The organism is Paenibacillus sp. GCM10027626 (genome assembly GCF_042676285.1).
Taxonomy (GTDB): domain Bacteria; phylum Bacillota; class Bacilli; order Paenibacillales; family Paenibacillaceae; genus Paenibacillus_Z.
Window position 1 is genome coordinate 263,352 of sequence record NZ_JBHTHC010000009.1, and the last position, 57,201, is coordinate 320,552.

The following is a 57,201-nucleotide window of genomic DNA, read 5'->3' on the forward strand; positions in this document are numbered from 1 at the left end:
GACCAGCGATTGAACGTTCCGCGAACGCGGAATTGCGCCCAAATCGAGATGGCGAAAGCAATAAGGATTAAGAAGTCCATTGGATGAAAAAAGTATGGCACAGTTGTTCCCTCCTTTAAGGTTGCACTCCATGAAGTAAATGATTCCCTCTAGCACGAGCCTGCCTTTACATAAACCCGCCTTTATTTAAAAGCAGCATAAGGGCTTCTACACAAGCGGCTGTTTGCGGCACGATGCGATTGAAAACTTTCTTAGCTTGCTGAGGCTTCATCTGATTAAGAACAGGCTCCAGTTCTTTTACCTCGCGCTGCAATTGCTCCAGACGCAGCTCTAAATCGGTTAATTTGCTGGATACTTGCTCTTCTGAGGAAACCTTCTGCCAGCTGTCCAGGTTTTCTTTGATCTCTTCCAAAGAGTATTTGTCCTTCTTCATCTGTACAATACGTTGAAGCCGGAGCAAGGTTTCATCGCTATAAAGGCGGTAATTTTTGGCTGAACGGCGCGCAGGCTCTAACAGTCCCAATGAAGTGTAAAAGTCGATTGTCCTTGAGCTGACGCCGGCTAATTTGGCTAATTCGCCGATTCGGTACAATATTGGTTGCGCCAAAGATCTCCCCTCCCTTGACTGAAATGAGTCCCAATTCCTACTCTTAATGATACCCGAATTCGAACCATACAGTCAAACGTTATGCTTTTTTTGCAGCGAACTACCGCCAAGTCGTGTCTAAAGTATGACAGGAGAAAAAGATGTTTGTAAATGCAAACAAAAACACTTAAAATAAACGGATTTATAGGGGTGATAAAAAATATTAAATGTATCGTAGTGCAAATAAATATTGTGCTGGAAAAGAAGTCTGAATATAATGACAATACAAACACCTGCGATGATGTCATAAAACATGACATCTAATGTCAGGTGACTCAATGTGAGGAGTGGTCGTTATGGTTAGGAAAGTGTTGTTGTCAGCAGTAATTTTGTTGCTTATCTTTCCCGCAATGGCATTTGCGGATTCATCTGCTGAGATGCTTAATATGGGATTGAATGCAATGTGGATTTTCGTAGCGGCCGTTCTCGTTATTTTGATGCAGGGCGGATTTGTATTGCTCGAAGCAGGGGCGACCCGGATGAAAAATGCCGGCCATGTAGCCGGGAAGACGGTGTTTACAGTAGGACTCGGCTCTTTGGTTTACTGGGCTGCCGGCTACGGCCTCACCTTTGGCGGCGAGGCGGGGGAGACAGTGAACAGGCTGATTGGCTGGGGAAGCTTCTTTTTTGACCCGGCAATCGCAGCATCCGGGGGAGAAAGTTATCCGCAAACAGTGTACTTTGTTTTTCAGCTGGCTTTTGCTCTGATCTCGCTAAGTATTGCCTGGGGCGGCTTTGCAGAGCGTGCCAAATTATCCGCCTATCTCTTTTTTACCTTCTTTTTTATGACAGTTATTTATCCTGTAGTGGCGCATTGGATTTGGGGCGGAGGCTGGCTCGCTATGGATGGAGCGCAGGACTATGCCGGCTCTACTGTCGTTCATTTGACCGGAGCGGTTGCCGCCTTTGCCGCAACAGTGCTGCTCAAGCCGCGCATCGGCAAATATAATAAAGATGGTTCTGCCAATATCATTCCGGGACATAATCAGGTATTCAGCGCTCTGGCTGTACTGCTTCTCTGGGTAGGATGGTTCGGGTTCAATGCAGGCAGCTCGGCAGCAGTCGGCGACGGATTTTTCGGCTATGTAGCGTTTAATACCCAATTAGGCGCCGCCGCGGGGGCTGTAGCGGCGCTGCTGATAAGCTGGCTGGCAGCCGGCAAGGCGGATATTACGGCCACCTTGAACGGGGCGCTGGCAGGGCTTGTGGCGATAACCGCATCCTGTGCGTTTGTTACTCCTTGGGCGGCTGTCATTATTGGGCTGGTGGCAGGAGTGCTGGTCTTCTTTAGCGCCAGATTTTTCGAAAAAATGAAAATAGATGATCCGATTTTCGCTTTGTCCGTTCATGGTACAGCGGGAATTTGGGGGACGATTGCCAACGGTATATTTGCAACCGATGAACTTGCCAAAAAGGTTGGCGTCGGCCAAGGGGGCTTGCTGGATACAGGAAGCTGGCAGCAGTTGTGGGTACAACTCGAATCTGTTGTCGTTTGCGGCATATTTGTAATGGCGGCCTCCTTCCTGATTTTGGGGATTATCAAACGGGTTATCGGTCTTCGCGTTACGGAGGAGCAAGAAATAATAGGTCTCGACTTGTCTGAGCATGGCATGTACGGTTATCCGGAACAAATGAAAAAGCTTCAATGACAATGACAAGAGAGGTGGAGGCTATGAACGATCGGGGCTATGCGCGTCTGCTGATGCAGATTGGCAAGGCCGATTCGATCGATATGCTTCGTCTGCTAAGAGCGCAAGCGCATGTTATCATCGAGAGCCAGCTGGCAGAAGGCGATATTGTTGCGCTGAATGATAAGCTGAACGAAGTGCATGACGCCTTGATCAGGCGGACAATCGCTCTGGCGGAGCTGCAGCTTAAGGCGATGCAAGTTGAAAAGCCGCCGGTCTCCTATGCCTACGTATTGTTTGGGAGCGGAGGAAGAAAGGAGCAAACATTAGGCAGCGACCAGGATAGCGGCATTATTTATTGCGAGACAGATTCTGAAAGCGCAAATGCGCAGACCGCCCGTTATTTTGACAGCTTATCGAGGCTTGTTGTTGACTGGCTGACGAGGCTCGGCTACCCGCCTTGCGAAGGTGCCGTTGTCAGCAGAAATCCGCAATGGCGCGCTTCTTGTTCCGCTTGGGAAGCTAAATTGCGCCATTGGTTTGATGAGGCGGATTGGGAAAGTGTTCGTTACTTGCTGATTTTTGCAGATAGCCGAGTAATATATGGAGATCAGAGGCTGCTGACAAATCTGAAAAGGCAGTTCGCGGCGGAAGTGCGGAATAATCCCTCGATTATTCCGCCGATGCTGCGCAATACGCTGCGGCATAAAGTAGTAATTGGACTGTTCGGGCAGCTGCTGCGCGAGCGGTACGGCGCGGACAGCGGGTCGGTCGACATCAAATACGGGGCCTACATTCCGATGGTCAATGCGATCCGCTTAATGGCGATTCAATCAGGGGTTGAAGCGGCATCGACGCTGGAGCGCCTGTACGCTTTACAAGAGATGGAGCAGATTTCCGCCGAAAATGCTAAGGTCTATCATCGGGCGTTCGCGCAGTTTTTGCAGCTGCGGCTGGAAATATTCGGTTTGGACGACAGCGGCGCTTATTTAAATAGCGGCAAGCTGCCTGTGAGTAAACTGAATAAAGCGGTAATTTCCCGGCTAAAGCGAGAGATGAAAGCTGTTAAAAAACTTCAGCGTGCTGTGGAGGGAAAAATATGAAAGGAAGGATGGATGTCAGCCGCTTGTGGCTGCTTTATCGAATGGGCGGACTTCCTCCAGCGCTCGCTTCCATGTTTGGAATGCAGGATGCACAGCAGATGGCCTTCATCCGCTCAATGGCAAAATCGCAGCGTAAGGAATCTTTGCTGCATAAGCCGCTGCAGGAGCTGGAAACAGTCGTATTCGATTTGGAGACAACCGGCTTTAATCCGGCAAGCGGCGATGAAATTTTATCGTTCGGAGCCGTAGCGATGCGCGGTGCGGAAATACTGCATGGGCAAACCTTTTATCGGCTTGTAAAACCAAAGCGGGGGATTCCCCCGCAAATTGTGCTTTTGACCGGAATTAGCAATGAAATGGCTGCCGAAGGCAAAGATTTGATAGACAGCCTGCATGATTTTATGGCATTTGTCGGTACGAGGCCGCTCGTCGCTCATGCGAGCGCTCATGACAAATCCTTTTTAAATTCAGCACTGCGCCGAACGTCAAAAATCGGCTTGAATCACCGTGTTCTGGATACGATGCACATTGCGAGAGCGCTGGAGCCGGGACGGGACAGCTACAGTCTGGATGAGCTGCTCGCGGCGCACAAAATCGAGATTTCAATTCGTCATCACGCGCTGGAGGATGCACGGATGACAGCCGGGCTGTGGCAGCATTATTTGGGTACAATAATAGCGCGCAATCTCGTTACTTTAGGAGATCTGTATACTTTTCTGAGCAAGCGGTAGATTGGCCGGATTCAAAAAAGATGGAGCAGAAGTAATACTGATTGCCCCATCTTTTTTGAATTATTTGGCGGCCGTTTTGCCGGAAGCATCGCCAACCTGCTGCGGAGGATGGACGAACAAAATGACGATCAAGAGCGCGCCCAGCGAAAGCCCGGCTACAGTAAAATAAAGGAGCATGTCCGACCGGCCGGCAAGCCAGCTGAAGATCGGCGGTCCGAAAGCAACCCCGAGAAAACGCAAACTGTTGTACAGAGAGGTGATCATGCCGCGGTGCGAGCGGTCTACAGCCCCTGTAATGAGTGTATTCAAGCAGGGCAGAAGAAGACCTGTGCCAATGCTGCTGAGGGTTACAAGCGTCATCAGGACATACATATTGCGATACAGCAGTGCGGCTGCGGCTAAAGCGGCTGCCATTACGGATAAGCCGATCACCATAAGCCGCCGCATAAGCACGCCGTTATTTTTAATGATATGGCCCGTCGTATAGGATGTAATGACGAGTCCCAGCAATGGGATGGCAAGGATGCCGCCTTTGGCAATTCCGTCAATCTTATACGGTGCGCCCTCCAGTACGTCTGACAGGCGGAAAAGCACCCCGAACAAAATAAAAAGGCCAAGCGAGCCCGCAACAAACATCGAGATTAGCCAGCGCCCCTTTTTACGAAACAAGGCAATTACATCAGACACATATTGTTTTACAGGCATTTGCTCTTTGTCTCTCGCCGGCTCCTGGATCAGAAAAAGCATGGCCGCAAAGGATCCCGCACAAAAGACGGGAAAGGCGAATAACGGAGCATACCACACAATGAGAGCGAGCAGCGACCCGATAATCGGGCTGACAACCTTGCCTGCCCCGTTGGATGCCTCTATTAACCCCAGCGCTTCACTTTCTTCCCCGTTTTTGTATTTATCTCCGACAAGAGCCATCGCTACTGACGATGTGCCTGCTGCGCCAATCCCTTGAACGGCGCGGGAAGCGATCAACATTCCGTATGAATGCCACAGCGCCCCCAAACCTGCTGCAATTCCGGCTATGCCATATAACGCAAGCGAATATAAAATAACAGTCTTTCGTGAAAAGCGGTCGGATAAATAACCGACAATGGGAATAAATATACCTGCAGATACCGAAAATAGAGTAATGATCAGGCTGGCTTGAAAAGTGGAAATATTCAATTTCCGCTCCATTTCCGGCAAAATCGGCACGAGCATGGAGTTGCCCAGCACAAGAACAAGCGGTACGCTGGCTAGCGCGATGTATTCCTTCCATTTTGCTGGCTTGCTATTGCCGGCTTCCTTGGCCGCCGTGCGCATTCGAGGGGGGCGCGAGCTGCCGAAAATTGATTTTGTTTTTTCCATAATTGTGAACTCCTATGTTCAAACTTTTGCTTTCCATAAGAGGTAATGTGCCCAGTCGCTTGAGCTTCCATTCCCCGGGTGGTAACATGAAAAAGGTTGAACTACACGAATTGAAGAGAAAAGAGGGCAAAGCAGCATGAAGCGGACCGTCATTTTGCTGGTTGTTATAGCGGCATTAGCGCTAGCGGCTATTTATCAAAATAAAACGAAGTCTGACGAAATGATGAATGCATTAGGCGAGCAAACAGAAGGAACAGCGAAGACGCTGGAGCAAAAAGCGAAAGCGGGTTTTCTCGCACCGCAATTATCGCTGCCGAATTTAAACGATGAGCCGGTTGCACTTGGAGGGGAGCGGGAGCAGATGACGCTTATTAACTTCTGGGCCTCCTGGTGCGGTCCTTGCGAGCTGGAGGCTCCTGATTTGCAGCAACTGGCGGAAAAATACGAAGGCAGGCTGCTGCTGCTGGGCGTAAATGCGACAAGCTACGATAAGGAACGCCAGGCGCGGGAATTTGTGGAGGAGTACGGATTTACATTTCCGATCCTAATGGACCGTGAAGGGAAGGCGGCGGACCGTTACGTGATCACCTCATTCCCGACAAGTTTGCTGGTTGACAAGAGCGGTGTTGTGAAGGAACGGATTACCGGCGTTATTCCGCTAAAGGAATGGCATAACAAAATCGGTCGCTGGCTTGCTCAGGAAGACAAAACGAGCTGAGCTGCCTAAGAAGAATCGGCTGATGCCGTCCTTGGAGCGAGGCAAGTTTCTTCCCCTGAAATTTTATAGAATTTATCAGGTAAAACATATAAATTCTATAAAATCAAAAAAGGGTCTGTCCATTATTCACGAATGGACAGACCCTTTTAGTTAGTGGTTAACGAGTCCAAAGCGCTCGCGCGGCTCGTCCTGCACGTCGACTTTGGACTTGTTGAGCAAAGCATAGCGAATGCTGTCGACAAGCGCTTCCCAGCTTGCTTCGATGACATTGCTTGATACGCCCACTGTGCTCCAGGTATTATGGAAATCAGTCGATTCGACCAGCACGCGCACTTTAGCCGCTGTTGCATCCTTCTCGTCGATGACGCGTACTTTGTAATCGGACAGATGAATATCATTAATGCTTGGATAGAATTGGACAAGCGCCTTGCGGAGCGCATTGTCAAGCGCATTGACCGGGCCGTTGCCTTCAGCGGCCATATAGACGGTTTGTCCATCTACGTTGACCTTGACGATGGCTTCGGCATTCATATGGCCATTATTTTTTTCGACCAGCATTTTCAGCGATTCCAGCTTGAAAATTTCCTTCATCTCGCCAAAGGCGTCACGCAGCAGCAGCTCGAGAGACGCATCGGCCCCCTCGAACTGGTACCCCTGATGCTCGAGCTCTTTAATCCGCTCCATAATTTCACGTGTTTTTTCATTATTGGCATTGATGTCGAGGCCGAGCTCCTGCGCTTTGGAAATAATGTTGCTTTGTCCGGCCAGCTCCGAGACCAGAATGCGCTGCTTGTTGCCAACCAGTTCAGGACTGATATGCTCATAAGTTTTGGAATCCTTCATAATCGCCGAAACATGGATGCCGCCTTTGTGAGCGAATGCGGCATTGCCCACATAAGGCTGGCCTACCGGCATATTGACATTGGCGATTTCACTAATATAACGGGCAGCGCTTGTCAGAGATTGCAGCTGCTCGCTGCTAACGCAGGAGTAGTTCATTTTGATCTGCAGCGTCGGAATGATTGAGCATAAGTTCGCATTGCCGCAGCGCTCGCCATAACCGTTGATCGTTCCTTGCACCTGTCTTGCGCCGGCTTCAACAGCAGCGAGCGAATTGGCTACGGCAAGCTCGCAGTCATTGTGGGTATGAATGCCGATCGGCGCCGTCAGCTCGGCGCGCACGCGAGTTACGATCTCGTTAATTTCAGATGGCAGCGTTCCGCCATTCGTATCGCAGAGCACAACCCAATCGGCGCCGGCTTCCTGCGCTTTGCGCAGAACAGCCAGCGCATAGTCGGGGTTGTGCTTGTAACCGTCAAAGAAATGCTCGGCATCAAAGATCGCTTCGACGCCATTGCGCTTAAGGAATGCAAAGGAATCGTAGATCATTGCCAGATTTTCTTCTAGTGTGGTCTGCAGTGCAGTATGGACATGAAAATCCCATGATTTGCCCACGAGCGTAGCAGCCGGTACGCCGGATTCGACGATACGCAGCAGACTTGCGTCATGCTCGGCTGTACTGTTTTTTCTTCTGGTGCTTCCGAAGGCGGTAACTTTGGCATTCATCTTCAAGCTCTTTACCCGTTGAAAAAATTCAATATCCTTACTGTTGCTTCCCGGATTGCCGCCTTCAATATAATGAACGCCTAAAGCATCCAGCCTTTGGGCGATTTTTAATTTATCATCGGCAGACAAGCTGATGCCTTCACCTTGCGTGCCGTCCCGCAGTGTAGTATCAAAGATTGTAATGACATTATTCATTATTTGGACGCCCCTCCCTGTTTCATTACAGACGAAAAGTCATAATTGTATTATTATATCATTAATTGAGGAGAGCGTAAACGAATTGAAGCGGTACAACAGTTGACTTTCGGGTGGAAGCGAATGTATGCTCAAAAAAGGTGAAGCGCTATGGAGGACAAGAAAAATGCGGCCAAAGGCCGAATCATTATTCATGTCGATATGAATGCTTTTTATTGCTCGGTGCATGAGGCCGAGCAGCCTGAGCTGTACAAGGACCGGCCGACCGCAGTTGCTGGCAGCGTGGAGCTGCGCAAAGGCGTAATCGTCACCTCGTCTTATGCTGCCCGCAAGCAGGGAGTACGGACCGGAATGACTGTTCGTCAAGGGCTGCAGGCGTGTCCGGAACTTATCATTATCCAGCCTGACTTCAATCTCTATCGGACCTATTCGCGCGGCTTTATGGCGATTGCCGGACAATACACCCCCTTGATCGAAGCGACCTCGATCGATGAATGCTACCTGGATATAACCGGCTCTTCGGCATTTGGTCCCCCGCTGGAAATCGCTGAAGCGATTCAACGGCGAATCCGCGAAGAATGGAATTTGCCATGTTCGATCGGTGTGGCGCCGAACAAACTGCTGGCCAAGATGGCTTCCGACATGCAGAAACCGAATGGCTTTACGGTGCTGCGTATTCGCGATGTGCCGCGGCTGCTTTGGCATAAGCCGTGCGATACCTTGTTCGGCGTCGGCCGCAAGACGGCCGCCAAGTTGATCCGGCTCAATATTCGCACGATCGGGCAGCTGGCGGCGGCGGATGAACGCATGCTGGTCAAGCACTTTGGAGTTGCCGGCTCCTGGATGAAGGCCGCGGCGCATGGCATTGATCATTCGCCCGTGCAAGCCGGCAGAGAGCGGAACAAATCTGTCGGTCATACGACAACATTGCCGCAGGATGTGACCGAACGTGCAGAAGCGCATCGCATATTGCTTAATTTGGCCGATCAGACTTCTAGGCGGATGCGGCGGCAGAAGCTGTTTGCGCGCGTTGTGCAAATCATCATCCGTGACCCGGATATGAAGACGATTAACCGTTCGATGACACTGGATGCGCCGACCGATGCGATGAGCGACATTCATCGTGCAGCTGTACAGCTTTTCGACAAGCATTGGCGGGAGGGCGAGCCGCTGCGGCTGCTAGGCATCACGCTGCAAAATTTATCGCCGCGCGAAGATACTGCGATTCAGCTTGATCTCTTCAGCTTTGAGGAGCAGCCGCGCAAAGCGGCGCTTACTGAAGCGCTGGACAAGCTGCGCGATAAATATGGAGAGGATGCCGTGCTCACGGCAGGAATGCTTGGCGACGATCCTTCCGCGCTCATCCGCAATAAACGGGTAAGAGGGACGTCCTTGCAAACTGACGATCTTTTGTTATATAGTGATGAATGAGGTTCCACTTGCAACAAGGGCAGGCAGGGTGAGATGATGTAGCTCGCCCATTATTTTAGGAGGGAAATTTTGATGGCGAAGTTTACTTATGTTGACAAAGATACTTGTATCGCTTGCGGCGCATGCGGAGCGACCGCACCCGATATTTATGACTATGATGATGAAGGCTTGGCTGAAGTCATCTATATGAATGATGGCAATAGAGGGGTAACGGAAATTCCGGAAGATCTGTATGACGATCTGCAGGACGCTTCCGACGGTTGTCCTACTGATTCGATTCAAATTGCCGACGAGCCGTTCGACAAATGAAATAGCAAAATGTCCTTATCATACACGACCGCCTTTGAGCAGGCGATAAATATATGAAGGCTTGCAAGGCATCGAGCAGGCTTCGTCCTCGGAAATCAGAGGATGGAGCCTGCTTTTTGTTGCCATCCTTTGTCCTTCTACACTAGAATAAGATTGGGTGGACTTTAACGCCAGCAGCATGCAAAAAAGACAGGAGGAACAGCGTGAAGAGAAAGAAAATGCTGCAAACTGCTGCCGCAGGTGTGCTGATTGCGCTTGTATGGTCGCTGCTTTACAGCCTTGGCAGCGGCGGTTCGCTATTTTTTATCGAGAAGCCGCTGCGCGATCTGCTGCGGGAGCAGACAGATGAAGAGCGGCAGCCGTATGATGAAATTAAACTGATTGCCATCGACAGCGACTCGCTGGCGCAGCTTGGACAATTTCCGTGGGATCGCGCTTTGTATGCCGAGCTGATTGAGCAGCTTGCTGAAGCGGGGGCAAAGGCGGTCTTTCTCGATCTTGTACTGGCGGAGCCGGGAAAGGATGAAGCGGGCGATCAAGCGATGGCTGCCGTTATGGAGCGATATTCGAATGTTGTGCTGCCTGTCGTTATCAATTTTGCAGCGAGGCAGCAAGCCGCCGGCAGTATAGATGCGGAATCGATCGATTATCCGGCCGAAACCATCGGAGCAAGCCGGGAGCAGCTTGGCCATATCAACGTTATGCAGGACAAGGACAAGGTTGTTCGCATGCTGACACTTGGCGTTCCCGACGAACAAGGAGAGATGATTCCGGCGGCAAGCGTTCGTCTTGCCAATATGCTGCTCGGCGAGCAGGAGCAGATCCGCTACGATCGGACGGCAGGCGAATGGCTGCGCGGGGATCGGCGCATTCCGGCCAATGCGCGCCATCAGGTGGAGACCGAGTTTTACTCTAAGCCATACGAGAAAATGACCGCAGATACAGGGTACGATATACAGTCATTTGCCGATGTACTGACAGGTGATGTGCCTGCAGAATATTATGAGGGCAGCATTGTGCTGATCGGGCCGTATGCACCCGGACTGCAGGATCAATATTTGACGCCGCTCAATACGACGCTCCCGATGTACGGGGTGGAAATTCAAGCGAATATGGTGCAATCGCTTGTCGCCGGCAAGTTTTTTCAAGAGGCCGGTAAGCCGGTCAATTACAGCATGATCGTACTCCTGACGCTGCTATCCATAGTGCTGTTCGAGCGCTTTAAAGGCGGACAAGCATCGCTTGCCTACGGCGCCATTGTCATTTTATTTGTCTTGGTATGGATAGAAGCTTATCAATTATTTTCGTATATTTTAATGTTTACTTACAGCTTTATGGCTATGACGATAGTTTTTATCCGTTCAATCGTAATCAATTATATAGCCGAGAAGCGCGAGCGTGACCGCGTAACCAATATTTTTGGCCGGTTCGTGCCGCGGGCTGTCGTCGATGAAATGCTTGCTTCCGGCGAAGAAGTGAAGGTAGGCGGACAGCGGCGGGATATTAGTGTTATTTTCGTCGATATACGGGGCTTTACCCCAATGTCGGAGAAGCTGGAGCCCGAGCAGGTAATAAGGGTGCTCAATGAGTATTTGGATATTTGTACGAAAGCGGTGTTCAAATGGAATGGAACGCTGGACAAATTTATTGGGGACGGGGTAATGGCTATTTTCGGCGCACCGGTCACTCAGCCTAACCATCCGGAGCTTGCTGTCAGGGCGGCGCTAGAGATGAAAAATCATTCACAAAAGCTGGAAGAGCGCTGTATGCGGCAATTTGGGGTTCCTGTCCGTTTTGGCATCGGGATCCACAGCGGGCCGGCCGTTGTGGGCAATATAGGGTCGGATGGCTTGCGGCTTGATTATACGGCTATTGGTGATACCGTCAATTTGGCGGCGCGATTGGAAGCGAATGCAAAGCCCGGACAGGTGTTGATTAGCGAGGAGACGCGGCAACGGGTTGCTTCCAGCTTCGTTTTTCAGCCGATGGGCGAGATGATGGTAAAAGGGAAGGCGCAGCCGGTGCTTGTGGCCGAAGTGATCGGGGAAAAGGGAGGAGATAAAGGATGAAAGCATCGAGAGGGCTGCTTGTGATGCTCTGTATCATTCTCTTTGCGGCGATGTCGCTAGCAGATGTGCGCGATGTATTTGCCCGGGAAAAAAGAGTAGCGGTGGCAACCGCGGTCCAAGGAACGGTTCAAGTGTTGAAGTCAGGCGGCTCCAAACCGTTCAAGGCTTTTAAAAATATGAGCCTTAATGAAGGGGATCAAATTACGACCGGCAAAAATGGCTCAATCAAATTAGAGCTGTCCAGCAGCAAGGCGGATCAGGATCAGGTAACCATTGGAGAAAATTCGCAAGTGACCTTTACGAAGCTGAAAGAGGATAAAGGCGCGAAAGCCAAGATGAACATTTGGGCGGGTTCATTGTGGGTGAAGGTGAAGTCTGTCTCGAATGCATCCGATAAATTTGAGGTTGAGACGCCAACATCAATTATGGGCGTCCGCGGAACGCAGTTCTATGTATCGGTCGATCCGGTAACGGAGATTAGCCGGCTGGCAGGCTTTGCCGGGGTAGTCGAGTCGACGGTCGAGCACAAAACGTCCAAACAAGGCGAAGAAAAAAGGCAATTCATCAATCCGACTGAGCTGCTCGTTTCCTATTCTGATCAAAAAAGCGCGGTCACGTATGCTGCGATCAATAAGCTTGACGATTTTGTGCAGCAGATGTCGCCAGCTCTTTTGCAGCAGCTTCTTCAAGATGCCAAGTCCATTCAGGACGAGCAGCAGCAGCTTGTCGACCGTTGGCAGAAGGAGCTGAAGGCCGGGAAGCAGCCGGAGCATGCGCTCGCTTCTACTGATGAAGAGCTGCGGATTGCGGCTGCCAATATGAAGAAATTGCTCTCGCTGCTGGTTCAGGAAGCTGTTAAGCAGGAAAAATTTAAACCGGGCGAGCTGGAGAGCATCGTGGCAAAAATCAACCGTGAGCTAGGAGAGACGATTATCGATCTCGATCTGACAGAAGGGCTGCAGCTGACAAAGCGGCAGCTGGAAGCGCAGGAGCGGCAGCAGCGGGCGGTCAGGGAGCAGACCGAGCGGCGGAGCAAGGAGGAAGAGGGCAGAAAGAAGGAACGCGATCAGGCGCTTGCGGACCGATTGCTGGCGGAAAAACAGCAGCGCGATCAGGTTAACCGGCAAACGCAGGGAGAGCAGCGAAAGCAGGCGGAGGAGCGTTATAAAGAGCAGCTTAGCCCGCAAGAGCGCGCGCAGTTTGAGCGCGATAAAAAAGCGCGTGAGCAGGAAAGCGGCTCAGGCAGCGGAGTATGGATCCCATATCCCGTTCCAGGTCCGAAGCCGAATCAAGCCAATACGCCTGCAGTAAATCTAGCCTTTGATGGACTGGCCAATAATGAGTTTACTCCTGAGCAGGCCAGCGGATCTATCGTAAATCTGAATGTCAGTTTGCATGGCTTTACAGCTGCCAGCAGTATTTACGGCCTGCAGCTGGAGCTGGAGTATGACCAGTCTTTGGCCCTCTTCGATACAACGCTGTATCAAGCGGTTTCCGACACGAATCCGTATCGCATGGTCAGAAGCAGCGGGCCTTTTAAGGTGGACGCCGGGAGCGGCCTAAGTCAGGCGGAGAGCGTGGATCAGCTGGATCATTATTATTCCGGCACAGCGCCGAGGCTGCTCTATTCCGTGACCAAGTTCACAGGAACCGCCGCAGCAATCGGTGAAGAACAGACGGTTATCCGTTTGCCTTTTAAAATAACGGCGCCGGGTTCGGCAGCGCAGCCGGCAGTCTTTAAGATCATTGCAATTACAGCAGTTGATGCAGCCGGCAATGTAATCGGAGGAATCGATATGAGCGGGAGCAGCGCTGCGTTGACGGTGAAACGCCCATAAGAAGAAGGAGGCGGTTAGTGATGCGTAGGATTAATAAACTGGCGGCAGCTGTGCTGTCGGTCAGCTTTCTCGCATGGGGCCCGGGGATGGCTGCAGCGGCTGCAGCGGGTAAAGTTAAAAATGAGGTGCTGGACAACAGAGCGGGCTATGAAGTCATCACTGAGGCGGGAACGGGAGAGGTCGCTTTCAGAGACGGCGCTGGCGGAGCCTTCTACCTTCCGTCTGCACTTCTTTATGAATCTAAAGCCAAGCGGCTGCTGGTTGCCGATACTTACAATCAACGGCTGCGGGCTGTTGAAAATAAGCGGATCTCGACCGTTGCGGGTACCGACCTCGGTACGGACGAGCGGGGAGCGGCAGCCGGCGGCCTGCAGGACGGGGTTGGAAAGACAGCTGCTTTTGATCATCCGGCAGGAATAGCGGCGGACAGCAAAGGGAAAATCTATGTTGCCGATTCCGGCAATCATGCCATTCGGGCAGTAGATGCCAAAGGACAAGTCAGTACCGTTGCCGGCAATGGCCTGCTTGGATTTAAAGACGGCAAGGGGGAGGCAGCCCGCTTTTATAATCCGCTCGATGTCGCGGTCGCCGCGGACGGCACGATCTACGTAGCCGATACACTGAACCATGTCATTCGTAAAATTGCCGGTGATACAGTAACGACGCTGAACGCTCCATCGACCCGGGTCGCAGAAGTGTTCCCGGGTTTAGTGGAGCCGGCAGGAGATTATGCTGACGGACCGCTGAAGTCGGCCAAGTTCAACGAGCCGAGCGGATTGGCTATTGACGGCAAAGGCAATTTATATGTAAGCGATACTGGAAATCAACGTATTCGTTATATCGATTTTGCGGCCGGCACTGTGACAACTGTCGCAGGGGGGGAACAAGGAAAGCTTGCTTATCCGGCGCGTTCGCTCTACGCCGAAGGCGGCTTTGCGGATGGGGCGGCGGCTGAGGCGCGGTTCAATGCGCCGCGCGGCTTGGCTTTCACGCCTGACGGGGGGCTCCTAATTGCCGATTCGCTTAACCATGTTATCCGCTACCTGTATAACGATGAAGTTATTACAGTGGCGGGACAACCGGGAGAGAGCGGGAAGGCTGACGGGCCGGCGCTGGCGGCAGCATTCAATAGGCCGCTCGATGTGGAGCGGCTGGGCGACGGCCGGTTCGCTGTAGCCGATTCGGGCAACAGTCTGGTGCGCATGATCATCCCTTTTCAATTGCCGGCAGGCGGGATGACAGCAAGCGGATACAAGCTGGTCTATAATAAGGAGCTGCTGACTGCTGATGCCCCTCCTATAGCCAAGAATGGAACTATCTTTGTCCCGGTAAGGGTTTTGACTGAACGTTTAGGGTACAGTGTGGCGTATCGCTCAGGCCAGGCAATATTAGGCGGGAAGGATGTTAATTACACCGTCGAGATCGGCAGCAAAAACGTGGCGAAGACGGCAGTCAAAGCAGGCCAGAAGACGTTTGTTGCATTGGCGGAAGCGCCCTTTAGCAGGCAAAACCGGCTCTATGTCCCTGTCCGTTTTTTCGCTGAAGAATTGGGTCTGGATGTCAAATGGCTTGCCAAGCAGCAGACGATATTAATCCGAGATACCTATTCATGATGTTGAAAACCTAGGCCGAATGGACCGGATTTGCAATTTGTTACAATAAAATGGCCGTCTGATGCGAAATCAGGCGGCTTTTTGCCGATATAGTAGCTAAGGCGATGGCGGTGGGCGGGGCATGATGACCTATTGCTTATCAGGAGGAGACACAATATGGGCGAACAATCAGAGCATATGGGCTATTTAAAGCAATATGTGCAGCAGCATCCGGACAACCAGATGGCCTGGTATTTGCTGGGCAAGGAATATGTTGCCGAGGGCAAGGAAGCGAAGGCGAATTATTGCTTTTTGCAAGCGGGCAATATTTATGAGGCTTACGAGCGCAAACGGCATCCATTAGCAAAGGAACCGCAGCTGATGATCGAGTCATGGAATAGAAAGCGGAGAACCAGATCGATCATGCGCAGGGCGGCTCTGCTCGCCATCCTGCTGCTGGCAATGCTGCTGACTTCACCTTTGCGCCTGGAAGATGAAACAAACCGGGAGAAGCCGGCAATAACTGAAGCCGAAGTGCAGCTCCCTTCAGAAGCCGCATACAGCAAAATGGTCTTTACAACAGTTGACATGCTGAATCCGCTAAGTGCATCGATGGCGTTAATGCTGGACAATAAAGGCGGTCAGCGACCTGACAATGGCCTGGTTGTGGCACTGGAGAACAAGCAGCAATGGCGGCGCTGGACAGGAAATACCCGTCTGCTCCTTTCGCTGCAGAAGGAAGGCGGCGCTGCCTACAACATGAAAATGCTGGATGCGAGCAGCTGCGAATGCCAGCCGGCAGATGCGGCAGAGGCCTACAAAGCTTGGGAAAGCTGGCGTGAAGTCCAAGAGGAGCGCTGGACGCTGGCCAGCGGCATATATCACTATCATGAATTGTTTGAGCGCTGGCCTTCCAGTCTGGACGATCTCATCCGTCCGTACCCAAACAATGTGATTGCCGGTGAATCGCCGTCGATGCGCTCATTATTCCCGGATATGCTGGCGGCGCTAAAATTGGAACAATCGGGCGGGAAAGGAACTGGCGACGGCAAGAAGAAGGAGCTCCGGGCAGGAGCGCTTAACGGGAGAGCTGTCCATTTGCCGGTGGCGCCTTTGTCGATTATCGTAGATACTGATTCCCATACGCTGTCAGTTGTAACGGGCGATGTAATCGTGAGGAGCTATCCGATCGGGCTCGGCGGTGAACGCACGCCTGGAGGCAGCTTTTATATCAGTGAAAAAGTGAAAAATCCGAACGGGCGGGACGACGGGGAATTTGGCAGCCGCGGCATGACCCTTTCCGGGACGCGCTACGCGATTCATGGCACCAATGAGCCTGACAGTATCGGCAAGGATGAATCGCTTGGCTGTATCCGGATGGCAAAAGAGGATGTGGAAGAGCTGTATGATCTGGTGCCGCTCGGCACAAAGGTAACGATAAAAAGCGGCGTCCTTCCCGAAATGCCCGGCAAGCGGTCCGGCAAACGATTCCGTCTGCAGCCGCTGCAAGACGAGACGAACCCCGCTGTCATATATCGCTGGTTATTTTAATTGACTATTGTAGCTGCCATTACTTATCAAGCAAAAGAAGCATTGTGACGAGGGCGATGATCGCCACGAGGGAAGCGCCTATCCAGACGAGCGCTTTTTTATTCACTTCTTCTTTTTCTTTTGATTTAAGTACTGGCGGTTTTCTCTTTGTTTGACTCATGCCGATCAACCTTTCTAATTCGATGATAATAGCAGAAAGCCAATCTTCTCCGTATTGATGCGGTTTATGTATTGTCTTACATGTCCATTGTAACCGTTTGCGCAGAGAGCTGCAATATGGATGAAACAGGAAGCTTGTCCTGGCGCTGCTCTTTCTTTTTCAGGCAGAACGAGTTAAACTGTTGCGTAGAGCAAATCAGAAGAACGGAGAGGATCATTTTGCTTTATTCTAAAATAGCGAAGCCGGTAATATTTTTTCGCATCGATCCGGAGAAAGCCCACCATTTAGTAATTGACGGGTTGTATACTGCCGGGAAGACGCCGGGAATGCCTGCGCTCATACGCTCGATATACGGAGTAGACACCTGCCCGGAGCTGGCAGTCAATCTGTTCGGCATACAATTTCCGCATCCGATCGGACTTGCTGCCGGTTTGGATAAAAATGCAAAGACAGTAGAGATGTTCGCCAATATTGGCTTCGGCTTCGCCGAGGTTGGCACAGTTACGCCGAAGGGACAAGCGGGCAATGAGCTGCCGCGTCTGTTTCGATTGCCGACGGATGAAGCGCTGATCAATCGGATGGGCTTTAATAATGAAGGCGCCGAGGCGATGGCGGCAAGGCTCGCCAGTAAAGGAAAGATGCCGTTTCCGGTTGCCGTCAATATCGGAAAAAATAAAGTGACGCCAAACGAGCTGGCGCATGAGGACTATCGTTCCTGTCTGCAGACGCTGTACCCGTATGGCGATTTCTTTGTCGTCAATATAAGCTCGCCCAATACGCCTGATTTGCGCGCTTTGCAGCACGGAGACGAGCTGCGTTTGCTGCTCTCAACGGTTACAGAGGAGATGCAGACGCAAGCAAAGCGTCATGGCGGCCCGATAAAGCCGATTTTAGTCAAAATTGCCCCGGATATGACAGAAGAACAACTTGGTTACACTGTAGATACGATAGCAGCCAGCGGCGTAGCAGGAATTATTGCTACGAACACGACGATTGACCGGGAAGGTCTGCATCATGAAAATGCCGTACAGACCGGAGGCTTGAGCGGCAAGCCGCTTAAGGAGCGCTCGACCGAGGTTGTCCGCGAAGTGTACAAGCAAACCGGCGGCAAGCTGCCGATTATCGGCTCCGGCGGTATTTTTACGGCCGATGATGCATACGATAAAATTCGCGCGGGAGCAAGTCTGGTAGAAATTTATACAGCCCTTATTTATCGCGGGCCAGAAGTGCTGCGCGAGCTGGCCAAAGGATTGAAAAAAAGATTGCATGAGGACGGATTTGCGAATATTACGGAAGCGGTAGGCGCAGATCATCGGTAATAGACAGGAGGCGGCTGGATGGACGGTAGAGATTGGAGCCTGTTTCTACAGCCCTATGAGCAAGCTGTAGAAGAGATGAAAGTGAAATTCAAAACACTGCGGACAGAGCTTAAAGCCCGCGAATCCTACGCGCCGATTGAATTTGTTACCGGCAGGGTAAAGCGTATTTCCAGCATATTGGAGAAAGCGAAGCGCTTGAATGTGCCGATGGAGCAAATAAGCAGCGGTATTGAAGATATTGCGGGCATCCGCATTATGTGTCAATTTGTAGACGATATTCATCAGGTAGCTTCGCTCATTCGTGCGCGCAAGGATATGAAGATCGTTTACGAAAAGGACTATATTACAAACTACAAGGACAGCGGATATCGCAGCTATCATATGATCGTCGATTATCCGGTGCAGACGGCGCTTGGGCTTAACCATGTGCTGGCTGAGGTGCAGGTCCGGACGCTTGCCATGAATTTCTGGGCGACAATTGAGCACTCGCTAAATTACAAGTATAAAGAAAGCTTGCCGGAAGACGTAAGAGAGAGGCTGAAGAAGGCGGCGGAGGCAGCCGCGCTGCTCGATATGGAGATGTCAAATATCCGCCAGGAAATTCTGGATGCACAAATAGGTTTTGAAAAAAAATCCAATATCGTTTCGAGCGTACTAAGCGATATTCAAGAGCTTTATTTCTTCCACCGGATTCGGGAAGCGGCGCAATTTCAGCTTCGCTTCAATGAGTTGTGGGAGCACGAGGATGCCTATGCAATTCGCCAGCTGGCCGAGGAGATCGGGCAGGCGCTCCAGCGGGCGAAAAAGCAAAGCAGTGTTTAGCGGCAGACGGCCGGAATTTGGCAATCAAATTTTTACTTCACAGTCATAATCGCTTTATTATACAATAGGAAAGCAAAATTGTGTGATGAGTTGATTCTGTGAGATTTGGTTCTCAATATCCGGGAGGAATTTGAAAGTGGGCATTGCGCTGCCGCCGTTATTCATCAAGAAAATGACAAAGCTTTTAGGAGAGGAATATGCTGCATTTGCCGCTTCCTATGAACGGCCGCGCAAATATGGTTTAAGAGTTAATCCATTAAAGATCAGTGCTGAACAATTCGTAGCGCTTTCGTCCGTGAAGTCGGGCCTTTCGGCCATTCCGTGGGCGGATGGAGCCTATTTTTATCAAGAAAATGAACGGCCGGGCAAGCATCCGTATTATTATGCCGGCCTGTATTATATTCAAGAGCCCAGCGCGATGGTGCCTGCCGAGCTGTTGAACGTGCAGCCGGGTGACCGTGTGCTGGACTTATGTGCGGCACCTGGGGGGAAATCTACCCAAATTGCTGCCAAGCTGCAAGGCCAAGGTGTGCTTGTAGCCAATGACAATGCGAAGGAACGGACAAAAGCATTGGCCAAAAATTTGGAGCGGGCAGGCGTGCGCAACGCGGTCATTCTAAATGAAGAGCCTGAGCGTATAGCGACTGCCTTCGCGGGATGGTTTGACCGGATTTTGGTCGATGCTCCTTGTTCGGGAGAGGGAATGTTTCGCAAAGACGAATCGATGGTGGATCAGTGGGAGCGGCATTCCGTCGAACGCTGCTCTTTGATGCAGCGCGATATTTTAAGCTCCGCGGTTGAAATGCTTGCGCCGGGGGGCACGCTGGTTTACTCCACCTGTACTTTCTCCCCTGAGGAAAACGAAGTGCAAATTGCCCGCGTGCTGGAACGTTATTCCGATATGCGGCTGGTGCCGGTTAATTCGCGGCAGCATGGCTGGTCAAACGGCCGTGCAGATTGGGTTGCCGAGGCTGGCGATATTACGAAAGAGCATGAGGAGATAAGCGGCACTGTCAGATTATGGCCCCACTTGACCGAAGGCGAGGGCCATTTTGTTGCGGTTTTACGAAAAATGGGCAAGCGGGAGGAGCCTTGTCTAACGGCGGCTTGCGACAAGCCGGTCGAGGCCGACTGCGATAGCGGCAGGCTTGCCGCCCGGCTGGCGAAAGCACGCGGAGGCAAGCACCGCAATCTGCCGAAAGGGCAGGAGTCCCGGGGGCGCGCTGCTGTAGTTGACGCCAAAAGCAGCTGGCGGCAATTTGCGTCCGAACGGCTTGTTGGCACCGATATGTGGCCGGGCGGGCTGGTTGCTTGTGGATCCCGGGTCTATTTGCAGCCTGAAGGGCTTCCCTCCCTCGAAGGGCTGCATGTTGTGCGGGCGGGCTGGTATTTGGGGGAGGCAGGGCCGCACCGGTTTGAGCCGTCCCAGGCGCTGGCCATGGCTTTGCGCATTGACGAGGTTCAGGCGGCGCTATGCGTGCATGCCGCCGACGAAAGGACAGTGCGCTATTTGAAAGGCGAGACGCTGATCGTTGATGCTTCGGCTATTCGACAGCACGACGGGCAGCGCCAGCTGCTGAAGGGTCACGTCCTTGTCTGTATCGACGAATATTCGATTGGATGGGGAAAGTATGACGGTAATAGCTTGTTTAAAAATGAGCTTCCTGCCGGTTGGAGGTGGATCTGATTGAGTAAAAAAATGCGGCTGGACAAGCTGCTTGCAAATATGGGAGTCGGGTCGCGCAGCGAAGTGAAGAAATTAGTCAAGCAAGGCCGCATTACTGTAGATGGTGCGATAGCTAAGGACAGCGGGATGACGCTGGATCCGCATACCGCTGAAGTAATTTGCGATGGCCAGCGTATTCATTATCGCGACGTGATTTATGTGATGCTCAATAAACCGCAAGGCGTAGTTTCGGCAACCGAGGATGTACGGGATAAAACAGTCGTCGATTTATTGGCTAGGGACGACCGGGTGCTGCAGCCTTTCCCGGTAGGAAGGCTTGATAAGGATACAGAAGGCTTGCTGCTGCTTACCAATGATGGTCAGCTGGCTCACGAATTGCTGTCGCCGCGCAAGCATGTGCCGAAAACCTACGAAGCTATTGTCCGGGGCCGTGTCGGTGAGACGGATATCGAGCGGTTTGCCGCCGGTGTAACACTGGATGACGGCTATATCACGATGCCTGCCGAGCTGACGATTCTGTCGGTAGCGGAGGCTGAAGAAGCGGAAGAAGCTGAGAGCAGTATCCGGCTGACGATTCATGAGGGCAAGTTTCATCAGGTAAAGCGGATGTTCGAAGCTGTTGGCAAAAAGGTCACCTATCTGAAGCGTATTTCTATGGGGCCGCTGCAGTTGGACGATGCGCTTCCCTCAGGACGATACCGGCATCTGACGGATGAGGAGCTTGCGCTGCTAATGAAAGTCAAGGGAGATAAGTGAAGAGGATGGCGTAGCGCATGCTCTGTGCACGTACGCTTCCTCGTAGCGGTACGAAGGGGGCTGCCATCCAGTCCCCAACCGCCGCCTTCTCCGAATCCTCCGGACATTTGATTTCCTCCCTAGCGCGATAATTTCCGCTGCCAGGCCGCTCTCATTCCATTAGTATGTTCTCCGCAGTCCTTTAGGCAAGTGGTTTTTCACTTGTCCCCCGCTGGCTTTTCCCCAGCCTATCGGTAAACCGTCAACTGCTACAATTCCCCATCCCGCTGCCCCGTCTAGCGCAGGAATCGTCTCGCCGCGCAAAAAAGCGGCCGCCTCGTCCGAATCGGCAGAACACGATTGATGCCAGGCAGCGTCGGCGGCTTGTAGAGACATCGCCAGCGCATGAGCGGGTTCTATTCTGTTTTTGCGCATATCGCCAAGATGAAGCCCAGGCCGAAGCACCTTCAGTCCATGGAGCCGATCGGCAGCAATCCGGGCTTCCGCTGAAGGGGAAGGCAGCCAATAGAGGGCATCTCCGAAGCGAACAGGCTCTCCAGCCTCCAACCGGGGCATATGAGGCAAAGCTGTCTTGGTAAAATCGTAAAAGGCAAGCATATCATTCACATCATTATTTTTAGCCTGTCCGCTTTTTCCTTTGGAGCGGCTTTTTGCTGTGCGCGCTTCGGAGAGTAGCGCGTTATCAGGCGCATCTGCGGATTTTTGCAACACTGCGACAAAATGTCCTTCTCCGCGTGCCAGATGCGGCCATATCCGTTCAGAAGCGACCCATTCAAATTGAGGATGCTGCGAGCAAAAGAGCTGAATGGTTTCTTCGTTTTCTTGTTTATTGAAGGTGCATGTTGAATATACAAGCCTGCCGCCGGGTTTCAACATTATAGCGGCATGCTGCAAAATATCGTTCTGGCGTGCCGCACACATGGCGACATGAGCGGGCGACCATTCAGCTATCGCATTTTCGTCCTTGCGGAACATGCCTTCGCCCGAGCAAGGAGCATCAAGCATGATGCGGTCAAAAAATGCAGGGAAACGGCGGGAAAGTTCATCGGGAGCGGCGCACGTCACGATCGCATTGACAATGCCGCAGCGCTCAACATTTTCACTTAATATTTTTGCTCTTCCCGGATGAATCTCATTGGAGACGAGCAAACCTTGTCCTGCCATTTTGCCGGCAATTTGGGTTGTTTTTCCGCCAGGAGCAGCTGCCAGATCCAGCACGAGCTCGCCTGGCTGGGGATCGAGCAGCTCGGCAGCAGTCATTGCCGAAGGCTCCTGGATATAGTAAAGCCCGGCGGCGTGATAAGGATGCTTGCCAGGTCTTGAACTTTCCTCGTAATAATACCCTGCCTTGCACCAGCTGACCGGCTCTAACCCGAATTTGACAGGCAGCTGCTCCATAACCGCTTCAGGCAGCGCTGCCAGTTTCAAGGGATTAAGGCGCAGCCCGAACGTACGCGGCATATCGAAGCTTTGTAAAAACAGGTTGGAATCCGTTCCGAGCAGTTGTTGCATGTTAGCGATAAAAGTGTCCGGCAAGTTAGCACGCACGTCATTTTGCCCCCTAAACATTGATGTTGCTGGCGTATAGCCGCTGTTCATTATATCACAATGAATAAGTTTGCGAAATATTTGACTTCGAATACCAAAAGACATATACTTTCAAATGAAAGTAACTGTCATTTTATTTGAGGGGTGAAAAAGGGAATGGAGAAACAAAATAATCGCAGATGGTGGGTCTTAATTGGGCTGGCGATTGGTCTGCTGGCTGTCGGACTGGATATGACAATTTTAAACTTAGCTTTGCCTACATTAGCCACTGAATTGCAGGCATCGAGCAGCGATCTGCAATGGTTTGCCGATGCTTACACACTTGTGTTTGCTGCCGCCTTGCTGCCTGCGGGACTGCTCGGTGACCGGCTGGGAAGAAAAAAGATGCTGATCATCGGTCTGTTGATGTTCGGTGCTGCTTCTGTCGTATGTGCATATGCAGAGACGTCGGCAGCCTTAATTATCGGGCGTGCTATGCTCGGGCTCGGCGCCGCCTTGCTGGTTCCGCTGTCAATGTCGCTTATTCCGGTGCTGTTTGCAGAGGAGGAGCGCTCAAAGGCAATAGGGGTTTGGGTGATGGCCAATGCGGTTGGCATACCGCTTGGTCCGATAGCAGGAGGGTGGCTGCTCAATCACTACAACTGGAGTTCTGTTTTTTGGATTAATATTCCATTTGTTGTTGTATCCATGGTTGCTATCGCTTTGCTGCTAAAAGAATCGCACGGCGAGAACAGCGCCCGCGCTGATTACGTAGGCATGCTGCTCTCCAGCTTAGGTCTGATCGGCATTACGTATGGAGTGATTGAAGCGGGAGAAAGCGGATGGGACAATGCAGAAGCTTTGCTGACACTTGGTGCCGGGGCAGCGCTGCTTGCCGGATTTGTATGGTGGATTCGCCGCAGTCAGACTCCGCTCGTCGATCCTCAATTATTCCGCTCTGCCGTATTTACTTGGGGTTCTGTGATGGCTACGCTTATATCGTTTATTATGTTCGGGCTGCTGTTCGTACTTCCGCAATTTTTCCAAGGGGTGCAAGGGACGGACGCGCTCGGCGCCGGTCTGCGGTTGTTGCCGCTCGTAGGCGGGTTGGTGATCGGGTCGAAGGCGGCAGATGCTATCCAGCAAAAAATGGGGGCCTGGGCCGCTATGGCGGGCGGTTTCGTATTGCTTGCGGCTGCGCTTACCCTTGGTGCAAATACGTCAATTACAGATGGCTATGGCCTGTCGGCGGTTTGGATTACGATATCCGGCCTTGGAATCGGCCTAGTGCTGCCTGCGGCGATGGATATGGCGTTATCTGCATTAACTGCTGAACGCAGCGGAGTGGGCTCCGCCTTGATTATGGCGCTGCGCAATGTCGGCGGAACAATTGGGGTAGCCGTTCTAGGTACTGTGCTTAGCCGTTCATATCGTGGTACACTAGATGTGACTGGTTTGTCAGAGCAAGCTGCCGAAGCGGTGCAGCGCAATGTCGCCGCCGGTGCGGCAATTGCCAGGCAGTTGAATTCGCTGCCGCTGCTGACGCAGGTTCAGAATGCTTTTGTGTTCGGGATGGGCCGTCTGTTGTGGATATGCGGAGGTATAGCTGCAGTGGGCTTGTTGCTGGTGGTGCTTTATTTGCGCAAAGCGAAGGAGCGTGCCTCTGCCGGACAACATATGGACATATAGACGTAAGGATAAAGGGGGAGGTTAAATGCCGCCAAATAAAAAAACTGCTGCCGGACTGAGGGAACGAAAAAAAGCGAAAACGATCGCTGCTGTGCAGCAGCATGCACTGCGGCTTTTTCGCGAAAACGGCTATCAGGAGACGACAGTCGAGCAGATTGCTGAAGCGGCCGAAATATCACAAAGCACCTTCTTTCGCTACTTTAAGACGAAAGAGGATGTGCTCATTATCGATAATTACGATCCGATCATGATTGAGGAATTCAAAAAGCAGCCAGCGGAGCTGAGCCCGCTGGCTGCGGTGCGCAATGCTTTGCTGGCGGGAGTCGCCTATATGTCAGCCGAGGAGACTAAAACTGCCAGAGAGCGGATTGAGGTTATGATGTCGATCCCCGAGTTGCGTGCTGCATCGGCCAATAATATGTTCGCGACGATGAATATGATCGCCGAGATGGTAGCGGAGCGTCTGGGCGTAACGAGCGACGACTGGTCAGTCAGGGTGCTTGCAGGTGCGGTGGTTGGAGCATGCTCGGCGGTTTTGCTCCATTATGCCGAGCACCCCGAAGCGGAATTTGCAGAGCTGCTTCAGGATGCCCTTAATAAATTGGAGTCGGGGCTTGCGTTCTAAAGAAATGGAACATCCTTCCATGCAAACTAAAAAGCCAAAATGTCATACATTTACATTTTGGCTTTTTAATATTATATAAAATCTGGGCTGGTGTTGCCTAAGCTAACGGATTTCACGGCCGCTATTTTCGAAAATTCGACCGATTTGAAATTGTAACGGAACTGTGCGCCGCTATTTGATGATCAGGAGCACGATTTCGCCAAAAAACGTCCCATTAAGATCGATCACATCCGTTAGATTTCAAAAAGGAAGGTAATTGGAGAAATAGCGTCTGCAGCTTCCGTTAGATGAAACCGCTTTGCATCGTACCCTCCTTCAGGGATTTGGCTCCCTGACCTCTGGCGATGCAAGGCATGCTATCAGGGGAAGAAACTTGACGATAGCGCCATGGATGCCGTCAGCCGTTTCTTCTTAGCTCGTTATTTGCCTGCTATCATACGCTCAATAAACAGCAGGGCATTGTCCACATGCTGGGCATCTGTACGAATGCCGACGACCATGTTGTTGTAGGCGACTGGCAATTCCTTGATTAAAGGACTGCCCGTAATATCGATTGCATAAATATGATCCTCGGTATCTTCCTCGACACGCGATTTGTATGCATCTGCCTCGGAAGCCAGCAGCGGCTTCAAGCGTTCGTTGTATTCATCATCCAACTTGCGCAGCAGTCCTTGTTTGGACAGCTTCGCAAAGCTGTTTTTGTCTAAAATGTAAACATCGCTTTTATCGGTAATAAGCGACAATAACGCTTTTTGGACGGATGCCATATCAAATTCATTTTTCGGCTCTGCCGGATCGTATGTGACGGCGGCGCTGACCCGCTTCCATTCCGGAAATTTGGCCAAAAGCGCCTCCTCTAATGCGGTTGTGTCTTGCTCTTGATTTTGCAGCATAAACTCGCCGTGAAACATAACCGATACGTCGATTGGCGGCAATTTCGCCAGTCTTTCCTTTTCGGCCTGCCGATCCATATAGCTATTAACCCCAACGATAATTAAGACGATGAGTACGATTGCGCCTAGCAGATGGAACTTATAGTAATGAAAGAAATGGTCGGTTTTTTGCGCGACTCCGGCCATCTTCTTGTATTTCCCGTATTGATTCTGGTTGAATTCTTCCTGTATCTTATTGTCTTCATACGCCAAAATTGTTTTGTAGGCTTGATTGATCGCTTCGAAATCGGCGCCATGCTCTCCCTCGCCTTCAGCGCCGCGGGCATCCTTGGCACGGGATTGCCGCAATAATATAAAATAACGCTTCTCTACATCTTCCTTCGTAGCATCCTCCGACAACCCTAGCAGAGCGTATGCTTCTTTTACCTTGTCCAATGAAAGTCACCTCTAGCAATATCAAAATATGTGCGTATATACTTTCTAATATCTTACTGTATCTGCAGTAAATGAGCAAACGCTTCCTTAAGAGAAAAAGGGAATCGGCTGCCTGTGTGGAATATCTAATGCGATAACAATCATTAGGCGGACATTCCAGGGAGGGGATAGGCAAATGAAAACACTAGAAATCCGACAATTGGCTGACCGATTCTCGCTGGAGGTATTGGCAGGAGAAACGCAGATGCAGCGAGTGATTACAAAATCGCGCGTGTATAGACCGGGGCTTGAATTTGTCGGCTATTTCGATTTTTTTTCACAAGAGAATATACAGGTGCTTGGAAAAAAAGAAATTAACTATTTGCATACGTTAACGGAAGACGAAAGAAATCACCATATCGGCAACATTGTAAAGTATCATCCGCCCTGCTTTATCGTTACCTCCGGGCAGGAGGGGCTAAAGTACCTTAAAAAATATTGCAACGAGGAAGGCATTCCGCTGCTGCGCACGCAGACCAAGACATCGGAATTTTTAGGGCGGCTGGAAGGGTTTCTAGCCAAAGAGCTAGCTCCGGAAATTACAGTGCACGGCGTATGTGTCAATGTATCGGGGATCGGTATATTGCTGCGCGGCAAATCGGGCGTAGGGAAGAGCGAGACGGCGCACACGCTGATTCGCCGCGGCCACCGGCTTGTTGCTGACGATGCTGTCGTCTTGAAAAAATTAAGCCCGCAAACGCTGCTCGGATCACATGACGGCAGAACAAAGGAATTTCTGGCGCTGCGGAGCATCGGTCTTGTCAATGTAAGCCGTCTGTATGGACGCAAGGCATTTCAGGATGAGACGCGTATTTCGCTGGATATTGAGCTGACCCAGTGGCAAAACAATGATTTGAATAATGAGCTTGAGCTGGAGCCAAAGTTTACGCAGTATATGGGCGTTAACGTACCGCATATCGAAATTCAGCTGCAGCCGGGAAGAGATGTAGCGGGCTTGATCGAGGCTGCGGCGAACAACTGGTACCTTCGGCAGCAGGGCTACAGCGCGGCCGAAGAATTTATGAAACGACTGGAATCGGAATTTCAATAGAGAGGCGATTGCTGCGATGAGTAAACCGAAAGTTCTCGTTATTAAGACTTTATCGGAAGAAGCTAGACAATATTTGAGCACATACTGCGAAATTGATGAAGCACCGCCTGGCATCATAGCCGACCGCGATGCGCTTAAAGCCAGGCTGGCCGGGGCAAGCGGCTTGCTTCAATCCGGAGTAGCGATTAATGAGGAGCTGCTTGCCGCCGCGCCGGGACTAAAAATAGTGAGCAACATTTCAGTAGGCTATAACAATTATGATATTCAGGCGATGAAGGCGCGCGGAGTCATGGGAACGAATACGCCGTATGTGCTGGACGACACCGTGGCCGATCTCATCGTCGGCCTTATGATCAGTGCGGCCAGAAGATTGCCGGAGCTGGATGCAATGGTCAAGCGAGGCGAATGGGGCGAGCTTGGCGGAAAATCGGACGAGCCTTATTTTGGGCTGGATGTCCACCATGCTACGCTCGGCATCATCGGCATGGGGCGGATCGGCGAAGCAGTGGCAAAGCGGGCGGCACACGGGTTTGATATGAAGGTGCTTTACAGCAATCGCAACCGTAAGCCGGAAGCCGAGAAGCAGTACGGAGCGGAGTACAGAACGATGGAGCAGCTGCTGCAGCAGTCTGATTTCATCATCATTATGACGCCGCTGACGCCGGAAACGCATCGTATGATCGGCAAAGAGCAGTTTGACATGATGAAGCGGACAGCGATTCTGATCAACGCCTCCCGCGGGCAAATTATTGATGAGCCGGCGATGATTGCCGCCTTGCAGCAAAAGCGGATCTTTGCCGCAGGCCTTGATGTGTTTGAACAAGAGCCGGTTGCAGCCGATAATCCGCTGCTGCAGCTTCCGAATGTCGTAACTTTGCCGCATATCGGGTCGGCAACTGCAAGAACGAGACACGATATGTTAATGGCGGCGGCGCGTAATCTGGTAGCCGGCATCACGGGCCAGCGGCCGCCCAATCTTGTGCCAGAGCTTGCTGAAATCGAATAATAGTTTGAGAATGAACAAAAAGGAGCGCGGGCTTATATGGCGTATACCTATACGGATGATATGAAAAAACGGCTGCGGCGGATTGAAGGGCAAGTACGCGGGGTGCTGCGTTTGATGGACGAGGAAAAGTCCTGTAAAGAAGTAATCAGTCAGCTGTCGGCAGTTCGCAACGCGGCGGATAAGGCGATCGCCCAGATTGTGGCTGAAAATTTGCAGCAATGCATTTTGGAAGAACAGCAGGCTGGAGGGGATGGCAGCAAAATGGTGCAGGAAGCGATCGAATTGTTAGTCAAGAGCAGATAGCGGGACAAAAAGGAGGGTTTAAGCGCAGGTCACAAGGCGCTCGAACCCTCCTTCCGTTTGTCTTTAAGTGCTGATGCTTGCTCAGCTTTTCTCAATGCAGCCACTGCATATACCAGCTCGATATTCGTTCTTCCGGTTCGATGCCCAAATCTTCATGCAGCAGCAATGTGTACTGCTTGAACAGCTTCTTTACTTCCTCGTAATGCCCAAGTCTGGCATTCAATTGCATCAGCCCCAGATAGCCGTCCTGCGAGTAGGGTAATGTTTCTTGGACCAGTTGCAGACCGTGCAGCGCCTTGGCGTAATTTTCGTGTTCGATGTAGTACGCGATAGTAGGCTTAATATGATCCAGCCATACCAGCCTTAGCCGCTCGCTTTCTTTTTCTGCCCATAAATAGTGATGATCCTCCAAGTAATTGCCGGTGTAAAGCGCAAGCAGCTGCTCATGCTGATCGAGCGTTTCCGCTGATAACGGCGGGATTAGCTCGAGCGAGCGTTCCCATTCTTCCACATCCAATTTAACGCCGCCCAGCAGCAGGCGAAAACCGCCATCAATGAATTGGATCTGCAGGGACGGATCGATTTGTTTGAGCGTGCGCCGCACCTGATAAACTGTCGTGTGCAGCAGAGCGGATGCCTTCTGCAGGTCGTGATCCGCCCACAACAAATCGATAAGCTCATCTTTGCGGATGGCCGCACGATGGCGATGATGGACAAGATAAGCAAATAACTCCTGGGCTTTGGTCGTACGCCAGTGAATGGGCAGAGCGCCTTTGTCCGGATGATGAATATGTAAATATTTGAAGAAGCGCAATGTAATCTGCTGCTCCTGCTCTACTTTCGGCTGAGCCTTTTTACCGGGCAAATCGATTCTTTGCAGCGTTTTATTAAGCCTGGCCGGCTGCACGGGCTTCATTAAGTAATCGAGCGCGTTGAGCTCGAAGGCTTCGATTGCGTAGTCATGATAAGCAGTAACAAATACAATCTGCAGATTAGGCTGTATGCTCAGCAGTCTTTCTGCTGTCTCAAGACCGTTCATCTCAGGCATTTCGATATCGAGAAAAGCAAGATCGGGGAGCGCCTGCAAGCCCTGCTCGATTGCTTTGAGCGGATTCGAAAAAGAGCCGACGACATTGATTCCGGCATTGCCGAGCAGACGTTCCATACTGCGCAGCGCCAACGGCTCATCGTCAATAATAATTGCATTCATGTTATGCACCCCTTTTGAGTAACAAGCGGCAATAGCCGATAAATTTCAAGATCAAGGCGCCCGAAAGAAGGGATGATCTGTTCATTCACAATAAGGTTACCATGATTGCCCCAGCTTTTGGGAGACAAATCGTAATTATTGTATAATCTTTTGTTAAAAATAACGTATTTTTTGAGAGTAACACGATATTCGTGAAATTGGAAATAGAATTTTCGCAAAATTCTGAAACTTTATTTCACAATGTTGAGTATATGTTTATAGGGATATGGTATGATAACGATTCATCAGAAGTAGATATGCAAGCAGCCCTAAGCATGGGAATTTCAGATTATAACAAGCATCGCGCGCACTGTGCTGGCAAAGGAGGCAAGGCAACAATGGGGAGAAAAAGGGGAATACGCAGACAATGCAGTCTTGAAGGGTGTGAGGGGCAGCATTATGCAATCGGATTGTGTAAAAAGCACTATTACGTCAATTACTATTATTTGAATCCAAGAAAAAGAAAAGCTGAACAGCCTAAGCAGGCCGATCAACCAAGAGCACTGGTTTCGAGTCCGCAAGAAAGGTCGTTAAATTAATAGATCGTTCATGTTCTGAACCGATGTGAAAAGAGGTTGTTTGAAACGGGACTCATTAAAAGAAGCAGCGGCGGACCAAGACTTGAAAAATAAAGTCTTAGACTGCTGCTGTTGTCATTCAAATTTAACAAATGTCTCCCGTTAATTTAAAAATGGAAGCCGGTCATAACTTCCGGCTTCCGTAATTTCAATTGATTATAGTATGCGCTGCTGTAAACCCGTCAAGGGCGCGCAGCGTTTATATCCTTGACGGGCGGGGGCGGATCTGCTGCGGGGCGCTCAACAGGCCGAAGCGGACGCTATGGATTTCGGCGCCGCCCAGATCCATATCTTTGCCTTGCTGCCGTTCCTGCTCTCCGTAGTCATCCTCTGCGCTCCTTACTTATCGGCTTCAACTACCTCCTCCAAATTATACTATGTCGATCTGACAGCGATTTCTTAACGATTGCTATTTTTGCTGTTCTGGATTCCCTGTCTTCTCCACCCAAGCGGCAATATCGGTAATGACCTGCTCCGATACGCTCGCGGGATTGTAATACTCCTCGGTCGTATTTTTCCCGGTACTCTCTGTAAACATATGAGTCAGCTTGGGGTACAATTTGAACTCGCTGCCCGGGCGCTTCCCGTAGACCTTACGCCACGTCTCAAGCTCGCTTGCTTTAACGTGAAAATCCTCTTCCCCTTGCATCACGAACAATGGCGCAGGATGTCCGCTGCCATTCTTCACCGGCACGTAAGTGGTGGCTTCCTGCCACCAATAGGGGTTGGGCGGAAGCTGAAATTCCGCCGGCGGCTTGGCAGGATCAAAGTTCTTCGCCTTGACCAGTTTGATCTGTTCCCGATAATAAGCAATCTGCTCCTTCGTGAAAAAAGCGGATTCGGCCGACTTATCATAATAAGTATCCGCCTCCGAAATCGACGGATTGGGCGATCCCATGATCAAAGCCCCGGCAATCGTTCGTTCCTTGTCCTGTTCCAATATGGCCGGCATCATCCAGCCGCCTCTGCTATGTCCGGCTACAAATATTCGCGACCCGTCAAGGCGCTTATCTTTTTTCGCCTGCTCGACAGCTTCAATTGCGCCCTCGATAAATTCCTTCGTCAGATTATGTGTGGCGTAAAGCTTCGCATAACGAGTGCGTGTCTTTTTATCATAACGAATCGTGGCGATGCCCCGGTCTGCGAGTCCGACAGCCAAATCTCGGAACGGCTTTTGTGCCATTACAGCGGAATCCCGGTCCAGTTCTCCATCTCCTTGCACAAGCACAACGACAGGGAACGGTCCCTCCCCCCGTGGAAGGGTAAGCGTGCCGGGTGTTGCATCTTCTCCTTCCCCAACGACGATGCTCTCCTCCGTATAGCGGTCCGGCTTATCATAACCGGGAGCAATATAACCTGTAGAATCGGCCGTAATGATATAATCTTTAATCCTATTCGTCCGGTCAAAACGCACCTCCGCTGCAAGCGACATTTGCCCGGCATCGTAAATGAACGTGATCACTTTATACAATCCGTTGTCATGCGTTCGTACCTTGGTCAATTTCAATTGAGGCAAAAACTCCGCCATCTGCCGGACAGATGCGGGTACTGGCACGGTTCGTATGGAATCGGCCATATAGCGCTTCATTGCAGATAGCTCCTGGCGGGACAGGAAGTACCAGAATGCGCCAGCCGTCAGCCGGATATCGGCCATGTCCCATTCCAGTTCCTTTGTTTTACCGCTATAGCCTACCTTGATATCGAGTCCCTTCTCCAGAATTTGCGGTGCTACAAAAATGCGATTATCCTTCACTGCAACATCGCCGGCGGCAATCTTCCATGTTGAGTTGCCCGTTTTCGCTACGGGGTCAGGCAGCAGTTGAATAGAAAGTGTCCGGTCATCGCTATGAATGGAGACCGTGCGATTAGTCGCATTCCATACCAATCGGAAACCGAACATATCGCAAAGCTCGCGCAGCGAAAGTTGCTGGCGTTCTTGAACGGAGCTGGCAGCGGCAACGGTTGGCGGGCCTAGGGCAGGAACGTGAATAGCTGTTTGCAAACTGCCCATCAACATTGCTGCAGCCGACAGTACGATAATCGATTTTTTAACTCTTTTATTAGACATGGGGCATACACTCCTTTTGAAGTATGTTCCCTCATGGTAACGAATGGAAGGAGATAGAACAATCGAATAACATGACAATAACGAAGATGAAGCTTTCAATATTGCAAGGTTGCTCCCTCTCGGTATAAACGCTTAAAGTTTCTTGGCGATAGTACTAAGGACGCCGTCAGCCGTTTCTTTTCACGCCCCTTTACTTTTTGCTGCTTCTAGATTATAATTATTATTAAATTGAAATGGAATTTAGATGAGAATGCGCCGTTTTTTGCGCCTATATACACAATGCATGCTGTCCCGTTCAGGGGCAGCATGTTCCATTTTTAGGGGTATAATAATGGGACTCATTCTCAATGAGAGGAGCGATAAAATGATGTCAACCTTGGAATCACTGGATAAAAAGGCTAAAAAAAAGGAACTTGCTGAGAAACAACCGACATTGACGGCGCTCATTAAAAACGCGATGGAGCGTTATGGAGAGGCGATAGCCGCTTTAGTGAGCGGTATACTTATTGCAGCCGCGTGGGGGATAAGCGGAGCCTCTGAAACCGCATCGGTCATCCTCTATGCAACGGCTTTTATCGTCGGCGGCTTTGCCAAAGCGAAGGAGGGGCTGCATACCCTTTTTGTCGAGCGGGATCTCGATGTGAATCTGCTGATGATCGCCGCGGCGATCGGGGCTGCCAGCATCGGCTATTGGACGGAAGGCGCAGTGCTGATTTTCATTTTCGCTTTGAGCGGCGCGCTGGAAACTTACACAATGGATCGCAGCAGCAGAGATATTTCTGCGCTGATGGGCATGAAGCCTGAGACGGCTGTCCGGTATGTGAATGGCGAGGAGACTGTTGTCGCCATCGAATCGCTTGCAGTTGGCGACATTGTCGTCGTGAAGCCAGGAGAACGCATCCCGGCGGATGGGATTGTCGTGGAAGGCTCGTCTGCCGTCAACCAGGCTTCAATTACAGGCGAGTCGATTCCAGTAGATAAAAATGCCGGCGAAGAGGTATTTGCCGGGACGATTAATGGCCAAGGCGCACTCTTTATTGAAGTAAGCCGTCAAGGCGAATCCACTCTTTTTGCCAAAATTATTCGTCTCGTGCAAGAGGCACAGAGCGAGAAACCGGCTTCACAGCAATTTATGGAGCGGTTCGAGCGGATTTATGCCAGAGCAATTATTGCCATCTGTCTGTTGCTGATCGTGCTCCCGCCGCTGGTGTTTGATTGGTCATGGGAGCAAACCTTCTACAAAGCGATGGTATTTCTCGTAGTAGCTTCGCCTTGTGCACTCGTTGCTTCGATTATGCCTGCAACGCTGTCGGCAATATCGAGCAGCGCCAGAAGAGGGCTGCTGTTCAAAGGCGGCGCTCACCTGGAAAACTTAGCCAATACGAAGGCGATTGCATTTGACAAAACAGGCACACTTACCATCGGAGAGCCGCAGGTGACAGATTTGATTGCTCTGGACGGTATGGATGAATCGGAGATGCTCCGTATAGCGGCGTCCCTGGAAAGTCTGTCCGAGCATCCGCTGGCGAAGGCAATTGTGAAAAAGGCCAAGGAACAGCAGCTGACATTAGAGCGGCCTGCCGCTTTTACAACGCATACGGGCTGGGGTATTGAAGCACAATGGGCTGGAGAGACATGGAAAATCGGCAAGCCGGGCTTTCTGGATGCGCATTATCGGACAGCTGAGCTCGATCAGCTGATCAGCCGTCTGGAAGCAGAAGGAAAAACAGTCACGGTCATGCATCATCCGGCTGGAGCGGCAGGCATTATCGCCTTGCGCGACCAGATTCGCCCCGAAGCGAAAAAAGCAATTGCAGCATTGCAAAAAGCCGGCGTCGCTGTAGCTATGCTGACTGGCGACCAGAAGCAGACGGCAGAAGCAATCGCCAAGGAAGCTGGTATTGACCATGTGTATGCCGAGCTGCTGCCGGAGGAGAAGGTAAATATGGTGAAGCAGCTGCGGGAGCGCTATGGCAATGTGGCGATGGTTGGAGACGGCGTTAACGATGCGCCGGCGCTGGCAACGGCCAATGTCGGCATCGCGATGGGAGCCGCAGGCAGCGATGCGGCGCTGGAGACGGCCAATATTGTACTGCTCAAGGACGATATCGGCAAAATTGCCGAAGCGATTACCCTTGGCAAACGGACAGCGCGGATCGTTAAGCAGAATATGATCTTTGCGATCAGTGTCATCGCCCTGTTAATTGCCGCTAACTTTATTGAGGGATTGGCGCTGCCGCTTGGCGTTGTAGGACATGAAGGAAGCACCATTCTTGTTATACTGAACGGCTTGCGCTTGCTGCGTCAGCCGCGTGAAGCGTAAGATGCAGGCTGGCCTGCAGAGGCGTCCGGGAAAACTGCCGCCGCTGCAGGTCAGCTTTTTTTTACTGCTTTGGGCTTCATATTGGTTCTATGGTATGATCGTCTTGACAGCTTGGAAGTACGGAAGGGGCTACTTATGAATAACCGATATATATGGTTTGATTCCTTTGGCAGACCGGATGAGGTGCTGCAGACGGGAGAGAAGGCAATCGCTCCTCCCCGGGCCGATGAAGTTTTAGTCCGGATGCTGGCTAGCCCGATTAATCCATCTGATCTAATCCCGATTACAGGCGCATATGCACATCGCATCGCGCTGCCGTCGATTCCGGGCTATGAAGGAGTGGGCGTTGTTGAGGAAGCAGGGGCAGCGGTACCGCGGGCCTTTATTGGGCGGCGCGTGCTGCCGCTGCGGGGCGAGGGCACTTGGCAGCAGTGGGTCCGCTGCCCGGCGCGGTGGGCCGTCATTGTTCCGCCTGAAATAGAGGATAGCGCCGCCGCACAATTATACATCAATCCGCTTACCGCCTGGGTTATTTGCCGGGAGCGTCTGAAGTTGCAGGAAGGGCAAGTGCTCGCAGTTAATGCATGCGGTTCGGCGATTGGCCGTATTTTCGTCCAGATGGCCCGATTGTCGGGCGTACGCATGCTGGCCATTGTACGCAGCGGCGCCTATACAGCAGAGCTGCGAAGGCTGGGAGCGAATGTGGTGATCGATACCTCGCAGGTGCCGCTTTATGAAGCGATTATGGAGGCGACGAATGGGCTTGGTGCAGATGCGGCGATCGATTCAATTGGCGGCGGGGACGGAACGGAACTAGCCCGCAGCGTGCGCGCAAAGGGAACTTTTATAACGATTGGCTTATTGTCCGGCAAGCCGCTCGATTGGCGGATCATTGGGCAGGAGAAGACGATTTTGGCGCAAATGTTCCATCTGCGCCACTGGAATCGGGACGTATCCGAACAGGCCTGGCAGGATGCTTTTGCACAATTATGCTTCTATGTTCGTACCGGCACGCTGCAGTTGCTTCCGGCGGCCAAACGATTTCCGCTGGCCAAGATAACACAAGCCGTTCGGACTGTATCCGCGGCGGAAGGCAATGCCGGCAAAATAATACTTGGATGACGCAGAAAGAGAAAAGCCGGCCACAGCGGCAGGCTGCTCATCCAGAGTTAATCTGTAGAGCCGGCGTGGTCGGCTTGCAGCTGGCGGCAGCCTGGCAAGTAGGCTGGGTGCACAGCGCGGCTATGTGTGAATCGGGCGCGGGATTTGCGATCCTGCTCAATGGCCGTAAAGAGGAGAAAGGCTCCTACACCAACGAGAATGAGTGTCATTATCGGCAGTAACAGACTCATAGACTAGACTCCTTTTGTCAAAAAGACTTGCGTTCGATATCGATGATAATAATTATCATTATTATAACGTATTTTTGCCGTTAATCAACCCCTTATCTGTACAGATTATGCTGGGCTCGGCATATATTGAGTACAAGGAGGGATACTAATGGATGATATTGAGAAGGAATTGGAGCAATTGGCGGTGTCCAGCGATACAAAAATATTGGTAAAAGAAATGATTGCCCGCAAAACTAAGGCCGACCAGCTGTTGCTGCGCAGCCGGATGCTGGCGGTTATCAATTTATTTGTAGCTATTGTTGTGCTGTATTGGCTGTACAAGCTAGGCGCCATCTCCAGCCGCGATGTATTCGACTCTATTACTTATATTGGAAAAAGCACGGCATCATTACTATTTGTCATCGTAGCCGTTTCAGTCTTTCTCTACTCCGGCACGATATTGCGGGCATATAAAAAGCAGGAGAAGCAATATGAAGAGTTGCGGCAGGAGGCGGTTGAGAAGCTGCGCGCCAAGTGGGAGCTGGACGCCGAATCGCAATTAAGGGATGAGCTCGCGCAGCTGCTGGACCGCAAGGGGATTAATATTCGCTTTGTCAACTGATAAACAAAACGTACAGCCGCGGATTATAAATCCGGGGCTTATTTTTGTTTTTCTTTGAAAAAGGGGATATTCAAACAAAAACAAATATGATATACTCCAAACAAACAATAACAAACAAACATAACCGGAGGTAAATCGATGGTACAATCTTTATGGGAAGAGTCGAAAGCACAATCGCTGCAAGGAGGGCTGGACGAGCTTGTTTATCGTTCCAACATTATCGGTGCTGACCGCCGGGTGTGCAACTGGGGCGGCGGCAATACGTCCAGCAAGATGATCGTCAAGGATTTCCGCGGCCGCGACGTTGAAGTGATGTATGTAAAGGGCAGCGGCTCCGATCTGGCTTCGATGAAAGCAGGCAACTTTACAGGCCTTCGCATGGAAGACATTCGACCATTGTTCGAGCGCGATGCCATGTCCGATGAGGAAATGGTCGCTTATCTTGGCCACTGCATGATCGATTCAAAGCATCCGCGCGCATCAATTGAAACTTTGCTGCATGCTTTCCTGCCATTCAAACATGTTGACCATACACATCCGGATGCGATTATTGCCCTCTGCTGTGCAGACAATGGCAAGGAGCTGGCAAAGGAAATTTTCGGCGACCGTTTCGTATGGGTGCCTTATGTGCGTCCCGGCTTTACGCTGTCGAAGATGATTGCAGAGGGAGTGCTTGCTAATCCGAATGCCGAGCTTGTTCTGATGGAGAAGCACGGGCTTGTTACTTGGGGCGAGACCTCCGAAGCTTGCTATGCCAAGACGATTGCTATTATTAATGAAGCGGAAGGATTCATCGAAGCTCGCGTTAATGAAGCGAAGCTGTTTGGCGGCGTGAAGCATGAGGCATTGCCTGCCGAAGTGCGCAGAAGCATTGCAGCGCAAGTTATGCCGACCGTTCGCGGTGCAGTGAGCGATGCCAAGAAAATGATCCTTTCCTTTGATGATGAAGAGGATGTCATGCAATTTGTGGGCGGCTTTGCTTCTCCTGAGCTGTCTCAGGTAGGCGCCGCTTGCCCGGACCATCTGGTGCATACCAAAGTAGTCCCGCTGTTTATTGACTGGACCCCGAACGCGGACGATATAGAAGGACTGATTGCGAAGCTGAAAGAAGGCATCGCTGCATATAAAGAACAGTACAAAGCCTATTTCGAGCGGAACTGCAACGAGGGCGATGTGATGTTCGAAGCTGCGCCGCGCGTTATTTTGATTCCAGGCGTGGGGATGATCAATACAGGGAAAAGCTGGGCGATGTCGAAAGTAAGCGGCGCGCTCTACCATCGGGCAATTGCCGTTATGCGCGGCTCGACGGCCCTTGGCTGTTTCGTATCGCTGAGCGAGAACGAATCTTACAATGTTGAGTACTGGCCGCTGGAGCTTTACAAGCTGACACTGGCGCCGGCAGAAGCGGAATTTTCCCGCAAAATCGCCTTCATTACAGGCGGTGCAGGCGGCATCGGCAGCGAAACGGCCCGCCGTCTTGTCTCCGAGGGTGCGCATGTGGTGCTGGCTGACCTTAACCTTGAAGGGGCGCAAAAGGTCGCAGCGGAAATCAATGAAAAATATGGCGAAAACCGTGCGCTTGCCGTTAAAATGGATGTAACGAAGGAGGAAGAGGTTGGCGCTGCTTATGCGGAGACAGCTCTTGCTTACGGCGGTGTTGACATTATCGTCAACAATGCCGGGCTTGCTACGTCCAGCCCGTTCGATGAGACGACGCTGAAGGAATGGAACCTGAACATGAATGTACTGGGAACAGGCTACTTCCTCGTTGCCCGCGAAGCGTTCAAAATGATGAAGCAGCAAAGCATCGGCGGGAACATGGTCTTTATCGGCTCGAAAAACTCGGTCTATGCCGGCAAAAATGCTTCAGCATACAGTGCGGTCAAAGCGCTGGAAGCTCATCTTGCCCGCTGTATTGCTGCCGAGGGCGGAGAATTCGGCATACGCGTCAATACGGTGCTGCCGGACGCGATTCTGCAAGGCTCTGCTATTTGGAACTCGGGCTGGCGCAATGAACGCGCAGCAGCTTACGGCATTGAGCCGGATCAATTGGAAGACTATTACCGCAAGCGTACAACGCTGCTTGTCAACATTTTCCCGCGCGACATCGCTGAGGGCATCGCCTTCTTCGCTTCGTCCAAATCGGAAAAAACGACAGGCTGCATGCTGACTGTGGACGGCGGTGTGCCGGCGGCATTTACTCGATAAGAAGGGCGGTTAGATGGATATGACGAAAGCTAGAGGCGAAAAGCACTGGATCATTCCGGACGGTTTTATTCCTCCGACTAGCGCGCCAGGCGCATATGAAAGTCATGAGTCCGTTTGCGTATTGAATACAGCAAGCGAGGAAGCGTTGCTGAAGTTCAATATTTACTTCGAGGATCGCGAACCGATGGAGGACATTCTTGTCGTCGTTCCAGGCCGTCGCACGCGACATATCCGTACCAGCACGCTGCTTAAAGAAGGGAAGCCGATTCCGGTCGGCGTTCCCTACGCGATAGAAGTAGTCAGCGATATTCCGGTTATTGTGCAGTATAGCCGGCTTGATGCAACACAAGCAGAAAATGCCTTGATGACAACACTTGGCTTTGCCATCAAATAGGGAGGGAATAATAAAATGAATCAAGCTATTCAAAAAAGTTACGAGGAAGCGAAAGCGCTGTACGCCAAACATGGTATTGATGCCGATGCAGTACTGGAACAGCTGTCAAAAATTAAAGTATCCGTACATTGCTGGCAAGGCGACGATGTAAGAGGCTTCTTGTTCCGCGATCAGGAACTGACCGGCGGTATTTCCGTAACAGGCAGTTATCCGGGGGCTGCACGCACGCCTGATGAGCTGCGCGCCGATCTGGAGAAAGCGTTCGCAATGATTCCCGGCAAGCATAAAGTAAATCTGCATGCGATTTATGCGGATACGGATGAGAAGGTTGATCTTGATCAACTGGAGCCGAAGCATTTTCAGCCCTGGGTAGATTGGGCGAAGGAACAGGGGCTCGGTCTAGATTTCAACCCCACCTGCTTCTCGCATGAAAAATCGAGCGACGGTTTGACACTGAGCCATCCGGATCCGGAGATCCGCAAGTTCTGGATTGAGCATTGCAAAGCATCGCGTAAAATCAGCGCCTCGTTCGGCGAGCAGCTTGGGCAAACAAGCGTGATGAACGTTTGGGTTCCGGACGGCTTCAAGGATGTTCCCGCTGACCGTCTGGCGCCGCGCCAGCGCTTGCAGGAGTCATTGGATGAAGTGTTTGCGGAGCCAATCGATCCGAAGCATCACCTGGACGCTGTAGAAAGCAAACTGTTCGGCATCGGTTCCGAAGCCTATGTTGTCGGCTCTCATGAATTTTATATGGGTTATGCAATCAAAAACAATACACTGCTCTGTCTGGATGCCGGCCACTTCCATCCGACGGAAGTCATCTCCGGAAAATTGTCTTCGGTCTCAATGTTTACGAAGGGCATTCTGCTGCACGTCAGCCGTCCTATGCGTTGGGATAGCGACCATGTCGTCGTTATGGATGACGAATTGCTCGATATCGGCCGCGAGCTGATCCGCAACGAGATGCTGGATACGACCTATATTGGCCTCGACTTTTTCGACGGCAGCATCAACCGTGTAGCCGCATGGGTAATCGGTACGCGCAATACGATCAAAGCGCTAATGCGGGCCATGCTGGAGCCGGTTGAAACGCTAAAGCAAGCGGAGCTGGAATTCGACTTCACAACCCGTCTGGCATTGACAGAGGAATTCAAGTCCTACCCATTCGGCGCGGTATGGGATTACTATTGCGCACTGCACAATGTGCCTGTACGCGAGGAATGGCTGGCTGAAGTGAAAGCCTATGAAAAAGACGTACAGCTGAAGCGCGGCCAAGAAGATACGGCTGACGCCGTCCTGGGCGCGAAATAAAACGGATAGAGGGCGGTGCCGACAAATGACTGTTCTTGCATTTGATTTGGGCGCAAGCAGCGGCAGGGCTATTACTGGCCGGCTCACCGGCCGCAAAATAGAGGTGGAGGAGCTTCACCGCTTCTCCAACGACCCGGTGCAGGCGGGAGACCGCCTGCATTGGGATATTTTACGGTTGCTGCACGAGATCAAGCAAGGCTTGCTTAAAGCCAAGCATCAGGGAATTGCGCTGCAGAGCGCGGCGATCGATTCCTGGGCTGTCGATTTCGGCCTCATCGGCAGAAATGGAGAGCTGCTGGGCAACCCGTACAACTATCGCGACCGGCAGACGGACGGGATAATGGATAAATTGTTCGCTGAATTGCCTGCGAAAGAAATTTTTGCACGAACAGGTATTCAATTTTTGCAGTTCAATTCGATTTTTCAATTATACGCGATGAAGCTGGCAGGTTCTCCGCTGCTTGAGCTTGCCGATAAATTTCTGATGATTCCGGACTTGCTGCGTTATTACTTGACAGGTGAAATGCTAAACGAGTTTTCGAATGCGACGACGACGCAATTATACAATCCGCTGCTAGGCGACTGGGATGACGAGCTGCTGAGCGTGATTGGCGTGCCGCGCTCGCTGTTTGGCACGATTGTGCAGCCCGGTGCCCAGGCCGGCATGCTGCGGCCGTCGCTATGCGAGGAGCTCGGGATTGATGCGATTCCTGTTTACGCTGTGGCCGAGCATGATACCGGATCCGCGGTCGCGGCCGTTCCGGCGCTTGACCGCTCGTTCGCTTATCTCAGCTGCGGCACTTGGTCGCTTATGGGAACCGAGGTGGATAAGCCGGTCATTAATGAATTGGCGAGCAGTCTGAACTTTACGAATGAAGGCGGCGTTGACGGGACCTTCCGTCTGCTAAAAAACATTATGGGGCTGTGGCTGCTGCAGGAAAGCAGAAGAGAATGGGAGCGGCTCGGACAGTCGTATACCTTCCCTGAGCTCGTTCGAATGTCTGGCGAAGCGGCGCCGTTTGCCGCCGTTATTGATCCGGATGACCCAATGTTTCTCCATCCTGGCGATATGCCTGGACAAATTCGCTTGTACTGCGAGCGGACTGGGCAGAAGGCGCCCGCGGATGCCGGCGCAATCACCAGATGCATTTTGGAAAGCCTTGCGTTAAAATATCGTTATGTGCTTGAGCTAACTGAAAAGCTGTCAGGCCAGCAGTTCAACGGGCTTCATATGGTTGGCGGCGGCATTCACAATACATTGCTTTGCCAGTGGTCGGCGAATGCGCTTGGCAAGCCGGTATGGGCGGGGCCTGCTGAAGGCAGCGCTATCGGCAACCTGGTCGTCCAATGGATTGCTCAAGGCCAGCTGGCGGATATTTGGGAAGCGCGCCGGGTTATCCGGGAATCGTTCCCGGTAACGGTCTACGAGCCTGAGCAAGCGGGCGCGTGGGAGCAGGCTTATGGCCGCTTCCTGCAAGTGACCGGACTGAAGTAGCACGGATCAATTTGCTTTGAAAAGAGGTAGGCTATGCTCGTTGCAGAACGTTATGAAATGATTGTTCAATTGGTGAATGAGAGAGGGAGTATCCGGGTATCTGAATTAAGCGAATTGTGCCAGGTCACCGAAGAGACGATTCGCCGCGATCTTGACCGTCTGGAGGCGGCGGGACGCTTGCGGCGCTCGCATGGCGGCGCTGTCAGCGTCAAGGATCGCAATCAGCCGGAGACGCCGTATTTTGAACGGGAAATTATCCATGCGGAGGAGAAAAGGCGGATCGCGGAAGCCGCGATTACCCGGATCGAGCCGCGCGACAGGATTTTGCTGGATGCCAGCTCGACTGCCTGGTATATGGCATCCATCATGCCAGATATCCCGATCACCGTTCTGACCAATTCGATTAAAGTAGCAACCGAGCTGAGCAGCAAGGAACGGGTTGACGTGATCTCGACAGGAGGCTTGCTGGCGCAGCGCTCGCTTTCTTTTGTCGGTCCGTTAGCCGAAAGGTCGCTTGACGCTTACCATGTCAATAAAGTGTTTCTTTCCTGCAAGGGCGTCCATCTTGAACGGGGCATAAGTGAATCGAATGAGCTGCAGGCACGGATTAAGGAAAAAATGATCAGCATTGCCGATGAGGTAATCGTGCTTGCAGATGCAAGCAAATTTGGCGTAAATGCGTTCACCTATGTCGCCGATTTGAATGATGTGGATTCGATCATTACGGACCGCAGTATCGAACAGGAGATGGTTGCCCGGCTGGAAGAGCGGCAAATTTCTGTAACGGTAGTGTAAAAAAGCAAAATCGGCTGTCCCATATGCAGGGTTATGATGGGGCGGCCGATTTTTTTTGGACGGTATGGGAAGAGAATTGAATTAAGTCATTGTCAAGATGTCTGATAACCTGATAAAATGATAACAATCCATTAGAGCGAGGTGCTTCGCCTTGAAAGTTTCGTTATTTATTACTTGTATTAGCGACGCTGTTTATCCGCGGGTCGGGGAAGCGATGGTTCGTCTGCTCGCCCGTTACGGCATCAAGCTGGAGTTTCCCTCTGTGCAAACCTGCTGCGGCCAGCCGGCGTTTAATAGCGGCTACTGGGATGATGCCCGGGCGTCCGCGCGGACGATTCTCGATGCGTTTGAAGACAGCGATTTCGTTATTGCCCCATCGGGCTCATGCACAGGGATGATTCATCATTATCCGAAGCTGTTCGAGCAGGACCCTGCCACGCTGAAGCGCGCGGAAGCGCTGAAAAACAAAGCCTACGAGTTTACGCAATTTCTGGTCCAGGTGCTTGGTGTAACTGATCTGGGCGCCTTTTTCCCGCATAAAGTGACCTATCATCCCTCCTGCCACGGCAGCCGTCTGCTGGGAATTAAAGAGGAGCCGCTTGCCTTAATGAGCAAGGTGAAGGGGCTGGAGCTTGTGCCGCTGCCGTATGCTGAGGATTGCTGCGGATTTGGCGGTACATTTGCGGTGAAGATGGCGGATATTTCGGGCGCCATGGTAACGGAGAAGGTCGATCACGTACTGGAGACGGAAGCTGAAGTGCTTGTCGGTCTGGATATGGCTTGCCTGATGAATATTGCGGGCAATTTGCGTTATCGAAATCAGCCGGTGCGCGTGATGCATTTGGCGGAACTTCTGTATGAAGGAGTGAAGGGAGCATGAGCGGAACCGGTTCACAAGCGCCAGCGACGGTAAAGGAAAGAGCGGGCCTTGCACTGAATGACGAATTTTTGCGCAAGGCGGTGCGCTTTACGACAGAGCGGCTGCGCAGCGGCAAGAAAAAGGCTTCCGAGGATCACGGCAACTGGGAGCAGTGGCGGGAAAGAGGGCGGCAAATTCGCCTGCATACCATTGCTCATCTGGATTACTATTTGAACCTCTTTGTAGAAAATGCCCGTGCCAACGGCGTGCACGTCCATTTTGCGGATACAGCCGAGGAAGCTGTAAAGCTGTCGCTGGCCATTGCCGAGCGCAAACAGGCGAAGTCGGTCGTGAAGTCGAAATCGATGGTAACCGAAGAGCTTCACTTGAATCATCATCTCCAATCGATCGGGGTGGAGGCCGTCGAAACGGACCTGGGCGAATATATTATTCAGCTCGCCGGTGAGGCCCCTTCCCATATTATTATTCCGGCCATTCATAAAAATCGTTATCAAATCGCCGACCTGCTCTCGGCGGAGGCCGGTGAAAAGCTTGAGCCCGACACTACGGTGCTGGCCGGCTTTGTCCGCAAAAAGCTGCGCGAGAAATTTCTCGAAGCGGATATCGGCATGACGGGCTGCAATTTTGCCATTGCCGAGACAGGCTCGATGGTTTTGTTCGAGAATGAAGGCAATGCCCGTATGGTGTCGACTGTGCCGAAAACGCAAATAACGCTAATGGGGATGGAGCGGATCATTCCGTCCTGGTCAGATTTGGAAGTTATGGCGACGCTGCTGCCGCGTTCGGCAACAGGTCAGAAAATAACGGTTTACATGTCCGGGATAACAGGCCCTAAGCGCGCGGACGATGCAGACGGTCCGGAGGAAATGCACATCATTATCGTCGATAACGGCCGTTCGCTGCAATTGGGCGATCCGGAATTTCAGGAGCTGCTCAACTGTATCCGCTGCGGCGCTTGCCTGAACGCCTGCCCGGTCTACCGTCATATTGGCGGCCATGCTTACGGCGGCACCTATAGCGGTCCAATTGGCGCCGTTCTGACGCCATCGCTGAAAAAAAATGTCGCGGAGTGGGACGATATTGCGAACGCCTCCAGCCTGTGCGGCGCCTGCTATGAGGCCTGTCCGGTGAAAATCCCGCTGCACGATATGCTCATTTACTTGCGCCGCCGCAAAGTAGAGGGCGGCTACGGCAATAAGCTCGAGGGAGCGGGGATGAAGGGCTTCGCCGCTGTAATGGGCGATATGAAGCGGTTCCGCAGCGTGATCAAGCTCGGCCAGCTGGGGCAAAGGCTGGTTGTACGCAATGGCGGCATCAGCATCAAGCTTGGTCCGCTCAAAGGCTGGAACACTTACCGGGTGGCGCCGAGCTTGTCGAAGAAGTCCTTCCGTCAGCAATGGAAGACGATGGAGGAGGAAATTCGCAGCGGCCTGCAGGAAATGCCGCCGGAAATTCGCCAGCGGATGGAAGCCGCTGTCAAAAATAGAGGCAAAGAAGGAGGCAAAAGCCATGGCTGAGCAGCAAGAGACCCATCAACAATGGCTTGATCAGCTGGCGGCAGCGTCCCGTACCAAGCAGGAAACCTTCATGAAGGGGATTGCCAACCGGCTTGGCCGGCCGTCGAGAATGACGGAGAAGCCGCAGCATCCGTTTCGCGGAGCGCCGGATTTTTGGAACGCTTTTGAATGGACAATTGAGGAACGGGTTGAGCGGTTTACCGATAATTTTAAGGCTGTCGGCGGCCATGTCGCCAGGCTGGCAGATATGGATGCCGCCAAACAATTTATTGCGGACAAGGCGGCTGAAATGGGCGCCAAATATATTGTACGCCAGGATCAACAGGAGCTGGAAGCTCTTGGTCTTGAGGCAGCACTGGCGGAAGCGAATATCTCGGTATGGAATACAGATCCCGGGCAATCGTGGAAGGCGCGTGCGGCTGAGGCGGACTTTGGCATCGTCATCGCCGATTATGCAGCCGCCTACACCGGGTCGATTACGGTGCTTTCGGCCAAAGAAAAAGGCCGCTCGGTCAGCCTGCTGCCAACTGTGCTGATGGTCATCATTCCGCTGGAGCGGCTGAAGACGCGCCTCGGCGAAATATTGAAAAATTTTGATGCTGCGGGCAGAGAGAACTTGCCGGCAGGGATTCACTTTATTTCCGGGCCGAGCCGCTCGGCCGATATTGAGAATGATCTAACGATCGGTGTTCATGGGCCTGGTATTGTTTATGCATTACTGGTTGGTTAAGTAATAGAATGCCTTCGAGCGCGAGTCAGTCCATGCTGATGACCGCCCGAAGGCTTTTTATTTTGCACCTATCGGATGCCCGGGTATATAATATTCGTTAATAGAATCATATGGAGGTGCGATACGCATCAATGAGCACACTTGAGATGCTGCGCGCAGACGAGCGCGACTCTATGGCTGTTCTGGATATTTGGCTCGATGCAGCAAACTGGATGCGGGCGCAGGGAATTGATCAATGGATGCCGGACCGGTTTAACTTAAGCGAGGTTGCGGCATGCTTGACTGGCGGCAAAGAACTGTTTTTACTCAAGGAAAACGGGATCGCCGCAGGAACCTTCTATATAAAATGGTCGGACAGCTTGATGTGGGAAGATGGCCGCGCAGCCAGCGCCGGTTATATTCACCGCCTCGCGGTCGGGCGCAATCACCATGGCAGAGGGATCGGCGCGCTAATGCTCGATTGGGCTGAACAGTATATAGCTGAAAGCGGCAAAGCGATGATCAGATTGGATTGCATGGCAGACAACACGCGGCTCAATACCTATTATAGCGAGCGCGGATTCCAGCTTGTTACTAGAATTGACACCAGGGGATGGAGCGCGAATTTGTTTGAAAAGGAAGCTAAGCTGCGATGCTCTAAAGAAGCGCTTCTGCTTGAAGCGGGAGGTTAATCATGACGATTCGGGAACGATGGCCGTCGCGGCGGACGGCCATCCGTTGATGCAATGGTCTCCATTAATTGATCCGGTCGTATTCTAAACGCGGAAGCGTCCGATCGCGCTGTTCAGACTGTCTGCCAGCTCGCGCAGCTGCTCCGATGCACTGGCCACTTCCTCCATCGTGGCCAGCTGTTCCTCGGATGAGGCGGCTACGCCTTCGGTTTGCTGCGAGGAGAAGGAAGCGATCCGTTCCAGCTCTTCCAGTGAGGCGGCGATTTCTTCGCTGCTGGCGGACAATTGCTCGGTGGAGGCTGACACCTCCTGCACTTGTCCGGTAACATGCTGAATCGCCTGAACAATGCTGCGGAACGTATCGCCCGCCTCGGAGGCAACGGCGGTTCCTGTACGCGCTTCTTGCATGGAGAGCTCGAGCGACTCCACAGCTTGTACCGTCCGGGCGCTAATTCCTTTCAAAATATCGGCAATCTGCTCGGAGGAAGCTCGCGAACGTTCGGCTAATTTACGGATTTCATGGGCGACGACAGCAAAGCCTTTGCCGTGCTCGCCGGCTCTCGCAGCCTCGATCGATGCATTCAAAGCCAGCAAATTCGTCTGCGCAGCCACATCAGAAATAAGCGCCATAATATCGCTAACACGTTTGCTTAATTGCTGGAGGTCATACATGACCTCTACCGATTCAGAAATATTATGCTCGATCGTCTGCATTTGTTTGACTGCGCCGCCAATAACTTCTTCGCCGGCGGCAGCATTGGAGGAGGTCTCTGCAGCCAGCTCAGAGACGATGGCCGAAGATTCGGCGATCCGCTGTATGCCAACGGCCATTTCACTCATCGCACGCTGACACTCTTGCGAGCTTTTCAGCTGGGTGTCCGAGCCGGCGGCAACAGTCTGGATCGATTCGGCAATTTCTTGCGCAGCTTCCGCCGTCTGACTGGAGCTTAGCTGCAGGTTAGATGCCGATTCGCTTACTTCCGCTGAAGTGGTGCGAATATTGGCGGCCAAATCCCGCAGGCTGGAGATCATTTTATTAAAGGCGGCTGCCGCCCGGCCAATCTCATGATCGCCCGTAACCGGCACTGACACTGTCAAATCGCCTTCCGCAGCTTGACTGGACAATTCGGCCAGACGGCGAAGCGGCCGCACAGCAAGACGGATTAGCAGAATGACGATCATAATCGAAATGACGATAAATAATACGCCTATTCCTAGATTGCTCCAGAGAAGGGAATTCAGCTTGCTGCGGACGTCGCTATAATTGAAGTCGATGCCAAAGGTAGCGATCGGTTCCCCGCGGCCGTCTTTAATGATCGTCAGATAAGTGATCCATTCTCCTACGGAGTCTGTAAAGGGCTCGGTTATCGCATGACCGTCCTTGATTGCTTTTTCATAGCCTGCCAGGAAGGTGGGCGACAATTCATATTTATCCCCCGCATGGAAGCCTGCATCTGTTAAGGTTTGGTTTTCTTGATAATTGATTAAATATGATTTCCCGTCTTCTTCTACTTTTTCTGGTGAAAAGACGTAAGCATTGGCAATGGCCAGTCCGTCCACCATCGCATTTAATTGTCGTTTTAAGATGGAGAAGGCGATGTCCTGATTGCCTTCATTCGCCGCGATTTTGCTGCGGACTGTTGTTACTAGGTCTTCATTGGCAGTGACTTGCGCTCCCAGAATAGTCCCATATTGCTGGAACTCATCCAGATATGCTTCGCGCTGCTGTTTGTAGGACATCATACTCAATAAGCCGATCATGACCACGAACAGGACTGAAATCACGATCGAGCTGGTCAAAATCAGGCTGCGAGATTTAAAAAAATTAACAAAAATCATGTAGGCCGCTCCTTTGGCAGTATCATTTTTATGTATATCGGTAGCGGATATTAAATCGTTTATAGATGAAATTGCGAAGTTTAAAAAGTAACGTCGAAATTTGTTTTCTGATACAATGGACATGTAATACAGATGAGGGCGAGGAAGATAAAGTGGAATTTAGACCATGCATCGATTTACATAATGGCAAGGTTAAGCAAATTGTAGGCGAAACATTGAACGCAGCAGAAGCAGGCGGCGACGTAGTAGAAAACTTTGTATCAGCGTATGATTCTGCTCATTATGCCAGAATGTTCAAACGCGATGGGCTAACCGGCGGCCATGTCATTATGCTCGGCGGCGGCAACGAGGAGGCGGCGCTAAGGGCGCTGCGGGAGTATCCGGGGGGCTTGCAGATCGGAGGAGGCATAACAGCGGAAAATGCTGCGAAATATTTGGACAATGGCGCTTCACATGTCATTGTCACCTCCTATATTTTTCGCGACGGCGAGCTGCATATGGACCGTTTGAAGCGGATCGTATCAGAAGTGGGCAGGGATCGGCTTGTAATCGATTTGAGCTGTAAGCAGCGGAACGGCAAATGGTACGTCGTGACCAACCAATGGAAGACATTCAGCAGCTTCGAGGTTACGGCAGCTAATTTGCGCGGGCTGGAGCAATATTGCGATGAATTTCTAGTTCATGCAGTTGATGTAGAAGGCAAGCGCACCGGTATTTTGGAAAGCCTGGTAGAGCTGCTTGCACAAGCGGTAACGATTCCTGCAACTTATGCGGGGGGCGCGCGTTCGCTGGAAGACTTGCAGCGGTTCCGCGAACTGACAGACGGAAAGCTGGGGATTACGATCGGCAGCGCGTTAGATATATTTGGCGGGTCGCTTTCCTACGATGAGGTGGTTGCTTACTGCAGAAAGCCGTAAGGAAAAATATAATGAAAAAAGTTACCAATTGAGCCGCGATCGTGATAAACTGGACACAGGTATGCAGCGGCAGACGACTCATGCCTGCGAGGCATTAATCGCGTTGACAATTGCCAAGGGAGGTTGACCCGCGTTGAACAATTGTGAAGTGGTTACGAAACCCGTCTTGAATCTGGTCGGAATCAGTTACTGCGGCCCTTACTCGACGTTCCCGGACGAAGCGATTCGATTACAAAGCGAAGTACTTGCACGTAAGCATGAAGTAGATTATTTGTCCTCGGCAATTTACAGCCCCTATTTCGGCAATGAGGTTTTTGCCACTTATTGGGCTTGCTTTGAGGTTGCCCATATAGAGGAGCCGCCTGCAGGCATGGTACAGTTCACAATTCCAGAAGGGCAGTATGCCATGGTTCGCACGACGAATGAACGCATCGGCGAAGGCTACGAGCAATTGTTTGCTTGGATGAATGAGCGCCAGTTGATCAAGCGCGAGAGTGCCGTTTCATTGGAAATATTTTATATCGATGAGCGGTTGGAAGAGGAGCTAGTCGAGCTGCTTATTCCGATCGTCCCGATTGCACATGAAGATTAAGGGCTTCTATGTTGGTGTTGCAACGGTCAGGTCGTAGCTCAGCTGAGTGAGCGCGATCTTTTTTTGTGAATGGAGGGGCATGTAGTTGCAAAAGCAGCAACGGATGGCACTTTTTACGAATTGGATCTGCGGTATACTGGCAGGTCTATTGGCAGGAATAGTGCTCGGCTTTACTTTGAAAGTCATGCAGTACTGGAGCGGCAAGCAGATCTATACCCTGCTTTTAAATATTGATTTTATCGTCTTCATCCCTGTATTGTCGGAGATGAACGAATTTATTCTTCATTTGCTTGTATCAGTAGTGTTAGGTGTCGTGTACCGGATGGCGGTTGTAAGCTTCGGCCATCCTCTGTACATTAGTTTGTTTATGAGTTTGATGGCAGCGATGCTGTGGATTCCGCTTACTTTGATTTCGGAGCGCGTTCCTGAAGTGGACGATTATGCAGCGCTGGTGCTATGGTTTGCAGGGCATCTTGTGTTTGGATTTATTTTGTATGCTGTTGCAGGCCGCAAAAATTGTATGATACGATTAAAACGGAATTAAAGCAGCCCTTGAGAGAAGCTTTTCTCTCAAGGGCTATCTTAAAATATAAGGGTTTATAAGTTTCATGCTTATAACCACACTTATATTTCTCCAAAGAAACTGTTCGCGCCCCCAAAGGACGGCGCAGGCCGTTTCTTCTTGTGTGCGGTTACTTGCGCGAGGCAGTCCGCTCGATTTGTTCGATCATTCCTTCGCCAAACATGCCGATTCGCCAAAAGGCGACGCCTTTCAGACCATAGCGCTTGGCCAGACCGATCTTGTCATTGACTGAGGATTTATTCTCACTTGCTAATGAAATGCCCAGAACGAGCTTTTCTTTAGGCACTTCCTTAAGCGACATGCGAATCGCTTCATCGACGCGTTTCATCGGCTCGGGGGAGGTTTCATCTTCATAATGGTAGGCCATAATTGTCATCTCGTCCACATAGGCAGCCAGCTTCTTGTAATCGTAGCCGCGGTAAGCGCCATTAGGCGGATGAACGGCAATCGACAATTTCAAACCTGCAGGCTTCGTTTGCTGATGAAGCAGCCGCATAAACTCGGTCATGGCTTGCTTGGCTTGCTCGGTATCCCCTGTCAGCCCGATGCCTTCAAAGTCGATATCGATGCCATGGAAGCCTTTAGTTGTGGCCAGCTCAATCATTCCGTCAATTGTTTCGGCGCGCAGTGCCGGGTCGTTCAGCAGCTTGGTAAGCTGCCCCTTGCCATCTTTGCCGAACACAAGCAAGTAGGGGGTTGTATTTCCGGCTGCGCTATTTTCAGCAATCTTCTCGCCAGTAACGTCGCCGTCCGGCTTTGGCCAAATGAGCGTCAGCTTCCCGTCGTCGTCAATTTGCGACCAACCGAAACTAACGGAATTAAGATGGGGAATTAAGCCAATTTCATGATATGCTTTAACAGCGTAATAGGCGGATATGTATATCGGTTCAACTGGCGATTGGATCGAAATCGTACGCGATTGCTGATTCCAGCTTACTTTAGCGCCGAACTGGGTGCTGAAAAATTGCAGCGGGATCAGCGTTGTGCCCTCCTTGGCCAGCGGAGCGACCAGCAGCCCAACCTTCTGCCCGCTCACGGTTGCTTGCTTATCGCCAAGCCGAAGCGTAATTTTTTTCAGCTGTCCGTTTATCATTTTGTTGGCTGTAATGGTCTGCGTGCGGCTGTCCCACTTGACATCGATGCGGAGTGCCTCAGCGATTGCGCGGAATGGAACCATTGTTGTCCCATTAATGAACTCCGGTTCAACTGGAAACGGCAGCGGATAATTGTCTAGCAGGATCGTAGTTTGTTTGGATGCGGGCGATGAAGCGGCAGCAGCAGATTCGCCATAGACTCCGAACGGCAGCATAAGCAGCATGCAGCATGCAACGGCCACAATGCGAAGCCGGTTCAACATCGTATCAACTCCATTCTATTAATCAAGGATGAATCTATTATATCAAGTGTAAAACTAATATGGTAGTTTTGGAAATTGCTTGAACAAAGCTCTTATAAGAGGCGTATAATAGAACAGCAGAGGCTGGGTAATATAGAAGCCGCCTATGCTGTGGAATAGCAGAAAGAAAGCTGGGAAGTAGATGAATATATTACAAGCTTTGTTTTTTCCGCCGGAACAGCCGGGCGGCGTATCGTCAATGGTGCCCTATATCCAGGAGCGATTCAATAAATTAGGCTGGTCTATGGAGCTGTTTTCTTTGCCGAAACGCATTAGAGGGAAAGGGCAGGAGCCGGTTTTGTTTGATACCATTGAGGCGGAGCATTACGCAGGCTGTCTGATCGCCGATAAATATATGCAGACGATGCGCGACTATTTGTGGTGGACAAAGCTGCGGATAAAAAAATCTTTCGACTTGATTCATGCTCATCATCCGATCGCAGCGCTTGTAATGAAGCAGCTGTATCCGGATACTCCGCTCATCGTGACGATTCATTCCAGCTTCGAGCGGGAATTGATTTTAAACGGCCGGGTCAAGGAAGGCGGCACTGAGCACCTCTTCCTTACTTCCCTGTATAAAGAGCTTGAGATGAAAGCTGATCGCATATTGACCGTATCCGAGTCGTTCAAGCAGTATTTGTCGCCATATGTCAGCCGCCCTGAGGACATTCAGGTTATACCGAATGGTTTTGACGAGAAGCGGTTCAAGCCGATCGCGCATGAGAATGAAGTGGTACAGCTCATTACCATTTGCCGGCTTGTGCCGGCAAAAGGGCTTGATATTTTGCTGCGCGGCTGTGCGCTTTTGAAACAAAAGGGCCATTCCTTTGTGCTCCATATTATTGGAGATGGGCCGATACGCACGGAGCTGGAGCAGCTTGCGGAGCAGTTGGGGCTGCATGACGATATTATTTTTTACGGCTATATGCTTCATCCGGAGGAATTTATGCCCTTCTTCGATATATTTGTACTTCCTTCGCGGGCGGAGGCGTTCGGTTCCGTATTTGCTGAGGCTGCGCTATGCTGGTTGGCGCTTGTCGGGACGAATGTGGGCGGAATTGCCGAACAAATTGACGATGGGATAAACGGGCTGCTAGTCCCGCCTGAAGACCCGGAAGCGCTAAGCGAAGCTTTGGAGAAGGTAATGACCGATCCGGCCTTCCGCTATAATCTGGCAAGAAACGGCTGGAATAAGGCGAAAAAAACGTACTCGCTGTCACGCGTCATCGCACAGCTGAAGCAAGTTTATGTTGATACGCGAAAATAAGCGAAAGAAGCGAAAGAAGCTGATACCACCGTGTATCAGCTTCTTTCGCTTGAGCTGCGTTTGCGTATCAACAGGACGAGCCAGCCGATACTGATAGCGCCAAATAGCGGATAGAGGGTCGAGAGCAATGGTCCGAAGCCAACCTGGCTGACCAAATAGCAGATAGTGAGGATAGCGAGTACAATCCAGGTGCGGGAAATGCTGATCCGGTCCTGGAGCTGCAGCGCAACGCCGTAGATATCGGCGATCAGTGTCGTAAAAATTTCCGCAAAGATCAATATCATATAGATCCATTGAACGGTAGAGCCAAGTCCGCGGGCGATTCCGCCCATAGGGATGGCAAACTGCGTAATGCCGGGCATATGGGCCGAGAGGGCGATATGCCCGGCTAGAAGCATAAAGCCGATACCGAGCCCGCCGAGCCAAGCGCCGCGTATAATGGTCTTCCGGTCGGCGATTTGCGCGCCTAGCGGCACGAGAACGGCTTGTGAAAGCGATAGATTGAAGGCTGTGTATAAAAACGGCGATGCCCAGGCGGCAATGGGAGAATGGTCGCTGCTGAGCAGCAGCCAGCGGTCCGCCCCGGGCGTCCGTATCGTATCGGCAATAATGATAAAGGTGAAGATAAGCATAAAAGGAACGACGATGGAGTTAACGGCCATGATAGCATTCATCCCTTTGCTCAAAACGAGGAAGCAAGCAATTAAAGTAAGCAGCAAGCCGGTCTGATAGGAGATGTTCCAATGCTCGGTGAAGATCGCACCTGCGCCTGCCAGCATGACGGAGGAGACGCCGCACAGCACAACTAGCATGAACATGCTAATCCAATGGCCGATTTGTTCACCGAAAAGCTCTTTATTGACCGCCTCGTAGGAGGCAGCCTTAATCGTACTGGCGATCAGCATCATTTTGGCGCCAAGCCATATAAACAAAACGGTAGACAAAATAATGGCCAGCGCGCCCCAGTAGCCAAATCGCGTGAAAAACTGCAGTATCTCCTGCCCTGTGGCAAAACCGGCGCCGACGATCGTCCCCATATAGGTAAAGGCGACTTGTATCGTTTTAACGAGTCTATTCATTGGTATATTTGCCCTGCCTTTCCTGCATTCGCTCTACTAGTAACGTATGTGCAAAATGGGACAGGCATGACAGAATTACGTTGTTGGGACAAATGAAAAACAATCGGGGAAGCGAAAAACGGCAGAGAAAGAGCGGACTCTTTACTCTGCCGTTATTTTTGTTGTTTTTATCGGCCGCTCCATCAGGAGACGGCTCACTTGCGGGACTATGCCTTATAGAAAAGCTTGGCGGAGACAACCGTGCTCTTTACGGGATCAAGATCCAGCTTGAGTACAGCATCGCCGGCTGTGTAGGTGAGGACACTCGATGTGTTAGTGGAAGGTTTGCCGAGAGCTTTAACGGCGCTTTCCTTCGTTCCGCCAATAACCAGACCGGTGAGGCCTGTAGAAACCTGTTCGTCGTAGATCTCGATATAAACAACAGAATCGTCCTTGCCTATGCCGATGGAGAAGCCGTTATATTCTTGCACCTCCATGAAGTCCTGCCCTTTGCCCAGGGAATATGTATCATCAGGCTTGCCGAGCTGAGTAATTGCTGCAGCGTTACGAGAAGAGCCGAGGGCGACATTATGCAGTGCAGGCGAATCGGTATTCCAAGAACTGCTTGCCTTGCCCTTGGGCTTTTTGTCGGAGGAGGATTCGGCTACGGCATCCGTTTGTTCTTTGTTCTTGGCGGTAATCGTATCATCCGGATTGCCGGCAACGGGCTCGTCCTGCGACCGCTCGGAATGCTGTCCCTGCAGCGGCTTTGTTGATAGCTTCTGACTATTTATATTCATAGCTTGTTGACAGCCGGTCAAAACGATAGCCAAAATTAATAAAGAAGCTGTGCGAGCAGCTGCTTTAGAGGTATATGTCATAATGATCGGACCTCCTTTATAGGTTAGACGCACCAGAAAGGAAAAAAGTTGCATTGTTAATTTTTAACAAGCTACATGCCGGCAAGTATATATAATGAAATTGCCTCAGTCTGATCAGCATTTTTTTTATTGCTTAATCTATGTATCCTATGGTACGTTTACGTGAAAAGGAATTTGGTGGAGGGAATGCGATGGAGCGTTTAAAAGAACGGATATTGCGCGAAGGAACAGTATTAAATAATGAAGTGCTGCGGCTCGACGCCATATTGAATCATCAGGTTGATCCTGCATTGACGATGGAGATGGGGCAAGAATTCGCACGCAGGTTCGCCGAGAAAGATATCACTAAGGTGATTACAGTGGAATCATCCGGAATTCCAGTCGGATTTACAACTGCGCTGGCGCTCGGTGTGCCGCTGGTCTTTGCCAGACGCAAAAAAACATTGATTGCCGATCCGGACGCTTATTCTGAGCGTGTGCCGTCCTTCACCAAAGGGATCGTCACCGATATTATGGTTTCCAAGCAATTTTTGACAGCAGAGGATACGGTGCTGTTCATTGACGATATTATTGCGAATGGAGATGCAGCGCGCGGCTTGATTAAAATTATCGAGCGCTCTGGGGCAACATTGGCCGGCGTAGGCATCGTCGTCGAAAAAGCGTTCCAGGCAGGCGCAAGAGCGATTCGCGAGCAAGGTATCGCTGTAGAGTCGCTGATCAAAGTATCATCGCTTGAAGGCGGAATTATTCATCTGGAATAAAAAGTGGATAAAGTTCCCCGAAAGAGTCTCTTTCCTCCGATTTCGTTTTGTCATATAATATTTATAAGTGACCGAGAGGAGGCGCGAGAACATGGAGGAAATGTCAGCTAAATTTTTGCAATCCAAATTGTCCGACGCCAAGATGCATTTCGAGCGTGCGCTTGATTGCAAGCATACAGAGTTCGATGATCTGTATCCTTACATGATCGAGCATCCGCAATTTTTTTGGTATAAACGTTATGTAGCCTGGTCGGAGCTGCTTACGATTGTTAAGCTTTGCAGCGAGCTTGAGATCGCCTGGCGTGAACAATTTACGCAAAAACAAGCCGATTATGTTGCTGGGCGTGTCATGTCTTCCCGGGTATTGGATGAATGGTACGAAACCAACGATTCGAAGGAAGAGTCGGCTGAATCAATGGATTTAAAATAAGGCTAAATGGCTTGCCGCAGCACGACCGCTGTGGTGTCCGAAGGATCTCAATGAGCGGGAAAGCGGCCATTGAGATCCTTTTGTATAAGGAATGATGGCTTTAAAAGGAAGGAGGACATCAATCACAATGGTAACTGAAGAACAGCTTGATCATTACCGCATTGAGGGAACGGAAGTGCGCGTTGTGCGCGATGCGCTTGAACTAAATGATGTAATCGGCATTGTCGTTGCCTGGGATGAGGAAAGTGTCATCATTC

Annotated in this window: 53 protein-coding genes (2 of these 53 running past the window's edge); 39 read left to right on the forward strand and 14 right to left on the reverse strand. The window is 51.3% G+C overall.

What is annotated here, in order from left to right; genetic code table 11:
* A protein-coding gene (locus tag ACFQ0N_RS19210; protein ID WP_379329331.1) for a zinc metallopeptidase crosses the window boundary here: on the reverse strand, positions 1–80 show its 5' end (the start). Its footprint begins 586 nt before the window's first position; the window shows 80 of its 666 coding nt (coding positions 1–80); its start codon is at positions 78–80; its stop codon lies beyond the left edge, outside the window.
* An 86-nt stretch (positions 81–166) separates the two neighbouring features.
* On the reverse strand, positions 167–607 hold the full coding sequence (locus tag ACFQ0N_RS19215) for a MerR family transcriptional regulator (RefSeq protein ID WP_379329085.1): 441 nt from the start codon (positions 605–607) through the stop codon (positions 167–169).
* 335 nt (positions 608–942) lie between these two features.
* On the opposite strand from ACFQ0N_RS19215, the gene ACFQ0N_RS19220 reads away from it, so the two are divergent.
* Genes ACFQ0N_RS19220 through ACFQ0N_RS19230 form a run of 3 tightly spaced genes read left to right on the forward strand, consistent with a single transcriptional unit; the run spans position 943 to position 4,108 of the window.
* A complete protein-coding gene (locus ACFQ0N_RS19220; protein WP_379329087.1) occupies positions 943–2,295 on the forward strand; it encodes an ammonium transporter in 1,353 nt (450 codons plus the stop codon).
* A gap of 23 nt (positions 2,296–2,318) precedes the next feature.
* Positions 2,319–3,377 carry a DUF294 nucleotidyltransferase-like domain-containing protein gene (locus ACFQ0N_RS19225; protein WP_379329089.1) on the forward strand — a complete coding sequence of 353 codons (1,059 nt, stop codon included), beginning with the start codon at positions 2,319–2,321 and terminating at the stop codon, positions 3,375–3,377.
* Positions 3,374–4,108 (forward strand): exonuclease domain-containing protein, encoded by a 735-nt coding sequence (locus tag ACFQ0N_RS19230; protein ID WP_379329091.1) that lies wholly within the window; start codon positions 3,374–3,376, stop codon positions 4,106–4,108. The genes ACFQ0N_RS19225 and ACFQ0N_RS19230 overlap by 4 nt, the downstream gene beginning before the upstream one ends.
* 60 nt (positions 4,109–4,168) lie before the next feature.
* On the opposite strand, the gene ACFQ0N_RS19235 is transcribed toward ACFQ0N_RS19230, so the two are convergent.
* Positions 4,169–5,467 (reverse strand): MFS transporter, encoded by a 1,299-nt coding sequence (locus ACFQ0N_RS19235; protein WP_379329093.1) that lies wholly within the window; start codon positions 5,465–5,467, stop codon positions 4,169–4,171.
* 136 nt (positions 5,468–5,603) lie between these two features.
* On the opposite strand from ACFQ0N_RS19235, the gene ACFQ0N_RS19240 reads away from it, so the two are divergent.
* Positions 5,604–6,185 (forward strand): TlpA family protein disulfide reductase, encoded by a 582-nt coding sequence (locus ACFQ0N_RS19240; RefSeq protein WP_379329095.1) that lies wholly within the window; start codon positions 5,604–5,606, stop codon positions 6,183–6,185.
* Between the two features lie 150 nt (positions 6,186–6,335).
* Here ACFQ0N_RS19240 and cimA read toward each other — a convergent pair whose 3' ends face one another.
* Positions 6,336–7,946, reverse strand: a complete 1,611-nt coding sequence (gene cimA, locus ACFQ0N_RS19245) for a citramalate synthase (protein ID WP_379329097.1) — start codon at positions 7,944–7,946, stop codon at positions 6,336–6,338.
* A 150-nt stretch (positions 7,947–8,096) separates the two neighbouring features.
* Between cimA and ACFQ0N_RS19250 the strand changes: the two genes are divergently transcribed.
* From ACFQ0N_RS19250 to ACFQ0N_RS19275, 6 genes are all read left to right on the forward strand, one after another.
* Entirely contained in the window at positions 8,097–9,377 is a 1,281-nt protein-coding gene (locus ACFQ0N_RS19250; protein WP_379329099.1) for a DNA polymerase IV, read from the forward strand.
* A gap of 72 nt (positions 9,378–9,449) precedes the next feature.
* The gene (locus ACFQ0N_RS19255) at positions 9,450–9,686 is read left to right on the forward strand and encodes a ferredoxin (RefSeq protein WP_379329101.1); all 237 of its coding nucleotides are present in this window, start codon (positions 9,450–9,452) and stop codon (positions 9,684–9,686) included.
* A gap of 203 nt (positions 9,687–9,889) precedes the next feature.
* Positions 9,890–11,755, forward strand: coding sequence for a CHASE2 domain-containing protein (locus ACFQ0N_RS19260; RefSeq protein WP_379329103.1), 1,866 nt, complete (start codon positions 9,890–9,892; stop codon positions 11,753–11,755).
* Complete coding sequence (locus ACFQ0N_RS19265; protein WP_379329105.1) at positions 11,752–13,593, forward strand: FecR domain-containing protein; 1,842 nt, start codon at positions 11,752–11,754, stop codon at positions 13,591–13,593. The genes ACFQ0N_RS19260 and ACFQ0N_RS19265 overlap by 4 nt, the downstream gene beginning before the upstream one ends.
* A 20-nt stretch (positions 13,594–13,613) precedes the next feature.
* Positions 13,614–15,206: a stalk domain-containing protein gene (locus tag ACFQ0N_RS19270; protein WP_379329107.1), complete on the forward strand. Its 1,593-nt coding sequence runs from the start codon at positions 13,614–13,616 to the stop codon at positions 15,204–15,206.
* A gap of 156 nt (positions 15,207–15,362) precedes the next feature.
* Positions 15,363–16,736 carry a L,D-transpeptidase gene (locus ACFQ0N_RS19275; protein ID WP_379329109.1) on the forward strand — a complete coding sequence of 458 codons (1,374 nt, stop codon included), beginning with the start codon at positions 15,363–15,365 and terminating at the stop codon, positions 16,734–16,736.
* A 19-nt stretch (positions 16,737–16,755) separates the two neighbouring features.
* Here ACFQ0N_RS19275 and ACFQ0N_RS19280 read toward each other — a convergent pair whose 3' ends face one another.
* On the reverse strand, positions 16,756–16,896 hold the full coding sequence (locus tag ACFQ0N_RS19280) for a hypothetical protein (protein ID WP_379329111.1): 141 nt from the start codon (positions 16,894–16,896) through the stop codon (positions 16,756–16,758).
* A gap of 218 nt (positions 16,897–17,114) precedes the next feature.
* Between ACFQ0N_RS19280 and ACFQ0N_RS19285 the strand changes: the two genes are divergently transcribed.
* The 4 genes from ACFQ0N_RS19285 to ACFQ0N_RS19300 all read left to right on the forward strand — a co-directional run bounded on the left by ACFQ0N_RS19285 (position 17,115) and on the right by ACFQ0N_RS19300 (position 21,480).
* Positions 17,115–18,215 carry a quinone-dependent dihydroorotate dehydrogenase gene (locus ACFQ0N_RS19285; RefSeq protein ID WP_379329113.1) on the forward strand — a complete coding sequence of 367 codons (1,101 nt, stop codon included), beginning with the start codon at positions 17,115–17,117 and terminating at the stop codon, positions 18,213–18,215.
* Positions 18,216–18,233: 18 nt separating this feature from the next.
* Complete coding sequence (yjbM, locus tag ACFQ0N_RS19290) at positions 18,234–19,037, forward strand: GTP diphosphokinase (RefSeq protein WP_379329115.1); 804 nt, start codon at positions 18,234–18,236, stop codon at positions 19,035–19,037.
* 136 nt (positions 19,038–19,173) lie between these two features.
* Positions 19,174–20,724 carry an RsmB/NOP family class I SAM-dependent RNA methyltransferase gene (locus tag ACFQ0N_RS19295; RefSeq protein ID WP_379329117.1) on the forward strand — a complete coding sequence of 517 codons (1,551 nt, stop codon included), beginning with the start codon at positions 19,174–19,176 and terminating at the stop codon, positions 20,722–20,724.
* Positions 20,725–20,736: 12 nt separating this feature from the next.
* The gene (locus tag ACFQ0N_RS19300) at positions 20,737–21,480 is read left to right on the forward strand and encodes a pseudouridine synthase (RefSeq protein WP_379329333.1); all 744 of its coding nucleotides are present in this window, start codon (positions 20,737–20,739) and stop codon (positions 21,478–21,480) included.
* Between the two features lie 159 nt (positions 21,481–21,639).
* On the opposite strand, the gene ACFQ0N_RS19305 is transcribed toward ACFQ0N_RS19300, so the two are convergent.
* Positions 21,640–23,049 carry an RsmF rRNA methyltransferase first C-terminal domain-containing protein gene (locus tag ACFQ0N_RS19305; protein ID WP_379329119.1) on the reverse strand — a complete coding sequence of 470 codons (1,410 nt, stop codon included), beginning with the start codon at positions 23,047–23,049 and terminating at the stop codon, positions 21,640–21,642.
* 135 nt (positions 23,050–23,184) lie between these two features.
* Here ACFQ0N_RS19305 and ACFQ0N_RS19310 point away from each other — a divergent pair, with 135 nt between their 5' ends.
* Together ACFQ0N_RS19310 and ACFQ0N_RS19315 are read left to right on the forward strand one after the other, a co-directional pair.
* Entirely contained in the window at positions 23,185–24,696 is a 1,512-nt protein-coding gene (locus tag ACFQ0N_RS19310; RefSeq protein ID WP_379329121.1) for a DHA2 family efflux MFS transporter permease subunit, read from the forward strand.
* Positions 24,697–24,721: 25 nt separating this feature from the next.
* On the forward strand, positions 24,722–25,321 hold the full coding sequence (locus ACFQ0N_RS19315; RefSeq protein ID WP_379329123.1) for an acyl-CoA-like ligand-binding transcription factor: 600 nt from the start codon (positions 24,722–24,724) through the stop codon (positions 25,319–25,321).
* Positions 25,322–25,740: 419 nt separating this feature from the next.
* Here the strand turns inward: ACFQ0N_RS19315 and ACFQ0N_RS19320 are convergent, their stop codons facing one another.
* Positions 25,741–26,649: a J domain-containing protein gene (locus ACFQ0N_RS19320; RefSeq protein WP_379329125.1), complete on the reverse strand. Its 909-nt coding sequence runs from the start codon at positions 26,647–26,649 to the stop codon at positions 25,741–25,743.
* A gap of 175 nt (positions 26,650–26,824) precedes the next feature.
* Between ACFQ0N_RS19320 and hprK the strand changes: the two genes are divergently transcribed.
* Genes hprK through ACFQ0N_RS19335 form a run of 3 tightly spaced genes read left to right on the forward strand, consistent with a single transcriptional unit; the run spans position 26,825 to position 29,048 of the window.
* Positions 26,825–27,739 carry an HPr(Ser) kinase/phosphatase gene (hprK, locus tag ACFQ0N_RS19325; protein ID WP_379329127.1) on the forward strand — a complete coding sequence of 305 codons (915 nt, stop codon included), beginning with the start codon at positions 26,825–26,827 and terminating at the stop codon, positions 27,737–27,739.
* 16 nt (positions 27,740–27,755) lie between these two features.
* Positions 27,756–28,745: a 2-hydroxyacid dehydrogenase gene (locus ACFQ0N_RS19330; protein ID WP_379329129.1), complete on the forward strand. Its 990-nt coding sequence runs from the start codon at positions 27,756–27,758 to the stop codon at positions 28,743–28,745.
* A gap of 36 nt (positions 28,746–28,781) precedes the next feature.
* Positions 28,782–29,048 carry a metal-sensitive transcriptional regulator gene (locus ACFQ0N_RS19335; RefSeq protein ID WP_379329131.1) on the forward strand — a complete coding sequence of 89 codons (267 nt, stop codon included), beginning with the start codon at positions 28,782–28,784 and terminating at the stop codon, positions 29,046–29,048.
* A gap of 91 nt (positions 29,049–29,139) precedes the next feature.
* Here the strand turns inward: ACFQ0N_RS19335 and ACFQ0N_RS19340 are convergent, their stop codons facing one another.
* Positions 29,140–30,258 carry a response regulator gene (locus ACFQ0N_RS19340; protein ID WP_379329133.1) on the reverse strand — a complete coding sequence of 373 codons (1,119 nt, stop codon included), beginning with the start codon at positions 30,256–30,258 and terminating at the stop codon, positions 29,140–29,142.
* Between the two features lie 191 nt (positions 30,259–30,449).
* Here ACFQ0N_RS19340 and ACFQ0N_RS19345 point away from each other — a divergent pair, with 191 nt between their 5' ends.
* The gene (locus ACFQ0N_RS19345) at positions 30,450–30,836 is read left to right on the forward strand and encodes a hypothetical protein (protein ID WP_379329135.1); all 387 of its coding nucleotides are present in this window, start codon (positions 30,450–30,452) and stop codon (positions 30,834–30,836) included.
* Between the two features lie 448 nt (positions 30,837–31,284).
* Here ACFQ0N_RS19345 and ACFQ0N_RS19350 read toward each other — a convergent pair whose 3' ends face one another.
* Positions 31,285–32,943: an alpha/beta hydrolase family protein gene (locus ACFQ0N_RS19350; RefSeq protein ID WP_379329137.1), complete on the reverse strand. Its 1,659-nt coding sequence runs from the start codon at positions 32,941–32,943 to the stop codon at positions 31,285–31,287.
* Between the two features lie 364 nt (positions 32,944–33,307).
* Between ACFQ0N_RS19350 and ACFQ0N_RS19355 the strand changes: the two genes are divergently transcribed.
* Together ACFQ0N_RS19355 and ACFQ0N_RS19360 are read left to right on the forward strand one after the other, a co-directional pair.
* Positions 33,308–35,266, forward strand: coding sequence for a heavy metal translocating P-type ATPase (locus ACFQ0N_RS19355; RefSeq protein WP_379329139.1), 1,959 nt, complete (start codon positions 33,308–33,310; stop codon positions 35,264–35,266).
* Positions 35,267–35,401: 135 nt separating this feature from the next.
* A complete protein-coding gene (locus tag ACFQ0N_RS19360; RefSeq protein ID WP_379329141.1) occupies positions 35,402–36,388 on the forward strand; it encodes a zinc-dependent alcohol dehydrogenase family protein in 987 nt (328 codons plus the stop codon).
* Between the two features lie 47 nt (positions 36,389–36,435).
* Here ACFQ0N_RS19360 and ACFQ0N_RS19365 read toward each other — a convergent pair whose 3' ends face one another.
* On the reverse strand, positions 36,436–36,618 hold the full coding sequence (locus tag ACFQ0N_RS19365) for a hypothetical protein (protein ID WP_379329143.1): 183 nt from the start codon (positions 36,616–36,618) through the stop codon (positions 36,436–36,438).
* Between the two features lie 148 nt (positions 36,619–36,766).
* Here ACFQ0N_RS19365 and ACFQ0N_RS19370 point away from each other — a divergent pair, with 148 nt between their 5' ends.
* From ACFQ0N_RS19370 to ACFQ0N_RS19415, 10 genes are all read left to right on the forward strand, one after another.
* A complete protein-coding gene (locus ACFQ0N_RS19370) occupies positions 36,767–37,219 on the forward strand; it encodes a DUF2663 family protein (RefSeq protein ID WP_379329145.1) in 453 nt (150 codons plus the stop codon).
* Between the two features lie 138 nt (positions 37,220–37,357).
* Positions 37,358–39,427, forward strand: coding sequence for a bifunctional aldolase/short-chain dehydrogenase (locus tag ACFQ0N_RS19375; RefSeq protein WP_379329147.1), 2,070 nt, complete (start codon positions 37,358–37,360; stop codon positions 39,425–39,427).
* Positions 39,428–39,446: 19 nt separating this feature from the next.
* On the forward strand, positions 39,447–39,821 hold the full coding sequence (locus ACFQ0N_RS19380; protein ID WP_379329335.1) for a sensory rhodopsin transducer: 375 nt from the start codon (positions 39,447–39,449) through the stop codon (positions 39,819–39,821).
* A gap of 15 nt (positions 39,822–39,836) precedes the next feature.
* A complete protein-coding gene (locus ACFQ0N_RS19385; protein ID WP_379329149.1) occupies positions 39,837–41,132 on the forward strand; it encodes an L-rhamnose isomerase in 1,296 nt (431 codons plus the stop codon).
* Between the two features lie 25 nt (positions 41,133–41,157).
* Entirely contained in the window at positions 41,158–42,627 is a 1,470-nt protein-coding gene (locus ACFQ0N_RS19390; RefSeq protein WP_379329151.1) for a rhamnulokinase, read from the forward strand.
* A 33-nt stretch (positions 42,628–42,660) separates the two neighbouring features.
* Complete coding sequence (locus tag ACFQ0N_RS19395) at positions 42,661–43,422, forward strand: DeoR/GlpR family DNA-binding transcription regulator (protein WP_379329153.1); 762 nt, start codon at positions 42,661–42,663, stop codon at positions 43,420–43,422.
* A 151-nt stretch (positions 43,423–43,573) separates the two neighbouring features.
* Positions 43,574–44,302, forward strand: coding sequence for a (Fe-S)-binding protein (locus ACFQ0N_RS19400; RefSeq protein WP_379329155.1), 729 nt, complete (start codon positions 43,574–43,576; stop codon positions 44,300–44,302).
* Positions 44,299–45,819, forward strand: coding sequence for a LutB/LldF family L-lactate oxidation iron-sulfur protein (locus ACFQ0N_RS19405; RefSeq protein ID WP_379329157.1), 1,521 nt, complete (start codon positions 44,299–44,301; stop codon positions 45,817–45,819). The genes ACFQ0N_RS19400 and ACFQ0N_RS19405 overlap by 4 nt, the downstream gene beginning before the upstream one ends.
* Positions 45,812–46,549, forward strand: a complete 738-nt coding sequence (locus tag ACFQ0N_RS19410; protein ID WP_379329159.1) for a LutC/YkgG family protein — start codon at positions 45,812–45,814, stop codon at positions 46,547–46,549. Before ACFQ0N_RS19405 ends, ACFQ0N_RS19410 begins: the two co-directional genes overlap by 8 nt.
* A gap of 131 nt (positions 46,550–46,680) precedes the next feature.
* Positions 46,681–47,220, forward strand: a complete 540-nt coding sequence (locus ACFQ0N_RS19415; RefSeq protein WP_379329161.1) for a GNAT family N-acetyltransferase — start codon at positions 46,681–46,683, stop codon at positions 47,218–47,220.
* 84 nt (positions 47,221–47,304) lie between these two features.
* Here ACFQ0N_RS19415 and ACFQ0N_RS19420 read toward each other — a convergent pair whose 3' ends face one another.
* Entirely contained in the window at positions 47,305–49,059 is a 1,755-nt protein-coding gene (locus ACFQ0N_RS19420) for a methyl-accepting chemotaxis protein (protein ID WP_379329163.1), read from the reverse strand.
* A 152-nt stretch (positions 49,060–49,211) separates the two neighbouring features.
* On the opposite strand from ACFQ0N_RS19420, the gene hisA reads away from it, so the two are divergent.
* The 3 genes from hisA to ACFQ0N_RS19435 all read left to right on the forward strand — a co-directional run bounded on the left by hisA (position 49,212) and on the right by ACFQ0N_RS19435 (position 51,112).
* Positions 49,212–49,976, forward strand: coding sequence for a phosphoribosylformimino-5-aminoimidazole carboxamide ribotide isomerase (gene hisA, locus ACFQ0N_RS19425; protein ID WP_379329165.1), 765 nt, complete (start codon positions 49,212–49,214; stop codon positions 49,974–49,976).
* A 133-nt stretch (positions 49,977–50,109) separates the two neighbouring features.
* Positions 50,110–50,568, forward strand: a complete 459-nt coding sequence (locus ACFQ0N_RS19430) for a GyrI-like domain-containing protein (protein ID WP_379329167.1) — start codon at positions 50,110–50,112, stop codon at positions 50,566–50,568.
* 85 nt (positions 50,569–50,653) lie between these two features.
* The gene (locus tag ACFQ0N_RS19435) at positions 50,654–51,112 is read left to right on the forward strand and encodes a hypothetical protein (protein WP_379329169.1); all 459 of its coding nucleotides are present in this window, start codon (positions 50,654–50,656) and stop codon (positions 51,110–51,112) included.
* 148 nt (positions 51,113–51,260) lie between these two features.
* On the opposite strand, the gene ACFQ0N_RS19440 is transcribed toward ACFQ0N_RS19435, so the two are convergent.
* Positions 51,261–52,508: a stalk domain-containing protein gene (locus ACFQ0N_RS19440; protein WP_379329171.1), complete on the reverse strand. Its 1,248-nt coding sequence runs from the start codon at positions 52,506–52,508 to the stop codon at positions 51,261–51,263.
* A gap of 181 nt (positions 52,509–52,689) precedes the next feature.
* Between ACFQ0N_RS19440 and ACFQ0N_RS19445 the strand changes: the two genes are divergently transcribed.
* Positions 52,690–53,814, forward strand: a complete 1,125-nt coding sequence (locus ACFQ0N_RS19445) for a glycosyltransferase family 4 protein (RefSeq protein ID WP_379329173.1) — start codon at positions 52,690–52,692, stop codon at positions 53,812–53,814.
* 35 nt (positions 53,815–53,849) lie between these two features.
* Here ACFQ0N_RS19445 and ACFQ0N_RS19450 read toward each other — a convergent pair whose 3' ends face one another.
* On the reverse strand, positions 53,850–54,893 hold the full coding sequence (locus tag ACFQ0N_RS19450) for a YkvI family membrane protein (protein WP_379329175.1): 1,044 nt from the start codon (positions 54,891–54,893) through the stop codon (positions 53,850–53,852).
* Between the two features lie 206 nt (positions 54,894–55,099).
* On the reverse strand, positions 55,100–55,753 hold the full coding sequence (locus ACFQ0N_RS19455) for a hypothetical protein (RefSeq protein ID WP_379329177.1): 654 nt from the start codon (positions 55,751–55,753) through the stop codon (positions 55,100–55,102).
* A gap of 191 nt (positions 55,754–55,944) precedes the next feature.
* Here ACFQ0N_RS19455 and ACFQ0N_RS19460 point away from each other — a divergent pair, with 191 nt between their 5' ends.
* The 3 genes from ACFQ0N_RS19460 to ACFQ0N_RS19470 form a co-directional block, all read left to right on the forward strand.
* Positions 55,945–56,514: a xanthine phosphoribosyltransferase gene (locus ACFQ0N_RS19460; RefSeq protein ID WP_379329179.1), complete on the forward strand. Its 570-nt coding sequence runs from the start codon at positions 55,945–55,947 to the stop codon at positions 56,512–56,514.
* Positions 56,515–56,605: 91 nt separating this feature from the next.
* Positions 56,606–56,944 carry a hypothetical protein gene (locus ACFQ0N_RS19465; protein WP_379329181.1) on the forward strand — a complete coding sequence of 113 codons (339 nt, stop codon included), beginning with the start codon at positions 56,606–56,608 and terminating at the stop codon, positions 56,942–56,944.
* Positions 56,945–57,071: 127 nt separating this feature from the next.
* Positions 57,072–57,201, forward strand: the 5' portion of a protein-coding gene (locus tag ACFQ0N_RS19470) for a hypothetical protein (protein WP_379329183.1). Its footprint extends 83 nt past the window's final position; 130 of the gene's 213 nt are visible here — the first part of the coding sequence; the start codon lies at positions 57,072–57,074; its stop codon lies beyond the right edge, outside the window.

Bases quoted from the DNA above. Each gene is read 5' to 3' on its own strand.
- ACFQ0N_RS19270 (WP_379329107.1), top strand. From the start codon at position 13,614: ATGCGTAGGATTAATAAACTGGCGGCAGCTGTGCTGTCGGTCAGCTTT.
- hprK (WP_379329127.1), top strand. From the start codon at position 26,825: ATGAAAACACTAGAAATCCGACAATTGGCTGACCGATTCTCGCTGGAG.
- ACFQ0N_RS19395 (WP_379329153.1), top strand. From the start codon at position 42,661: ATGCTCGTTGCAGAACGTTATGAAATGATTGTTCAATTGGTGAATGAG.
- cimA (WP_379329097.1), bottom strand. From the start codon at position 7,946: ATGAATAATGTCATTACAATCTTTGATACTACACTGCGGGACGGCACG.
- ACFQ0N_RS19335 (WP_379329131.1), top strand. From the start codon at position 28,782: ATGGCGTATACCTATACGGATGATATGAAAAAACGGCTGCGGCGGATT.
- ACFQ0N_RS19310 (WP_379329121.1), top strand. From the start codon at position 23,185: ATGGAGAAACAAAATAATCGCAGATGGTGGGTCTTAATTGGGCTGGCG.
- ACFQ0N_RS19305 (WP_379329119.1), bottom strand. From the start codon at position 23,049: ATGTTTAGGGGGCAAAATGACGTGCGTGCTAACTTGCCGGACACTTTT.
- ACFQ0N_RS19230 (WP_379329091.1), top strand. From the start codon at position 3,374: ATGAAAGGAAGGATGGATGTCAGCCGCTTGTGGCTGCTTTATCGAATG.
- ACFQ0N_RS19315 (WP_379329123.1), top strand. From the start codon at position 24,722: ATGCCGCCAAATAAAAAAACTGCTGCCGGACTGAGGGAACGAAAAAAA.
- ACFQ0N_RS19355 (WP_379329139.1), top strand. From the start codon at position 33,308: ATGATGTCAACCTTGGAATCACTGGATAAAAAGGCTAAAAAAAAGGAA.
- ACFQ0N_RS19380 (WP_379329335.1), top strand. From the start codon at position 39,447: ATGACGAAAGCTAGAGGCGAAAAGCACTGGATCATTCCGGACGGTTTT.
- ACFQ0N_RS19300 (WP_379329333.1), top strand. From the start codon at position 20,737: ATGCGGCTGGACAAGCTGCTTGCAAATATGGGAGTCGGGTCGCGCAGC.
- ACFQ0N_RS19255 (WP_379329101.1), top strand. From the start codon at position 9,450: ATGGCGAAGTTTACTTATGTTGACAAAGATACTTGTATCGCTTGCGGC.
- ACFQ0N_RS19390 (WP_379329151.1), top strand. From the start codon at position 41,158: ATGACTGTTCTTGCATTTGATTTGGGCGCAAGCAGCGGCAGGGCTATT.
- ACFQ0N_RS19240 (WP_379329095.1), top strand. From the start codon at position 5,604: ATGAAGCGGACCGTCATTTTGCTGGTTGTTATAGCGGCATTAGCGCTA.
- ACFQ0N_RS19375 (WP_379329147.1), top strand. From the start codon at position 37,358: ATGGTACAATCTTTATGGGAAGAGTCGAAAGCACAATCGCTGCAAGGA.
- ACFQ0N_RS19330 (WP_379329129.1), top strand. From the start codon at position 27,756: ATGAGTAAACCGAAAGTTCTCGTTATTAAGACTTTATCGGAAGAAGCT.
- ACFQ0N_RS19275 (WP_379329109.1), top strand. From the start codon at position 15,363: ATGGGCGAACAATCAGAGCATATGGGCTATTTAAAGCAATATGTGCAG.
- ACFQ0N_RS19360 (WP_379329141.1), top strand. From the start codon at position 35,402: ATGAATAACCGATATATATGGTTTGATTCCTTTGGCAGACCGGATGAG.
- ACFQ0N_RS19405 (WP_379329157.1), top strand. From the start codon at position 44,299: ATGAGCGGAACCGGTTCACAAGCGCCAGCGACGGTAAAGGAAAGAGCG.
- ACFQ0N_RS19235 (WP_379329093.1), bottom strand. From the start codon at position 5,467: ATGGAAAAAACAAAATCAATTTTCGGCAGCTCGCGCCCCCCTCGAATG.
- ACFQ0N_RS19225 (WP_379329089.1), top strand. From the start codon at position 2,319: ATGAACGATCGGGGCTATGCGCGTCTGCTGATGCAGATTGGCAAGGCC.
- ACFQ0N_RS19420 (WP_379329163.1), bottom strand. From the start codon at position 49,059: ATGATTTTTGTTAATTTTTTTAAATCTCGCAGCCTGATTTTGACCAGC.
- ACFQ0N_RS19460 (WP_379329179.1), top strand. From the start codon at position 55,945: ATGGAGCGTTTAAAAGAACGGATATTGCGCGAAGGAACAGTATTAAAT.
- ACFQ0N_RS19280 (WP_379329111.1), bottom strand. From the start codon at position 16,896: ATGAGTCAAACAAAGAGAAAACCGCCAGTACTTAAATCAAAAGAAAAA.
- ACFQ0N_RS19340 (WP_379329133.1), bottom strand. From the start codon at position 30,258: ATGAATGCAATTATTATTGACGATGAGCCGTTGGCGCTGCGCAGTATG.
- ACFQ0N_RS19220 (WP_379329087.1), top strand. From the start codon at position 943: ATGGTTAGGAAAGTGTTGTTGTCAGCAGTAATTTTGTTGCTTATCTTT.
- ACFQ0N_RS19445 (WP_379329173.1), top strand. From the start codon at position 52,690: ATGAATATATTACAAGCTTTGTTTTTTCCGCCGGAACAGCCGGGCGGC.
- ACFQ0N_RS19415 (WP_379329161.1), top strand. From the start codon at position 46,681: ATGAGCACACTTGAGATGCTGCGCGCAGACGAGCGCGACTCTATGGCT.
- yjbM (WP_379329115.1), top strand. From the start codon at position 18,234: ATGGACGGTAGAGATTGGAGCCTGTTTCTACAGCCCTATGAGCAAGCT.
- ACFQ0N_RS19410 (WP_379329159.1), top strand. From the start codon at position 45,812: ATGGCTGAGCAGCAAGAGACCCATCAACAATGGCTTGATCAGCTGGCG.
- ACFQ0N_RS19465 (WP_379329181.1), top strand. From the start codon at position 56,606: ATGGAGGAAATGTCAGCTAAATTTTTGCAATCCAAATTGTCCGACGCC.
- ACFQ0N_RS19450 (WP_379329175.1), bottom strand. From the start codon at position 54,893: ATGAATAGACTCGTTAAAACGATACAAGTCGCCTTTACCTATATGGGG.
- ACFQ0N_RS19265 (WP_379329105.1), top strand. From the start codon at position 11,752: ATGAAAGCATCGAGAGGGCTGCTTGTGATGCTCTGTATCATTCTCTTT.
- ACFQ0N_RS19250 (WP_379329099.1), top strand. From the start codon at position 8,097: ATGGAGGACAAGAAAAATGCGGCCAAAGGCCGAATCATTATTCATGTC.
- ACFQ0N_RS19440 (WP_379329171.1), bottom strand. From the start codon at position 52,508: ATGTTGAACCGGCTTCGCATTGTGGCCGTTGCATGCTGCATGCTGCTT.
- ACFQ0N_RS19370 (WP_379329145.1), top strand. From the start codon at position 36,767: ATGGATGATATTGAGAAGGAATTGGAGCAATTGGCGGTGTCCAGCGAT.
- ACFQ0N_RS19385 (WP_379329149.1), top strand. From the start codon at position 39,837: ATGAATCAAGCTATTCAAAAAAGTTACGAGGAAGCGAAAGCGCTGTAC.
- ACFQ0N_RS19365 (WP_379329143.1), bottom strand. From the start codon at position 36,618: ATGAGTCTGTTACTGCCGATAATGACACTCATTCTCGTTGGTGTAGGA.
- ACFQ0N_RS19350 (WP_379329137.1), bottom strand. From the start codon at position 32,943: ATGTCTAATAAAAGAGTTAAAAAATCGATTATCGTACTGTCGGCTGCA.
- ACFQ0N_RS19455 (WP_379329177.1), bottom strand. From the start codon at position 55,753: ATGACATATACCTCTAAAGCAGCTGCTCGCACAGCTTCTTTATTAATT.